Raw genomic sequence first — 57,671 nt, 5'->3', positions numbered from 1 at the left:
CAGGCTATGTGTTAGGTAAAGATATTACCTTAGCCATGGATTGCGCTGCCTCAGAATTCTACAACCAGGAAACCGGTAATTATGAGCTGAAAGGTGAAGGTAAAACTTTTACTTCACAAGAGTTTACTCATTATCTGGAAGAATTAACCAAACAATATCCTATCGTTTCTATTGAAGATGGGCTTAATGAGTCAGATTGGGATGGTTTTGCCTATCAGACTAAAGTGTTGGGTGACAAAATTCAGTTAGTGGGTGATGATTTATTTGTTACTAATACCAAGATCTTGCGAGAAGGTATCGAAAAAGGTATTGCTAATTCCATTTTGATTAAATTCAATCAGATTGGTACCTTAACCGAAACTTTAGCGGCAATTAAGATGGCGAAAGATGCGGGTTACACGGCGGTTATCTCACATCGCTCAGGTGAAACTGAAGACGCGACAATTGCAGATTTGGCAGTAGGAACAGCAGCGGGTCAGATCAAAACAGGTTCTATGAGCCGTTCTGATCGGGTAGCTAAATATAACCAATTAATTCGTATTGAAGAAGCATTAGGTGAAAAAGTTCCTTTTAATGGTCTAAAAGAAGTGAAAGGCCAGGCTTAAGTTTACCGTTGTTGATTCAACAGATACTAAAGGCGAGAGACTTATTGTTATCTCGCCTTTTTATTAATTATCCTTTGGATGTCGTTATGGTTTAATAAGGGCAAAGGTTTATTGATGTTTTCAATTTATTATGGTTGCCGGCCAAAAATTAGCAATCCAGAATTTTCAAATAGACTATCACCACGTAGAGAAAAATTTTGCGCGATGAGCGTACCGTTTAATTGAATATTATTATTTTTGCATGAATAACTATTACTACATTGATAAGGATGGCTTTCCAGAAAAATATTTTGTCCTTTGACAATAGCTTGTTGGTCAAGTTTAAACTGACTATGGTGTAAATAAGTTAAATGAGTATCCGGTTTGATTAGGTGCTTAAGTTTAATATTAGCTTGCTGAAGGCTATAGGAAATCGCGCCAGTTGCGGCAAGGAAATGTTGCTGTCCAGCGTTAAGAGTAATGTTATCATTGATGGTAATTTTATCGGCGACAAGATTGAGTTTAGCAACATTTATTTTAGCCTCAATATTCACCAGATTATTAATGGGCAAAGCATTTTCTCTATCATCAGTTAAATTAATCCTGCTACCTATTGTGGTAATGAATTTTAAACTCTTCAGCTGTTGTAACGTTTTCTCCGCTGGGATTTCCAATTTACCTGCGATAAGCGACAGATTTTTGACATTGTCTGTTTTACCATTTTTCCAACTGATCCCGTTAGGATTGGCAATAATCAGATCAGCAATAGTTCCTTTAATACCGATTGAGCCTTGTAGATTAGAGTGTTTATTACTAGTAATTTCTGCGATAATAATCATAGCCGCTGTGTTATCCAGTTTTGGATTTGACAGAATATCGTTATTAAAGGTAATGCTATTTTGACTAAAAGGCAGTTCAGAAAAAGTATTATATGAAATTCCATTTTCCAGTGGTTTAGCAATTTCAACAGTAGAAGTATCAGCATAAATAAATTTATTAAAACTAATTAAAATAAATAATATAAAATTTAAACTTAATTTGGATAAAATTGAGTAATAGTCCATTATAACTCCTTTTAACATTAATATATTTATGATAAAAAATTTATGTCAGGTTTATTATATATGAAATTCTAGATTTTGATTTTACCAATAATCTTATTTAAAATTGCTTTAGATAATTAATGTCAAATTATTTTTAATTATAAATATGATTTTATGAACTAATATTTTATTTTTTTAAGTTGATTAAATAGCTATTTATTTTTTTATTTATAATAAATATTAAATACAATAAAAAAGAAAATTTGCTTTGATATTGAAATCGTCTATATTTCAGTTGCTTTTTACTTGTGATTTTAGGAGCTAATTATGGAAAATCAAATCCAGAAAAAAATGATGCCAGAAGAAGTTAAAGGGTGGAATTGGGGCGCTTTTATGTTCAGTATTTTTTGGGGGTTTGGTAATCGAACTTATTGGCCACTTCTTTGTATTATTCCACTATTTAATTTTATTTGGATGTTTGTATGTGGTTTTAAAGGGAATGAATGGGCATGGTGTAATGGTAACTATAATGATGTAAGAACGTTTAAAGTGGTACAGGATACTTGGAATAGAGCTGGATTGGCTGCATTTATTATTAGTCTGATTTTTATTATTCTCTATTTTTTATTTTTTTCAGTATTTGCTATTTTTTATTTTACTAGTCCCGATTACGGACATGTTCAGGCGGGATAGATTATTATCTCAATGCCTAATAATAAAAAGAAATAATTGTCAATTTTTATTAATGAGGAAAAATAACCTTTCAATAGAAGGGTTATTTTTCCATAATATTATTAGAGGTGAATAGTTAATGTTATCCCCGGTTTTAAATCTGCTATTTTAACGCCAGAATTCCAATTCATAAGATCCTTAAGATCGATACCATGACGTTTAGCAATACTATAGTAGGAATCCCCTTGACGGACTTTGTAGGTCTTGATATTAACTTTACCTTTCTTGCCTAGGGAAGTGCTATTTTTAGCAATCATAGTTGCTGTACGATAACTATGTTTGCCGCTAATTTTTAAAGTTTGCCCAATCCGCAAGTTGGCTGTTTTCATACCATTTAGTGACTTAAGTTTATCGGTTGTCATGTTAAAACGTTTGGCGATAGTCGATAAGGAATCACCGCGTTTAACTTTATAACTACTGATAGCAAGTTGTTTAGCTAATAGCTGTTTATTATTTTTGGCAACTGCAAGACGAATACTGTTCAATACATCTTGATCAGAAAGCGCATCTTTAAGCAGCTCAGCTTTATCGGTTGGTAGCATAATAGTGTAGGGGCCGGTGGGTGGGGTTATATTATGCTTTAAATTAGGATTATAGGCTTTAAGTGTGGTTAACGACAGCCCAGAAAGTCTAGCTGCTTGCGGTAAAGTAATTTGTTCACCGATATTCACTTGGGTAAGCGCATTATTTTTATTGGTCGTTGGTAATGGCAATGTATATTGATCGCTGTTGCGTAATATATCACTGAGAGCCAAAATTTTTGGCACATAGTTCATGGTTTCTTTAGGTAATGATAACGACCAATAATCTGTAGGTAATCCAAGGGTTTCATTTTTCTTAATGGCATTAAGTACGCAGCCTTCACCACAATTATAAGCAGCCAAGGTTAAAGGCCAATCACCGTCGAATAAATTATTTAAACGTTGAAGTAAATTTAGCGCTGCAGTAGTAGAGGCAGCGACATCTCTGCGTTCATCAACCCATTTATTTTGTTTTAATCCATAGGATTGACCGGTCAATGGAATAATCTGCCATAATCCTGTTGCCTGTGCCTGAGAGGTTGCATGGGGATTAAAAGCGCTTTCCACAATAGGAACTAAGGCCAGCTCCATTGGCAAGTTACGCTGATCAATTTTTTCAACAATCCAGTACATGTAAGGCTCTGCGCGTAATGTCACATTCTGCAGATAGCTTTTTTTGGCTAAATAAGATTTGATTTGATTTGCGATCCTGGCATTAGCAGGAATATCCATTTTCAGCTCATTACTAATATAACCCCACAAATCATTTTCTATTAAATAGGTTGATTCCCAAGCGGTGGTTTCAATATCTTGATTGGCTGAAGACGGATCTGGTGTTTGCTTTTTGGGGTTCATTTGACAGCCAACAAGCAAAACAGAGGCGAATAGTATCGCTTTTGTCTTCATTAATGTAACCTATCCTAGGCTGTTATTTATTCAATTGCTTAATAAAGAGGTCAATGATACTGATCTCGTTAGCTAATGACAACCATCAATTTAAAAGCGATCTTTTAGTTTGCGAATTTTGGCAAACACATCACAATTTGAAGCAGTAGCAGGCGAAAATCCCAATACTTTTTGTAAATTTGGATCGTCATATCTTAAGAAAATATTAATCTTTTTTTCAACTTTAAGTTGTGATGGCAGTGTGGGTTGTTTTTGGGCTCGTTTTTGATTGACGGCTAAAGTAAAGGCTTTTATCGCCTCATCATGGGGTAATAAATAACTGGCAAATGCCATATTGGCAGCGGTGTACTCATGTGCGCAACAGACTAACGTCTTATCAGGTAAAGCTTTAAGGGTTTCAATCGAGTGATACATTTGTTCAACTGTACCTTCAAATATACGTCCACAACCACCAGAAAATAGGGTATCACCACAAAATAGATAAGGTTTTTGATAGTAAGCAACATGTCCTAGTGTATGTCCTGGCACAGCTAAAATTTGCCATGAAAATCCAGCAAAGTTTAGCTGCTCTCCACCTTTTATAACACATGTTGTTCCTTTATTACTGGTTTCCATTGGGCCATAAACGACTAATTCTGGATAATAACTTTGTAATTCTTTGACACCATCGACGTGATCATGGTGGTGGTGAGTGAGTAAAATAACGACTGGCTGTATGGCATTTTGTTGTAAAAATTGCTGTACCGGCTTAGCGGTACCAGGGTCAACAATAATACAATTACCTTGATTGATTAATAGCCATATATAATTATCAACTAGGGAAGGAATTCTGATAAGCTCCATAATATAATAATGCCTCATAGCTAATGGGTTAGAAGGATATTACAATGAAGTCAGCTCGTATTGCTCAACTGTCTAAAATGCCTGACTCCTGGGAAGATATCCCATGGGGAGAGTATTATCGTATTGCATTGAACCAGCAGCTACAACCATGGTGGCCAAAAATATTTGGTTTCCATTTGTTAAAAATTGGTCAATTGAGTTTACAAATTGACACTCAATCATCGCTGATTACTCATCAATTTAGCATGAATCTTGCCGGTAGCAACTTTCAATTATTAGGTGATCCTAATAAAATGCCTTTTGAGGACAAATCGATTGATGCCTGTCTTTTGATTCAGCAACTATCTTACACTAATAACCCACATTGGTTATTGCGTGAAGCCGATAGAATTTTAGTTGATGATGGTTGGCTAATTTTATCTAATTTTAATCCCTTTAGTTTGTTAGGGATAGGGAAATGTATTCCTTTTTTGCGTAAGCGGCAACCCTACCTTAGTCATATGTTCTCAACCTGGCGTCAACTTGATTGGTTGAGCTTATTGAATTACGAAGTACTGCATCACCAAAGTTTTCAAATGATACCTTGGGTAAGTCCTAACCATTTTATCAATAAAAATTTGCAATTTGCCGGTTGTATTAATCTTATCATTGCCCGTAAAAGAACGTTACCGTTGACGCCAACACCAAAAAAACTTATGCGAACCCGCCTGAAAATAGGTAATACAGTTGGGATAGCTAAGTGTTGGCGTAAACGTCATTAATTTTGCTCCGCCTGGTAGCCGCTATCCTCTTCTGTTGGAGAATTTGCTGCATTTCTTGCTAATTCATCGCATCGCTCATTTTCTGGATGACCCGCATGGCCTTTAACCCAGTGCCATTCTACCTGATGTCGCGAAATTGCTGCGTCTAATCGTTGCCATAAATCAACATTCAAAACAGGCGATTTATCTGCACGTCGCCATTGGCGATTTTTCCAGTTGTGTATCCATTGAGTGATCCCTTTACGTACATATTGACTATCTGTGGTTAGAATAACCTGGCAGGAGTGCTTCAGCGTTTCCAAACCAATAATGGCAGCCATTAACTCCATACGATTATTGGTGGTACGAAAATAGCCCTTGCTCAATGTTTTTTCATGTTTATGATAACGGAGTAAAATACCATAGCCGCCTGGGCCTGGATTACCTAAGCAAGAACCATCGGTGAAAATTTCTACCTGTTTCGTCATTTCTGATAAACTCATTTTATTGGTGATTTATAACCCTAAGTCTGACATAAAAAGGCACTATGAGCACAGTGATTACACGACAAATTGTTCTTGATACGGAAACTACTGGTATGAATAAGCTAGGGATCCATTATGAAGGGCATAATATTATTGAAATTGGGGCGGTAGAGGTAATTAATCGCCGCCTGACCGGCCGTCATTTTCATGTTTATATAAAACCAACACGATTAGTTGATCCTGAAGCTTTCGAAGTTCATGGTATTAGTGATGAGTTTTTACAGGATAAACCCACATTTGCCGAAATAGCGGATGAATTTTTAGATTTTATTCGCGGTGCTGAGTTAGTGATCCATAATGCCCCTTTTGATATTGGATTCATGGACTATGAATTTTCTAAGTTAAATAGAGATATTCCACCAACCGCCAACTTTTGTCAGATCACAGATAGCTTGGTGCTGGCCAGAAAGTTGTTTCCGGGAAAACGGAATAATCTTGATGCTTTATGTGATCGCTATCATATTGATAACTCAAAGCGTACCTTACACGGCGCATTGCTCGATGCTGAGATCTTGGCCGAAGTTTATATGGCAATGACAGGAGGCCAAACCTCTTTAGCTTTTTCAGTTGATTCTGAGCCGGGTAGTGAGGTTTATGTAGGGGATATTAAACGAATAAAGAGAGAGGCGTCTGGATTAAGCATAATTTATGCAAATCCAGAAGAAATTGCTGCCCATGAGGAACGACTGGATTTGATTGAAAAGAAAAGTGGCAGGATTTCGCTTTGGCGATCGAATAATAGTGAAAAAGAGCAGGTTAAACATTAACCACTATTGCTTTTTTAGCTGAAAAAATGTGCAAACAGTGATTTTTTTTCTAAAAGATATTGACGTATAGATAGCTGATTCGTAATATCGTGGTCGTTCTTAACTCGATTATATCGTGGTGCGGTAGTTCAGTTGGTTAGAATACCGGCCTGTCACGCCGGGGGTCGCGGGTTCGAGTCCCGTCCGCACCGCCAATATTATGAAACCCTGAGCAATAAGTCTCGGGGTTTTTTGTCTTTTTTAGAAAATTGGCACCTTTTTTCCAGTAAAATCATATCCAATCTCACAGCCTTTTTGCTTAGAAAAAATTAGGATGTTAGTGTTTTGGTTTTCGATGTAGCACAAACTGTGTTGTTATTATTTTTTCATTCACTTATTTTGATTCCTTTGTGATTAATTAAGGTTTTGTTACCGTTGGTTATTTAGGCTAGGTACCTAGATTAAATTTTAACTGTTAAAATGACAAAGTAGCATTGAGAAAATCAGTGTGAAATTTGCTATTTATTCGAGATGGAGTAAACAATGATCACTCGTAAAATCCTTGCTAATGCTATTCGTTTCCTCAGTATGGATGCGGTTCAGAAAGCAAAGTCAGGGCATCCAGGAGCGCCAATGGGAATGGCGGATATTGCTGAAGTACTCTGGCGTGACTATTTGGATCATAATCCGGCTGATCCTAGCTGGGTAGATCGTGACCGTTTTGTATTATCTAATGGCCATGGCTCTATGCTACTTTATAGTTTGCTACATCTTACCGGTTATGATTTACCGATCGAAGAATTAAAAAATTTTCGCCAACTTCACTCCAAAACACCGGGACATCCTGAATATGGTTATACTCCAGGTGTTGAAACCACGACTGGCCCACTGGGACAAGGGATTGCAAACGCTGTAGGGTTTGCTATTGCCGAGCGAACGTTAGCTGCGCAATTTAATCGTCCTGAGCATACTATTGTTGATCATTATACCTATGTATTTATGGGTGATGGTTGCATGATGGAAGGTATTTCACATGAAGCTTGTTCACTGGCCGGAACACTAAAACTAGGTAAACTGATTGCCTTTTATGATGATAATGGCATTTCAATCGATGGTGAGGTAGAAGGTTGGTTTACGGATAATACTGCTGAACGTTTTGCTGCTTATCACTGGCATGTGATCAAGGGTATTGATGGACATGATCCAGAACAAATAAAGTCAGCAATAGAACAAGCCCGTAAGGTTACCGATAAACCTTCTTTATTAATCTGCAAGACAATAATTGGTTATGGCTCGCCACATAAGGCGGGATCTGAAGAAGCGCATGGTTCGCCATTAGGTGAAACGGATATTGCTGAAACCCGGACGGCACTAAATTGGCCTTATCCAGCTTTTGAAATACCAGCAGATATCTATCAAGCCTGGGATGCTCGCGAAATAGGGCAGAAAAAAGAGACCGCCTGGCGTGAAAAATTTGCCGCCTATCAACAGGCTTTTCCGCAACTTGCCAATGAATTTATACGTCGTACCCACGCTGAATTACCGGCAAATTGGCAAGCTCTGGCGAATGATTTCGTAAGCGAATTACAACGTAACCCCGCCAATATTGCCAGCCGTAAAGCTTCACAAAATACATTGGAAGTTTTCGGTAAGGTATTGCCTGAACTTTTAGGCGGCTCTGCAGATTTAGCTCCTAGTAATTTGACTATGTGGTCGGCTTCTAAATCAATAAATGACGATTTAGCCGGTAATTATATTCACTATGGTGTCCGTGAATTTGGTATGTCGGCAATTATGAATGGCATCGCATTGCATGGTGGTTTTATACCCTATGGCGCAACTTTTTTGATGTTTGTTGAGTATGCCCGTAATGCAGTACGCATGGCTGCGTTAATGAAAATTCGTAGTATTTTTGTTTATACTCATGATTCTATTGGCCTGGGTGAAGATGGCCCCACTCATCAGCCTGTTGAGCAATTAGCTAGTTTGCGTATGACGCCTAATATAAGTACTTGGCGTCCCTGCGATCAGGTGGAATCAGCCATTGCTTGGCAATATGCGATTGAGCGTAAAGAGGGGCCAAGTGCGTTGATTTTTTCCCGTCAAAATCTTGAGCAGCAGCCACGTGATGCTAAACAGTTAGCCAACATTATTAAAGGGGCTTATGTGCTGAAAGATTGTGAAGGAACACCAGCCCTTATTTTGATAGCAACCGGCTCTGATGTTGGATTAGCTGTTAAGGCTTACGAAAAGTTGACCGCGGAAGGCTATAAAGTACGGGTGGTTTCTATGCCATCAACGGATACTTTTGATCAACAGGACGCCACATATCGTGAGTCTGTATTACCCTGTTCGGTGACAGCACGACTTGCTGTTGAGGCGGGCATTGCTGATTATTGGTACAAATATGTGGGGACAACCGGTGCGGTTGTTGGTATGCATACTTTTGGCGAGTCAGCGCCGGCTGAGATTTTATTTAAAGAATTTGGTTTTAGCGTGGAAAATGTGATTGCAAAGGCAAAATCTTTATTGTCGTAATTGACAGAAACGGTGTGAGCGTACTGGTCAATTTTATATGATTAGATACGCTTTTTTTATTTAAGCCGATGATCTTGATCTATTGCGAACATCTTTTTAATGTCGTAACCTGTTTACGTTTAGCTGAAACGTTTCAGTTTTGAAGTTGATAGAGATTTATTGATCAAAAGCACACTTTTTATGATTGACAACAAAAATCCTCAGTACAAAAGCTGTAATTATCAGTATTCTTAGCCGTTAATAAATCAGTTGTTAAATTGAAGGAATAGTATGGTAGTTAGAGTGGCAATTAATGGATTTGGGCGAATAGGGCGTAGTGTTTTAAGAGCGCTTTATGAATCAGATCACCGCGCTCAAATAACTGTTGTTGCGATTAATGAAATTGCTACTGCAAAAGGGATAGCGCATTTATTGAAGTATGACTCTAGTCATGGTCGATTTGGCTGGGATGTGCACCTGGATAACGATTCGTTAGTGGTGGGTAATGACAAGATTCATCTCTTTCATCAATCTGAGATTGAAAAACTGCCATGGCGGGCATTGGATATTGATATAGTACTTGATTGTACTGGTATTTATGGTTCAAAGGCCGATGGTTATGCGCATTTAGCCAGTGGTGCAAAAAAGGTTCTATTCTCCCATCCAGGCAGTACTGATCTAGATGCGACTATTGTCTATGGTGTTAATGAAACCAGTTTGAAAAATAGTGATCAATTGGTATCAAACGCATCATGTACCACAAATTGTATTATTCCTGTGATAAAAATATTAGATGATGCTTTGGATATTGAGTCTGGTACAGTGACAACAATTCACGCTGCAATGAATGATCAGCCGGTTATCGATGCTTATCATCCAGACTTACGTCGAACACGTGCGGCTAGCCAATCTATTATTCCTGTTGATACCAAATTAGCTGCTGGGATCACTCGAATATTGCCTAAATTCAAAGATCATTTTGAAGCCATATCGGTTCGCGTGCCGACTATCAATGTAACGGCAATTGATCTCAGTGTGACGGTAAGATCTAAAGTAACGGTAAGGAAAGTCAATCAACTATTGCAACAGGCAGCAAAGGATTCATTTCATGGTATAGTTGATTATACTGAATTGCCGTTAGTATCAACTGATTTTAATCATGATCCACACAGTGCTATTGTCGATGGTACGCAAACACGTGTTAGTGGAGAACACCTGATTAAGCTTTTAGTTTGGTGTGATAATGAGTGGGGTTTTGCCAATCGTATGCTTGATACGACATTAGCAATGGCTGCTACTGGTTTCAACAAATCTATCTGTTGACAGACAGTATGGGCATACTGTTCTCCATACACAGCAGAAGATTAATAATTTAGAGAATCAACGAGAGGATTCACCATGTCTGTAATTAAGATGACTGATTTAGATCTAGCGGGTAAAAAAATATTCATCCGGGCTGACCTAAACGTTCCTGTCAAAGATGGCAAAGTTACCTCTGATGCACGCATCCGTGCTTCTTTACCGACGATTGAAAGCGCTTTAAAACAAGGCGCAAAGGTAATGGTAACGTCTCATTTAGGTCGCCCTATTGAAGGTGAGTATAATGAGGAGTTTTCATTGAAACCCGTTGTAGACTATTTAGCAGATAAGCTTGATTACCCTGTTCGTTTGGTAAAAGATTATTTAAATGGGGTGGAAGTTGCTAATGGCGAGCTGGTGGTTCTTGAGAATGTTCGCTTCAATAGGGGGGAAAAAAAGGATGATGAAACTCTATCTAAGCAATATGCCGCACTTTGTGACATCTATGTAATGGATGCATTTGGTACCGCTCACCGAGCTCAAGCTTCAACTCATGGAGTGGCAAAATTTGCACCTATCGCATGTGCAGGTCCACTATTATCTGCTGAGTTGGAGGCATTAGGTAAAGCATTAAAAGAGCCAGCTCGTCCAATGGTTGCAATCGTTGGTGGTTCAAAAGTTTCTACTAAATTAACTGTTTTGGATTCTTTAGCAAAAATTGCCGATCAGATTATTGTCGGAGGGGGTATTGCCAATACTTTTATTGCTGCTGAAGGTCATAAAGTTGGCCGTTCTTTATATGAAGATGATTTGATCCCAGAAGCAGAAAAATTATTAGCGACTTGCGATATTCCTGTGCCAACCGATGTTCGTGTGGCAACCGAATTTTCTGAAACGGCACAAGCGGTGATGAAATCGGTTAATGATGTTAAAGATGATGAGCAGATTTTGGACTTAGGTGATGAAACTGCTAAACGTTTGGCTGATATCCTTAAAAAGGCAAAAACGATTTTATGGAATGGCCCGGTTGGGGTTTTCGAGTTCCCTAATTTTCGTCATGGCACCGCAGTGATTGCACAAGCCATTGCTGAGAGCGAAGCTTTCTCTATTGGCGGTGGTGGCGATACATTAGCGGCCATTGATCTGTTTGGTATTGCAGATAAAATCTCTTATATTTCTACTGGCGGTGGTGCTTTTCTTGAATTTGTGGAAGGTAAAAAATTACCTGCCGTTGTCGTGTTAGAAGAACGCGCAAAACAGTAATTATATCTGAAGAAAATGACAGGTAGTATTGCTTACCTGTCCAATAATAGGACTTTATCTCATGTCTAAGATTTTTGATTTTGTAAAACCAGGTGTTATTACCGGCGATGATGTGCAAAAAGTTTTTGCCATTGCCAAAGAGCATAAATTTGCGTTGCCGGCCGTCAATTGTGTAGGTACAGATTCGATTAATGCTGTTTTGGAAACTGCCGCTAAGGTTGGTTCTCCTGTCATTGTCCAATTCTCTAACGGTGGTGCCTCGTTTATCGCTGGTAAAGGTTTAAAAGCAGAAGGCCAGCAAGCTGCGATTTTAGGCGCAATTTCAGGAGCTCATCATGTACATCAGATGGCAAAACATTATGCTGTACCTGTGATATTACACACCGATCATTGTGCACGTAAACTACTGCCTTGGATTGATGGCTTACTGGATGCCGGTGAGGAATATTATAAAACCACCGGTAAACCACTGTTTTCATCTCATATGATCGACTTGTCTGAAGAGTCATTGGCGGAAAATATTGAAATTTGCTCCCAATATTTGCACCGGATGAGCAAAATGGGGATGACGTTAGAAATTGAGTTAGGTTGTACCGGCGGTGAGGAAGATGGTGTCGATAACACGGGCTTAGATAGCACATCACTTTATACCCAACCCGAAGATGTCGCCTACGCCTATGAGCAATTGAGTAAAATTAGTCATCGATTTACGATTGCGGCATCTTTCGGTAATGTACATGGTGTTTATAAGCCAGGTAATGTTCAATTAACACCAAAGATCCTTAAGAATTCACAAGAATACGTTGCGCAGAAATTTAATTTGCCAGCGGAAAATAATCTGAATTTTGTTTTCCATGGTGGTTCAGGCTCTACTGCTGAAGAGATTAAAGAAGCAGTCAGTTATGGTGTGGTAAAAATGAATATTGATACTGACACCCAATGGGCGACTTGGGAAGGCATTTTGAATTATTATAAGAAAAATGAAGGTTATCTACAAAGCCAATTGGGTAATCCAGAAGGTCAAGATAAACCTAATAAAAAATATTATGACCCTCGTGTTTGGCTGCGTGCGGGTCAAACTTCTATGATTGCGCGTTTAGAACTTGCATATAAAGAGTTAAATTGTATCAATGTGCTGTAACTAATCGCTATTCTATTTCCTGGTTCTCAACCCTATGGTTCACACCATAGGGTTTTTTATTATATAAAGTAAGCTCGTTTTTTCATTTGTTGCTTATTTGCAATAATTTATGCCATGTATACAAAACCCGCGAACGGCTCACAAAATATTTTTTTCTTGAAAATACCCATCCTCGAATGGATCCACGGGTTAATCCTTTAGTAAAAGCCAGCCTACTATTGTTGAATTTTTGTAAAATAATTATTGAGCAAAATTGGCCAATATGATTGCCGCACACTATATTAAATTTTTCATTAGATAGGTGGATTTTGAAGTAGATAGCGGATCAAAATTAATAATCAAGTTAGGTACAAAAAATGAACACAATGCTCAATAGTCAATATTATCATCTTGAGTCACAGAAAAATTTAACAAAATTTACTCGTAGTAGCGAATGGGGCCGGGTACCAATATTCGATAAAAAAGATAACGATGTAATAACTGGTGGGGCAGACGACGATACCATAAATGGTGGTGAAGGCGACAATACAATAAATGGCATGGAAGGTAACGATTTAATATTTGGTAATGGAGGCAAAGATATAATATATAGCGGGGATGGCAAAGATACAATAGTTGGTGGGGAAGGCAACGATACCATAAATGGTGGTGAAGACGACGATACAATAGATGGTGGGACAGGTAAAGATATAATAGATGGAGGGGAAGGCAACGATACGATAAATGGTGGTCAAGACGACGATATAATAGATGGCGGAACAGGTAAGGATACAATAGATGGCGGGGAAGGAAACGATACGATAAATGGTGGTGAAGACGACGATACAATAGATGGCGGTGCAGGCAAGGATATAATAGATGGCGGGGAAGGCAATGATAGCATATTTGGTGGTGAGGACGACAATATAATAAATGGCGGGGCAGGCAACAATACGATCGATGGTGGCAATGGCGACGATCTAATATTTGGCAATGGAGGCAACGATATAATAGATGGCGGTGCAGGCAAGGATATAATAGATGGCGGGGAAGGCAATGATAGCATATTTGGTAGTGAGGACGACGATATAATAAATGGCGGGGCAGGCAACAATACGATTTATGGTGGCAATGGCGACGATTTAATATTGGGCAATGGAGGCAACGATATAATAGATGGCGGGGAAGGCAACGATAAACTATATGGCAGGGTCGGCAACGATATAATAAATGGTGGTCAAGACGACGATACAATAGATGGCGAGGATGGTAACGATAAACTAAATGGCGGGATGGCAACGATATAATAGATGGCGGATATGGCAACGATACAATCGTTGGCGGGACAGGTAACGATCTAATAGGAGGTGGGGCAGGCGACGATATAATAAACAGTGGGGAAGACGACGATACAATAGATGGTGGGGACGGCAACGATAAAATAGAGGGTGGGGATGGCAACGATAAAATAGAGGGTGGGGATGGCGACGATCTAATATTTGGCAATGAAGGCAACGATATAATAGATGGCGGGACAGGAGACGATAAAATAAATGGCGGAAAAGGCAATGATACAATAGATGGCGGGGATGGCAACGATTTAATAACTGGCGGGAAAAGCAATGATATAATAATGGGCAGCAGAGGCAACGATATTTTAGATGGCGGGGATGGCAACGATATTATAGATGGCGGCGATGGCAACGATTTAATAATTGGCGGCGATGGCAACGATACAATTAATGGAAGGAATGGCAACGATACAATAGAGGGCGGGACAGGTAGCGATAAACTATATGGTGGTTCAGGAATAGATATTTTTAACTACGAAGCAATTAATGATTCATTATTCACATCACCAGATATAATAATGGATTTTGAAGTTGGTATTGATAAAATAGATATTTCTTTATTGAGTAAAATTAGCAATAGTTTTTTTCATATCAACTGTGTAAATAGCTTTTCTGATAAAAAAAATGAAATGCTCATCAATTATGATAAAACACAAAATTTAACAAAATTAATGCTGGATCATGATGGTGATGGGCAGGCAGAATTTCAAATTCAAATAATCGGTTCAATCAATCCTATTGAAGATGTTTTAATATTTTAAATAAATGGGCTTCTGTTGTATTAAAGCAAGCGGATTAGCAAAAGTTTTTTAGTGGCGAACAAATAAAATTTTGGATAACTAATGATAAATCTTGCCTTGCCGAATATTGAAGCTGTTCCTTTTTTAATATCGGTAAAAGGGTACCAATGTTGCAGCAATTAGTACTCTGAACGCAGAAAAATCCGAAGAAGAAACATACTGTTAGACAGCGTAAATAATTCTCCATTCGGTTAAAATAGAACATCGACATATCAAACGACGAATACCCGCGATGTTAGTTTTCAAATCCTTCCGCGGGTGTCAAACCTTGTTTGCAGCTATCGAATTGATACACATATTAAGCGAAGAATAGCCTCACATCCGAAAAAGAACATCTTGTTACTGGCAAGCCAACTTTATTTGTTAGCTCGCTAGCAACAACAGCGTAATTTTTACGGATTTGCTGGCTAGTCAGCTAAAAAACTTTCTCCCTTAAACGTGAGGATGCCATTTTCAAATATATAATTTTTTAACGTCTTCAAATTCACTCTATATTGTTTACTGAGCCCTCTCAGTCCACCGGACTTTGCGATCTCTTTTGCACCTAATGACACTATCTCTGTTAACAACTCAGAGGTTATTTTATTGGGTTTGTCACCTAAAAAACGTTTTCCCCTAAATTTGAGCGTGCCATTTTTATTAGGGTAATTCTTTAACGTATCCAATCTCACATTATATTGTTCACTGATCCCTTTGATTCACCGGCTCTTGCGATCCTGTCTTCACCTGATGACATAATCTCTGTTAGCATCACAGGGCTTACTTTATTGGGTTTGCCACCTAAGATACCTTCCCCTTTAACCGTTAGTGTGCCTTTTTTATTAAGGTAACTCTTTAACATACCCAATCTCACATTATATTGTTCACTGATTCCTTTGAGTCCACCGGCTTTTGCGATCCCGTCTTCACCTAATGACATAATTTCTGTTAGAATTCCAGGGGTTATTTTATTGGGTTTGCCGCCTAAGATAGATTTACCTCTAACCGTTAGTATGCCTTTTTTATTAAGGTAACTCTTTAACGTACCCAATCTCACATTATATTGTTCACTGACTCCTTTGAGTCCACCGGCTTTTGCGATCCCGTCTTCACCTAATGACATAATTTCTGTTAGCATCACAGGGGTTATTTTATTGGGTTTGTCACCTAAAAAACTTTTTCCTCTAACTGTGAGCGAGCCATTTTTATTAAGGTAACTCTTTAACGTTTCCAAACTTACACTATATTGTTCACTGAGCCCTTTGAATCCACCGGATTTTGCGATCCCTTCTTCACCTAATGACACTATTGCTTTTAATAGCTCAGGGGTTAATTTATTGGGTTTGTCACCTAAAAAGCTTTTACCCCCAACTGTGAGCGTGCCATTTTTATTAAGGTAATTGTTTAACGTACCCAATCTCACATTATATTGTTTACTAAGCCCCCTCAATCCACCGGATTTTGCGATCCCTTCGGCACCTAATGACATAATTGCTTTTAACATCACAGGGGTTATTTCATTGGATTTGCCGCGTAGTACAGCTTCCCCTACAACCGTTAGTGTGCCATTCGTATACATGTAATTATATAACGTCCCCAATTTCACATTATATTGTTCACTGATTCCTTTGAGTCCACCGGCATTTGCGATCCCGTCTTCACCTAATGACATAATTTCTGTTAATATTTCAGGGGTTATTTTATTGGGGTTGCCACCTAGAAAGCTTTTCCCGCTGACAGTGAGGGTGCCATTTGCATTAAAGTAACTATTTAACGTACAAAAATTCACATTATATTGTTCACTGAGCCTTTTTAGTCCACCGGCATTTGCGATCCCGTCTTTACCTAATGACACTATCGCTTTTAATATCTCAGGAGTTAATTTATTGGATTTGCTGCCTAATAAAACTTTCCCTCTAATCGTGAGAGTCCCATCCGTATTGAGATGATTATTTAAGGTGGAATAATTTATCTTATATTTTTCACTGACCCCTCTAAGTCCACCGGCATTTGCGATCCCGTCTTTACCTAATGACACTATCGCTTTTAATAGCTCAGGGGTTAATTTATCGGGTTTGTCGACTAAAAAAAGCTTTCCTCTAACCGTGAGGGTACCATTTGCATAGAAGTAATTTTTTAAGGTGGTATAATTTACTTTATATTTTTCACTGATCCCGCTTAGTCCACCGGCCTTTGTAAACTCCTCTGGGCCTAATGACATTATCGCTTTTAATATCTCAGGGGTTAATTTATTGGATTTGCCAGCTAAAAAAAATTTTCCCTTTAGCGAAGGAGTGCTATTTGTTTGGGGATAATCTTTTAGTGTAGTCAAATCGACGCTATATTTTTCACTAAGTCCTTTTAGTCCTATGGCCTTTGTAAACTCTCCTGGGTTTAATAATACCCTCTCTGTTGACATTTTAGGGGTGACTAATTTTACTGTTTCTTTTTCTTCCAAAGTGTCAGTTTGACTAGTACTTTGAGTGAGTAAATGATGAGGAATATTATTGTACTCTATTTTCCTTTCTAAATTGGCATTATTCATTTGCTGTTGGGTAAGTTCATTAGCTATAGGATGAGAGGGTAAAGCTTCATCTTGAGGATAGATGCTGAACCAGATATCAAAGGTACTATGGTTACAAGAGTTGATATATTGATTCACAACTTGCTCGTAAGTTTGTGAAAGTTTTTCAACTACCTCTGGTTGTAGTGTATTAAGATCACTATAGGGGGTATGCAATAGAACCACCCACTCTGGATCAACCGGGCCTAAAATATGTGTTTCATCAAAGTTTGTTGCTCTTTCTAAACTGCCTGTTTTAGAAAATAGCAACGCTATCGCGCTAGTGTCTGGATCTTCAAAATTTTGTTTGAATGAGACGGCAGGTAAGCCAAATGCGGCAATAGCAAAAATTGCATAGGCTTTATTGTGAGAGACAAATCGCACTATTTCATCATAATTTCCGGCAAGAATGGTTGTTTCTCCTAGTTTGCCAATCATAGGGTATAAGGAATCAATGTCATCTGAAGGTAGAAAACCATTTATTTCTGGCTGTTGATTTACCGGATCAAGGACAATCTGAAATAGCAACGGCAAATTATCGCGCGCAGTTAATCCATTAGGTAGTAAGCGACTTTCTCCCTGAATATGAGCAGAAGATGATATTAATCGCTGTAGTAACATCTTGGGTGGATCATTTTCGTTGTGAAAAGCGGCAGGGGCAACTGTTGATAAATGATTTATTGGAAACACGTTTTGAACTCCATAACAACAGAATATAAATAAAGCATCAAGCATAGAAGAAAAATAATTATTGTAATAATTCAAGTCTGATTAGATAGTTACTTACTTTATTAATGCAGGATCCCCAAATGCCATCGCCATTGGCACTAGTGCCTAAGTCGTTATCACTCAGATTGGTTGAGTTGGAGCACATGCAAGTTCCATTAACGGTGCCAGCGATACGTTTATCCAGGGTGTTTTTGCATAATCTATAGTTTTCAACCAAGCAAGATTTTTTTATTTAGGATAAGCTGAATTATTAACTGACTGATTATATGTATCCAGATGAAGTCCTGACAAGAAAACACCCTACGAAGATAGGGAAGATCCTATAGCAACAATTATAAAATAGTCTTGAATCACACCACGAGCATGAGGAAGATCTACTAACTCCAAGAAATAACTAAGTAAAACTCCCTGTCAATACCTGCTACTCAGTATTTTTGCCACTTTCTCTTCTTTGTTTGATCGTAAACAGCATTGCTTGTGTTTCTACCCTTGTATGATGGAGCGGCAATTTCATTGTTTAAGGAATAGTAAAGTGAAAACGAAAATGAAAATGAGCTTTCTGGTACTAGCCTTCGGCGTTTCCTTCTCTTGTGCCGCGCTTGCACTACCCAATATTACTGTCCTGGCAACAGGCGGCACTATCGCAGGTAGCGGTGAGTCACCGGTCAAAGCCAGTTACACACCAGGGACAATCAAAGTCGATCAGCTCGTGGCGCTGGTGCCACAAATAAAGCAGATCGCCAATGTTAAAGGTGAACAGGTGGTTACTGTTCGTTCGCAGGATATGGATACCACGGTATGGCTCAAGCTGGCGCAAAAAATAAATGCGCAGTGTTCAGGTACTGACGGTTTTGTTATTACTCATGGTACCGATACCATTGAGGAAACCGCCTATTTTCTAAACCTGACAGTGAAGTGTGAGAAACCTGTAGTACTGGTGGGTGCAATGCGTCCGGTTACTGCACTTAGCTCTGACGCGCCGGTAAATTTGTACGACGCGATCGTGACGGCAGCGTCACCGGACAGTGCCGGGCGGGGTGTGATGTTGGTGATGAATGGCAAGATCCTTGATGCACGGGATGTGACCAAATTAAACACCGAGAATTTAGGGGCGTTCCAGTCGATTAATTATGGCGCTTTGGGAGCTGTCTCCGACAGCAAAGTCACCTATACCCGGACGCCTGTGCAAAAACACACTGGACAGACGCAGTTCGACGTCAGCAAGCTGACTCAACTACCGGAGGTGGGTATCGTCTATAATTACGCTAATGCGTCTGATATTCCTGCCAAGGCTTTTATTGATAACGGCTATCAGGGTATTGTGAGCGCGGGTGTAGGTAATGGCAATATCTCCCATGCTATATTAAATACGTTATCCAATGCGGTCAAAAAAGGACTGGTGGTGGTGCGTTCCTCACGTGTTTCTTCCGGGCCAACCACACGTAACGGCGAAATTGATGATGACAAACACGGTTTTATTGCGTCTGGGACGCTAAGCCCCTATAAATCCCGAGTGCTACTTATGTTGGCACTGACCCAAACGAAAGATCCAAAGAAAATCCAGCAATATTTTTCACAGTATTAATAATGACAGGGGCGCATAGCCCCATTATAGTCGCTGCCATTGTAGTAGTTGTTTATTGCTAAAAATGTTATTGCAAAAAATCTCTTGTTTTTGTCAAAAACTTATTCTTTTAAACTTTGACTATAATTTATAGGCTAAGTTAAAAAATTACGAATTTACAATCTATAGTAAAATAAATTTTTAATTTAATAAGTTATAAAATGTTGGATTGTCAACGCACTCTGTCAGTCCACACTCCAATATGGTGGATATAAGGTTAGCCAGTATTAAAAACATAAATAGATAAATCGCTATTTCTCTCGCAGGGGATTTTGCGACTTGTATTTCTGCGGCATTGAATAACATTAATACTGAAATAAACAGAATAATCGCTAAAGAGAAAAGTAAGGACCAAGTATAAAGATGCAGACCAAAGACGGTAGAATAATATCCTGGATCACCTGGCAGAATATGAATTAACAATTGTCGGGTTGCCGTCATACATGTGGCGATAGAACTAAAAATAATTATACTGTAATGGCGTTGATTAATGCCAAGGATAAGATTAAATAGAAAACCGATGCCTATCATTATAATGCCTACTCGTTGTAATAAGCATAGTGGACATGGTATTTCATGTAATATAATTTGATAACAGAACGCAACAATTAATATTGCACATATTCCTAATAACCCTAGAATATTTAGATTAGAAATGATCTTTGTTGAAGTTAGTGTTTTCATCATAATTCTCTAACTAAAAAGACAGATTAATATTGTCAGTTGCATGATATTTAAATAATAAAATAGTTATAACAAACAGCATTAATAAAAGTATGTAACTTAGTTTTCTCTGTTTGAAAACAAGTGAAATAGTGATTAGAAAAGCGATGATAAAAGGTAAAAACATTATAAGATCCTATTAATATAAAATTAACTATTAGATTTTATATGCACGATAATATTATCAAGATACATGAAATATCAGATGTTATTTTTAATTATAAATTATAGATGTTAACTAATTGATGTCAAAAATTATTAATAATATTTATTGGTAAGAAATAATCTAACTTAAGATTATTGTTATATTAAATTAAAAATTTTATATAATGAATAATTATAAAGTTATATGATTATTGATATAAGAAAAAAATGAAACATTACCATTAAAGAGGGTAATAAAACCAATTTTATCAGCTTAACATTACCCGTAAGTTTTCATTCTTAATAACAACTATTAATATTTCATAAAGTTAAATTATATAGTTGCTTTAATATTACCAAAACAGAAATACTTTATTTCTAAAAATTCATCGATCCCATAATGGGAACCTTCGCGCCCGAGTCCTGATTGTTTAATCCCACCAAAAGGCGCCATTTCATGAGAGATAAGTCCTTCATTGATACCAATCATACCCGTTTCCAATGCTTCAGCAACGCGATAAATGCGGTTGATATCGCGTGAATAAAAATAGGCTGCTAAGCCAAATTCGGTTTCATTAGCTAACTGAATTGCCTCTGATTCATCAGTAAATTTAAATAAGGGTGCTAATGGGCCAAATGTCTCTTCTTTTGCGACTTTCATTTGGTTATTTACATTAATCAATACCGTTGGCTCAAAAAATAATTTTCCTTGTGAAGCGACATTGCCACCGGTTAATATGTGTGCACCTTGTTCGATAGCATCGCTGATATGCTGTTTCACTTTGTCGATAGCTTGCTGATTAATTAAGGGTCCGAGTTGGGCATCTTTTTGACTTGCAGGCCCGATGCGCAGAGTTTTAACTGCAGCACTTAACCGTTTTGCGATCTCATCATAAATACTAGTTTGAACAAGAATACGATTAGCGCAAACGCAAGTTTGTCCACTATTGCGAAATTTTGCCGCTAATACACCCTGAACAGCGGCTTCTAAATCCGCATCATCAAAAACGATAAAAGGTGCATTACCGCCTAGCTCTAATGAAAGCTTTTTGACGGTATTAGCGCACTGCGCCATTAATAATTTGCCTACTTGCGTTGAGCCAGTAAAGGTTAATTTGCGGACAATAGGGCTTTCTGTCATCACCGAACCAATCGTTTTTGCATCGGTACTGGGTACAATATTCAAAACGCCGGCTGGAATACCTGCTTTTTCAGCAAGTACTGCTAATGCTAAAGCTGACAGCGGTGTTTCAGCGGCAGGTTTTAAAATAACAGTACAGCCAGCCGCCAGAGCAGGCGCAACTTTTCTGGTGATCATGGCATTGGGAAAATTCCACGGCGTAATAGCAGCTACAACTCCAACAGCTTGTTTGATGGTCATTATTCGGCAATCAGCGACAGGAGATGGGATTGTTTCACCATAGGTTCGCTTTCCTTCTTCAGCAAACCATTGGATAAAACTAGCGCCATAAGTTATTTCACCCATTGCTTCGTTATGGCATTTACCTTGTTCCAAACTCAATATTTCTGCTAAGGCTGACTGATTCTCCATAATCAGATAAAACCATTTATTTAAAATTTGACTGCGTTGTTTTGCGCTCATTGTTCGCCAGGCGGGTAATGCCTTATCAGCGGCAGCGATTGCTTTTTGTGTTTCGTTTTTGCCTAAATCACTAACTTTAGCAATTACATTACCATTAGCGGGATTAATAACATTAAATGTTGAATGCTTGTCAGCATCGACCCATTGACCGTTAATATAGGCTTGTTGACGGAAAAGGGGAGAATTAATGAGATTATTTTCCATTGATTTTTCTCCAGAATTTAGGGGTGGAATACCATTTGATATTTTATCTTTAATTTTATTTTCAATTGTGGCTAAGAACTGCAGAATAACACATGCAACAATTGCTAACTGATTTAAAACTGCGTTAATAATAGTTATCATCATTACTAGGTTAGATTTTTATTCTAATTTAGAAAAATACAATAATCAGCTAAGCACAAATAACACCAATTTTATTGCACTAAATGATGATCACGGGTTAATAATTTTGTATCAGGCGATTATTTTGTCGTGTTAGTATCATATTGTTATATGGGATACCTCATTCATCATAGATATCAGCAATTATATTATAGTGAAGGGATCAATAAAATTTTGTTCACTACATTGGAATGTTAAAATAATATGTTGCTATCGCTGCTAGCGATCATAATTGGATATTCAAAAAAGTGGAGTTGTCACTAGTAGCCCAATCTTATCTGTTAGCTGGCTAAAAAACAGCAGCGTAACCTTTGCTGCTCTGCTGCTGTAAATGCAACATAATAAATTTATCATTATCTATTAAAACAATATGATAACCAAACTTTATTAAGAGGAATAAAAATAAACGCTACGAAATCTTAATATTATTTTTGTTGATTAAATAATATTTTCGCAGAAAGAAAATTATCGTTGTTATTACTACCCTATTCAGCACTATTATTGTGGTTATTCATAAAACTTCCCTTAATATTATTCAGGTTTTGTTGTTAATTAAGTAAATAATAATTCAATTAGAATAATTATTATTCTTCTATAGCCATATAATTGAAGGTACAATAAAAGTATAACAAATTATTATTTGATCTATTAAGGCGTTTTTTTGCTATTTTATATGGCTAAAAAATTCTTTTATGCTTTAGTTGCCTAAAAAAACGTTCTATTCTAGCCAAATTAAATTTTTTACGATTAATGTGATAAAGCCAAAAGTTACTAATAAAAATCTACCACTCTGGCAAAAAAAATTGATATGATAAATGATATTGGTTATCAGTATCATTTACATTGTGGGATATTAATATGTTTTCTCCCTCTACTATCTTTTTTGCAAATTCTATTAACTCTACTAATTCTTTAGAAAAGACTTCAGAAGCTAAATATAATATAGATCAATCAACTTTTTCTTCTATGATAAATAATGTTAGTAATTCTAATCAGAATATAGATAACGAATCTACACCTTCTATTCTTATACAGCCAAACGCACTAGATAAACAAAAAAATATATTAAATAGTGCAAAAACTTCTTGTAAAAAAATAACAAGTTCAGCATATCATTATTTGCGTTCAATTGATGGTATTGATGAATTTACTGGGGCGACAGGACAAATTTTACCACAATTTCAACAGGCATTATTATCGTTAAGTATATTACTACCCGCAATTCCTTTTGTTGGAATTGGTGCTAAAGGTGCTATTGATGAAGCAACAGAAAATTTTCAGGTTATTTATCCTTCGTTTATAAAAGAAATGAAGCAAAAAAAACAGGAAATATTAAAAGCATTACAACAAAATAATGCTGCAAATGATGTCGACAAGAAGCTTATTAAAAAAGATATTGAACAATACTTCGATGCTTGGATTGATTGGTTACAAGGTGAAAATAAACAAGAAAATAGCGAACATTTCCAGCAACTGTGTGCTGTCTGGCAAGACTTGCAAGAACAAGGTCATGGTTCAGCAAAGATTCCTTATATGGCTAAGGAATATCAACGTATTAAACAAGAATTCCCTGCTGTAAAAATTGAACGCAATTCTTCTCCATTGCAAGCCGCAGCGATGAGTTTGATGACGGCAGGAATGGTTGGTTTGTCTGCAAAATCAATTGCAGATCTATTGTTATCGCAAGGGATCCAGGCAGCAGAAGTAGCTAGTGATGCGGCAGGGTTGGTAAGCAATATTCTACTTTTGCCAGCCCAAATAATGATGACATCCTATGGAATTGCTCAAACCATTGCTGGATCTAAGCGAGATAAGCTACTACAAGAAAATCGTACTTTATTAAAAAACAACCAACACCAAGATTTTGTTAAAGAAAATATTGCCCAATTAAAAGAAATAGCAGATCGCAAAATACATTATAATTCGAAGCAAAGATTGGAGTATGGGGCTGTAACAGCGATTGGGCAGTCAGCGATGGCATTAAGTTCTTTAAGTGCCATTACTGGAGTTGGTGCGGCGGTAGGTTTTGTACCTGCTGCAATTGGCGCTCCAGCGACTATTTATGGAGCCTTTATTCGCATAAGAAGTAAAGTGCAAGAAGTAAAATTTTTAGGGGTTAAAGAAGCTGAAAATTTATCTAATAAACGATTAAATTTTGATAAGCTAACGAAAAATAAAGCTAAAGAAACCGCTCCAGTCACTAAGCAAGCACCTCTATCAACGACTGATACACATAATACTGTTGTTAAAACAGCCACTAATACTATGCTACAACAACAAAAAATCTTAGCAGAAGCAAAATTACTCTCGATAATTCAAAAGATCCTCAATAAAGCCTATCAGAATAATATTTTACTAACTGCACAAACATTACATAAAGAGGTTAGTTATGAAGTAAATCAATTATTTGATAGAGTAAATAAGAGTCAAAAACGATTTATAGAACAACCAAATAAACATTTTATCCGCCAACCGACTAGTTTATTATTAGATGATTTAAAAATAATAAAAGATATGCTTACCATTGGTGAATACAGGATTGACTGTATTGAAAATAAATTAATAAATCAACAAGGATACTATGATTTAATGTCTAGCTTAGGGCAGATACAAAAACAGCATAAAATATTGCTATCAACAACTAGCCAAGAAAAAATATTAAAATCTTGTGTGCACGATTTTTTAAAGCTAACAACAGAAAACAAAATAATCAAAGCAGCTTTACAACAGCAAGATGGTATTTCTGATAAATTATTTACTTGGCATGACCTGCAACAACTAATCCAGATTGATAAACAAGCAAAAACTATTTATACCCAACATTATAACCATTATTTTATTAAACAAATGAAAAATGAAGCTAAATTTTTAAGGGATGATGCTTATGAGCATATAATAAATGCATTAGCAACGGAAGCAACAGCTGAACAAAATACCAACAACCCCGTATAGTGAGACACTGTTAGTTATATCTACTTTAATAATAACATGTTAAACAATAGAGCTAATGTTAATTTATCACTATGCTACAGATATTAAGTTAATTTAAATAAAAAGTTTTTTTTGCAAATTTTAACTAGCGTCTATTATAAGAACGAGTTTATCGTTAGGGTTATAGATTGCATTTATTTAAAACAAATCCTATTGGATGAAATTGTAATAAAAAATAGAGTAAAATGATGTTAGAAACTTTTTTTATCGCGCTGTGACATGCTAGATTGTGATATTTGGTCACTAAAATAAATGGCAAAAAATAGCAGCACGAAAGATGGACAATTTTTCGTCGAGTAACGGTAAATTATTTACTTTATTAAATACCAGGGATAACTTATTAAATAATCCAAATTAGTTTCAAAGTACTTATTGCTAATAAGTTTTTAAAATAGAGTTTATGATAAATATTTTGTTTTATATGACCATGCAGGTTTAACAAAAGGTGTCATATAATTGTCTAATAAATATTATCAAAATATTTGGCACAGATGACATATAAACTCAATTATTTTTCACAAAAATAACATCTTGTAAATATGCTAGATGTTGGAGGTCAGCTAATATTTTCTATTTATGCTAAAGGGGCGAATGGCTATTATTGATATTGTATATATAAAGGTTTTGGCTCTAAATTAAGAATTTCTTGCTTAGAAAGCAATCTATGAGGAGGAGAGATTAAATCATTTTTATAAAATATTTTTATCCCGGTATAAATAGCATTTGGTTCTGAAGATATCACTTGGCTATACTTGGTTTTTTTTACAATCGGTGCGCCAAAACCATCCATATTTAACACAACTTGCACATTTTTCGATTTTTTCACGTTATCAAAATCAATCACCATTCTCTTTGTGAATCGGTGAATAACTAAAACTTTAGGTGGTAGATTAAACTCTTCAACCAAATTTGATAAATAATCAATAATATAATTAATATCTACAGAAGATATAGAACCTATTGCCTTCCCAGGTATATTGCCATTGTGCATCATAAACTCAGGATCTATACCTAAATGAACATTTGGCATTTTTAAATAAGGTCGAAGTCTTGTCACCTCATATCTTAAATCACTCAATCCGGGTTGGATGTCTAAAAATAAAATGGTGTCTTTTTCCATACCGGCGATTGAAATTGCATTATCTATTTGGTATTTGTTCATCCTGTTAATGTATTGGCCATCATTACCTGGATTATTACTTGCAACGATGGTTATATAGTGCAAAGCCATTATCGCTGGGGTTGTCGGATCTGCTGCATTCCACTGTGCAGCTTCAGTTTTTAATTTATTCCACATCTGTAAGGGGGAATACTCGCCTAATACTCCCATTTTTCTTGAGTCAAAATTACCATAATAAGCAACGATTCTTCTATCTGGAAGCAGGTATTTATCTGAGTCATTATCTTTTTTAATTAATTTATTTTTATGCAAAGGAACTTCATTTGTATTTTCTATACAATAGCTTTTTGTGCTCGCTTCATAATAGAACAGAGCGACAAATAGAATAATATTGTACATACATGTTCTAATTCCCATATTCTTTTTTCTTCTCTTTGATAGAACAAAGTGTTCAGCTCAATATTGCCAAATTGTATACTCTCCCTATCAGTATCTATCACATCCATGGCCAGGTTATTTTCGACTGATAGATGCTTTTCCTAAGTTGCAAAAATTTTTTACTAGTGGCTAAATTAAATGTTGCCTATATTCATCTTTGAGCACTGATCCGTGGATGTCAAGATTTAACACTTTATTAATATTAATGAAAATGATTTTTATATTGTCGTGGTCAATTTATTGTGCTTTTTTGCTTACTGATTAATTTCAGTCTCGATAACCTAAGTAGGTTGTTTTGTAGAGTATTTTGAAACTGGTTAGCCTGAAGAATTTTTGTTTTTTTTATTTTTTACGCAATAATCTATTTGTCATTATTAACATACCGATATATTACATTTTAAAATTGATAAAGAGTTGCTGAACTATACAACCCAGATTTAGGATGAGGGAAGCTGTGGTTATATCTCTCATAGTGAACTAGCTAAAGAATAGAATTTTATAGCACAAGATTTTCAATATATTAGAAAAAACTTGAAATACTAAATTATTAATTGTTGATGAATAGGGACAGCTGTTTAATGTGGCTGATGTAGAAAAATTATGTCAATACTCTAATTTTGTGTAAGAAAAATAAATGAAATTAACTCTAATATAAAAAATAATAAGGATTTATATTCAGCTTTATCTAAAATAAGTAACCAACTTGAATTTTAAAAAAAGGATATTGAGATTTATTGTGGCATATTGCTGTTATCTGAAAATTGTAATAATGTTTATCTTACTGATTCCATTATAGAATCTAATACATTAGAAGAAGTCTTTGATAAAATTAGTTTTTTTAAACAAAAAATTTATAATATAAATAATTCAATAATTGACAAAGAAACATTATTATTTGAAGTTAATGATTTTTTTCATTAATAGATGAAAAATTTAAAAAAGTAGAAGAACATTATTTAATTATTATGGAAAATTATACTGATAATAAATTATCCTATATAAAATTCACCTTTACATTTTAAAAAAGAAGAAATTTATCTATAGCTGATTGATTATTTGTTAAATCAGAATTTAAGCAAAGAAATTGATATTAAAAAAATCAATGAAAAGAATTTTTTAGAATTATATTCAGAATATATCTATCATGATGTAAGAATATATCCTCAAGCACTTATAGAGCTAAAATATTTAGTAAGATCATTTAGTTACCAAGAAATGACTCAACAAAGTTTTATTGAGTTAATAATAGAAGTTCATTCATTAAGTCATTCTTCATTTGATTTATTAAATCAATTACTGGCAAAAGAGGCACATTAGTAAAAACAAAGATAATTTACTGACTGTGTACTTAGTTAAATGTGCTGGCAACAGGGATAATTAAAATGATAACTCAGACTTTATTTATTTCGTTATATCAAATAATAGTTTGAGTTTTTTATATTCTATATTTATAGGCGGATTTTCAATAGTTATTTTTGCTAATTTTATTCTGGCTGTTATTTTATCAATGACTTGATAGTTTAATAATTGAATGCTGAAGTCAATTATATGCTATTAAAAATATTTATAAAAATCTATAAACCCTAACATGAAAATTACTTAATTTTTCTATTATATTGGCAAATTGAGTAATATTTAAAAATAAGCAAGTATGTGGCGGTGAATTTGTAAAAATAAAGGAATGTTATAACCTCTTATAGTTTGTTAAAAAAAATAACATTTAAAGATGGGAGGGGGTATGGGGGGAAGTTATACGCATATTAGGATAAATTACAATAATTCCAATCAATCGGATACTCGGTATACATTACCTACTTCAGTTCAAGTCCCAACCGTTAATTCTTCTGATAGGTCAACTCCATTACCCTCTACCGAGGCCACAACGACGTTGCCAACTTCACATAGCACAATGAGGTGGTCGTCTTCACATAATACAACCACGTCGCCAACTTCGCATAGCACAACGACATTGCCGACTTCGCACGTAACGATTAAGATGCCTGATGCGGGTGTTGATTTGAACTATGGGTTAATCAATAATACTCCGACATCAACGCAGCCAACTGTGACCTCAACGACAGCGCCAACTTCGCATCCTGTAACGACAGCGCCAACTTCGCATCCTGTAACGACAGCGCCAACTTCGCATCCTGTAACGGCAACGCCAACTTCGCATCCTGTAACGACAACGCCAACTTCGCATGTAAAAATTAAGATACCGGGTTCAAATGTAGATTTAGACTATAGTTTGATAATAGATAGAACACCGACTTCATCACAGCCAGCAGTAACGTCAAAGGAAGCATTATTTATACCTCGTTCACAAGCGTCAAAGCAAATTGTCGAGCTAATGAATGATTATGCCAGAGGTGGTTATAGTAATGGAGTTAATAATAAACCTTCTTATGATATTACTAAAGCGGCAGAACAAATATCGCGAGAAAATTCAACCTGGAATGGTAAAAATATTCTTGGTAGGCATGCTGACATAACTTACACTTTTTATGATTGGGGGCAGGCAAATTCGAATTCGCCTGGTTCCACTCAGGTGGTTGGCCTTAGTGAACAACAACAGCAGCAAATATTGCTCGCATTAGATTCTTGGGCTGATGTCGCTAATATCACTTTTAGCCTTAAATCATCGCTCAGTGGCCGAGCAAATCTTGATTTTGGTAATTTTAACAGAGTGCAAGGTCAAGCTTTTGCTTATTTACCCAATTCTGGGGCCCTTTCCGGCGAATGCTGGTTTAATGTACAGAACCATTCAGAAAATTTATATCCAACTAATGGCAATTATGGCCGACATACTTATGTTCATGAGATTGGTCATGCCTTAGGTTTATCTCATCCGGGTGAATATAATGCACAAGAGGGTGTTAGATTAACTTATCTGTTTGATGCGAGTTATAAGGAAGATTCTCGTCAATTTAGTGTAATGAGTTATTGGCGTGAAGATGTTACCGGTGCCTATTTTCAAGGGCTTTATGCAGCGGCGCCCTTGCTAGATGATATTAGTGCTATACAAAGGTTGTATGGGCCAAATATGAATACTCGCACTGGAGATACAATCTATGGTTTTAATTCTAATACGGGCAAAGATTACTATTTAACCAATGATGCCCGTATAGAGCTGATATGCTGTATATGGGATGCCGGAGGTAATTATACTTTAGATCTTTCCGGCTATTTTCAGAGACAACGAATAAATTTGAACGAGAGTACATTTTCTGATGTTGGTGGTTTAAAAGCTAATCTTTCAATCGCTAAGGGAACCGTTATTGAAAATGTTATTGGCGGTTATGGCAATGATACTATTGTCGGTAATGATGCAGCTAATAATATTAAAGGCGGAGCGGGCAATGACACTATTTATGGAGGACTTGGTGCTGATCGACTTTGGGGTGATGGCGTAAATCCGCAATCGATTCGGTTTACTCAGGCCATGCAAAGTATTGGTTCAGAGAAGTTTGATTTTGATACTTTAAGTCCAGAGCAGTGACAAACTATTGAACAGGAGATAACTGCATTTGATTCAGCCAATGCGGCTGGAATAATAGGAGCAGAAGCTGACCAATCTACCACGCAACAACAAATAACAACGCAGCAAATAGCCGATCGGAGAACCGCGGCTATCTCTCATGAAATTATTGAAGAAGATCGCTTTATTTATTTTTCTGCTAAAGAATCAACACCTTCAGCTTGCGACATGATTATAGGATTTCAGGCTGGAATTGATAAAATAGATCTCTCTGCAATGAAAATTAGCAATAAGGCGCAAAATACAAATAGAGACTATGTTGTTGAACAGTTTAGTCATAAGATTGGAAAAATTGAGGTAAAGCATTATTCGGATAATGGACATCGTATTCTTATCAGAGGGGATAGTTATTCTGAAGGGGATTTTATGCTAGACATTTTCGGTACCTTTAATCCAGATACCGATATCATTGTATGGTAGTTATATTAGCTGCCTATAATCTGGCAAATAAGAAAGAAAATAATGTTAGTATTATTAACAAGCTTAAATGATTGGTTTGGATTTTATATTAGTAAATAGATGGTATTGAATGCATCTATTTTGCTCATGATATTAATTTATTTCTATTTAAGACGCATTAAGTTAGTAAAGCTGAATAGATTTTTTATTTGCTATGCTGTTACCGATATGAATAATAATAAAATTAATATTCTAATAACTATTTGTTTTAAAAATGTAAAATGAATTTTTTTATTTCTCTGATAATTCAATATTCATCGGATGGTTTATTATGACAGGGGAAAATATAATGCTATTTATGTTGCCTTTAACTCCCCAACTTTGGCTGTCCTGTAAAGACATGGCCGAAGAGACTATTTTTGTAGATTATTTATGATGTAACAAATCTAGAACCGATTTTAATAATCATGTCACTGTATTAATTTCAGATTATGATAAATTTTATACCATCAATCAAACTAGGTTAAAAAAAGAGGCCAGATGTACTGGCCTTATCAGGTTAGAAGGAAGTGTAATAACAATATTATTTTTATTTTTAATGGTTTTGGCTACAATTAATTTTTAACAATATTTTCTTTTCTTTCATTGAACTAATTGAATTTTATTGTTTTGGTGGTTGAGTATTTTGTTGCATGCTAGCCGCTTTTTCTTTAGCACTTTCGCTTAATGCGTTTGCTTTATTTGTTATATCCTCTTTAGCCGCTGCTGCTTTATTTGTTATATCCTCTTTCGCCGCTGCCGCTTTATCAGATAATGTCTGTACTTCAGAATTAAACCCTTCTTTAACCTGAGTTGCTTTCTCTTTTGCTTGATTTGTGACTTCAGTCGCTTTATCTGAAATATTTTGCTGTAACTCAGATGTTTTTTGTTGGGTTGCTTCTTTTAATTGATCTGCTTTAGTTGATAGTTTATCAGCTTCTTCAGTGGCTTTATTTTTTATATCGGTCGCAGCTTCTTTTGCCTCATCCACCACTTGTTTGGCTTTATCTGCACCCGCCTGTTTTATTTGTTCAGCACTCTCCTTGGTTTGTTGGATGGCATCGTCGACTTTAGGCGATTCATCACAGCCAGTAACAGCAGTTATTATACCCGCCAAGATGAGCATACTTAGAATTTTTTTGTTCATTAATAGGTTCCTTTCTCTATATTCATGGACGATCATAAATAAGTATATAATCAATAAAAAAGACTTTAACATTATAGATACATCTTTTGAATAAAGACATAAGACAGGATATAAGATTTTAACAACATAACAACTTGATATGTATAACTCTGTAGCTTATGTTCATTATTCATTAAGCATAGATGAGAATTAGAGGAATGAAAAAAAATTAGCATAAGTAATTGTGCTAAAATGATAATAGATAATCCTTCATGAGTGGTATGAATGATTACTTCAAATCAATCAGTCGTATTGTATCTTAAATCAATAAGCCGCGCTGATCGGCGCGTCTTATTGTTCTATTTTGCTGGAGAATATTACCTGCTATTAAGATTTCAAACTGATTTTATCAGTAAAAAAATCATCAGACTTTTCTTTCGGTGTGCCTCGGCATCCGTCACCATAGTGTTCACCTTCCCAACGACCAACAAGTGCTGCACCCATGGCATTACTCATGACATTGGTTGCTGAACGTCCCATATCTAAGAAAGGATCAATGCCCATTAATAAAATTAAGCCAGCTTCTGGAATATTAAATTGGGTTAGTGTCGCTGCAATAACGACCAAAGATGCCCGCGGTATGCCGGCCATACCTTTAGATGTCAGCATTAAAATCAACAGCATCGTGATTTGTTCACCCATACTTAAATGGATATTACATGCTTGACCGATAAAGATAACTGCAAATGAGCAATAAGCCATTGAACCTACAAGGTTAAATGAATAACCAATGGGTAAAACAAAGCTAGCAATCTTATTAGAAATACCAAACTCTTCCAGTTTTTCTAAAGTACCAGGGAAAGCGGCTTCAGAGCTTGAAGTAGTAAAAGCGAGTAAGGCGGGTTCCATAATGTGTTTAACTAAGCGTAAAATGCATGGGCCAACGATTAACACCGATACTCCAATTAAGATCACCCACAGTAATGCTAGAGTAAAGTAAAATTCTCCCATAAAAATGCTAGTACTGATCAGTACACCTAATCCGCGTTCAGCAATCATGGCGGAGATAGCGGCAAAAACGGTAATAGGGGCAAAAAGCATAACGTAGCTTGTCAGCTTTAACATTACGTAAACCAGTGAATCCAGAATTTTAATAATCGGTTCACCTTTTTTACCTATAGCAGATAAGCTACATCCCATAAAAATTGAGAAAATTACAATCTGTAAAATCTCATTACGCGACATCGCATCAATAATGCTGGTAGGTATGGCGTGAGCAATAAAATTGTGCAAAGAAAAGGTCGTAGGTGCGATATTTGTCACCGCTGAACTGCTATTTGCCACGAAATTAATACCTGCTCCTGGTGTAAGAATATTAACAATAACCAGACCAACGGTAATTGAAATGAAAGAGGCGACCATGAACAGTAACAACGTTTTTGAGAAAACCCGCCCCAATGTTTTGGCATCACCCATTTTGGCGATCCCGACGATCAGTGTTGAAATAATCAATGGTGCAATGATCATTTTTATCAAACGCAAAAAAATATCGGTAATGATTGAAATATTTTTAGCGTAGCTCGTTGTTACTTCTGTACTGGTAAGTGAATTTAATGCAAATCCAACGATTATCCCGGTGATCAGGCCTATAATAATCCAAGTAGTTAAACTTTTCGATTTCATAATGATTCCGTTTTTGTCAGGCTGGTATTAGATCTCATATTATTTAACAAAGCCTGAATTAGTATTTCAGTGTTATTATTTAAGTCATCCTTTAATTTTGTTAAATAAATGCATTTAAAATGAGAAATAATATCGATTTGTTTTTATCGAAATTGATACAATATTCTGGTTTAGATACATGATTAGTATCAAGTTAAGTGAATGTTTATATTGATTATTTGTTATTTAATTAAGTGTTAAATTACATGTTCAAAATAATTCATACCATTAAGCATTAAACACATTAGCATTTTGATATGCTATGCAATCCTACAATGTAGAATGATAACCATAACAGCATTAAAGTGAACAAACCATATAATTTAATGAATAATTTTAAATTTTGTGAATTAACGAGCTGATATTATTAGTTTATTTAATTAATAAAATGCTCTAGTAATAGCGGGGATACGACTATTTTTGCCATTATTAACTAATAATTTAGCTTTTTAGTTATTAATTAATTGATATCTTAAACAAAAGTACGCCACTATAATCTTGTCTAAAAATTAGTCAGTTTAAATTTGGTTATGAATATGTTTTTTATCTTTAAATCTTATGATTAGCGGTGTTATCCCCTGATAATTAACCAGGGGAATGAATGAAAGGACTATTTTTTTAGTTGATCATAAGTTGTTAGTGGTTGTTGTTTATTATAAGGATCACCAATGTAACGTGGGGCAGGCAGAAAATTTTTGTTAATGACGCTTTTGCTGGCATCAAATCCATCATATTCAAGTCCGGCTAAATCTGACCAAGTGTGGATCAAATGCATAATACTATAGGGTCTATTTACCATGTTATCTAAATGGTGGTGATGAGCATTAAGCCATTGCGGTGATTGCCAGATAATAAAAGGGATCTCATACATAGGGCGCGTTGGTGCTGCTTCATTACGACCTAATATATGATATGGCGGTGTGTCAAAAACTTCTTCTCCATGATCAGAAAAATAGACTAAAAAACCGTTTTCGTTAGATGCAGCAAAATCTTTAATTAGCGTTGCCACGACCTTATCGTTGAAGTGTTGTGCACTATCATAGTCGTTATAATCGGCTTGTTCACTTTTGCTAAGATTAGCCAGCATAGTATCTGTTTTATTATCAAATATCCCCTCATTTTTAGGATAGCGATAGGCATATTTCATATGAGTGCCAAGTAAATGGACAACAATAAATTTTTTCTCAGCGGGATCTTTTAATACCTCCTGGAATGGAGTTAGCACCGATGTGTCATATTGCCGTGAACTTTGCGCCATATCGTTGTTCAGGTAATATTGTTTATCCGTCTGACGTGAAAACGCAGTTAACATCGTATTACGCTGAGTTATAGTTTGTTGATTGGTGATCCAGAAAGTTTTATAACCCGCTTGCTTCATCATATTCATTAACGAGGGATGCGTTTTATAAAGTTCGGGTTGTAATTGATCGGCGAAAGTTAATGCTTGTTGTAACACTTCGATAGTGTAAGGGCGTGAAGTAACCACATCGGTGAATACTTTTAAATTATTAGGGTATTGTGCTGCTAACGCGTCTAGTTGTGGTGTTGTTTTACGGCCATAGCCCTATAAACTCATGCGGCCTCGGCTGGTCGACTCACCAATGATCAACACTAATGTTCTTGGCGTAGAACCATTGTTATCAATCAAATTTTTTAATGGAGGAATTTTAGCATTGTTGGTTAAGATAGCCTCCATATTCATCAGCTGATTCTGATAGAGAAAATAACCACTAATAAATTGCCAAGGGGCAGCATAAGCCATTCTCGCATTTAAATATGGCATGAGATCATCAAGATCACCGTTTGATTTGATAACTTTTTTGTAAAAAGGGGCGCCAAAAAGAATACCAATAATAATCGTTGACAATAAAAGTTTAGCAGAAACGGATATATGAACAGGTTTTATGCGTGTCCATAAAAAAATAGCGATTAGCGTATAAAGCAATAGGGTTGCGATAACTTTAATACTTAAATATTGCGTTAAGAATTCACTAGCTTCATGTGTGTTTGTTTCAAACATGATAAACATGACACTTTGTGAAAATTGTTGGCCATAAACAATATAATAGGCCAAGGCGATCGCAGAGGATAGCCAAAGAATAAAGCCTATAATAGCGGTAACCAATTTAATATGGCGAGAAAAAAACAGGGCTGGAATAAGCCAAACAGTGCTGTATAAAAGAGAATCTCTTAGCCCAATGGTATTACTTTGACCGGTTGTTACTACAATGATCTGAATAACCGTAGAAAAATAGAGAAAAAAGACAAGTAACCAGATAAAGGCTACCAAGTTATTTTTTTTACTTGGTGAAGAATTAAACATATAATTTATGCTCATCAATTTGGTTTTTCAAACGTAAGGTGTTGGGTATTATTTTCATTATCAGGTTTTGGGCGACTGATAATTTTTTGAACATTAAACGAAATACAGATAATTGCAACAAAAATATTATTGCTCTTAAGTGATTGTTGAAAATGCGTTACCAGATTTACACTAGTTAAGAAGTATTATTAAATGATATTTTATTTTGACTAACAAGATAGCCAATTATTTTGGGTTTTAATAATAAAGATAAAGATTATAGTAATAATAACAGCAGCTAGTGCTTTGATTTGAGAAAAATATATAAAATGATCAGTAATAGCAGTGGAGTTATAGTGAAAACTCCACTGAAAATTATTTTATAAAATGTTATTTTTTTATTAAATAGTTTTTATCATTATTTTATTTATTAATGAGTCGGCCAAATGTTGCTATTATTGCTATTACTATTGTTGTTGTTATTATTATTTGGATTATTATCTTTTTGTCCACCATTATTCGAACCGCTATTGTTCCTATTACCGCTTTGTCCTCCATTGTTCGAACCGCTATTGTTGCTATTACCGCCTTGTCCGCCATTGTTCGGGCCACTATTGTTGTTATTACCGCCTTGTCCACCATTATTCCAGCCGCCATTGTTCGAACCGCCATTATTGTTACCACCGCCTTGTCCGCCATTATTCCAGCCACCGTTGTTCGAACCACTATTGTTGCCATTACCGCCTTGTCCGCCATTATTCCAGCCGCCATTGTTCGAACCGCCATTATTGTTACCACCGCCTTGTCCGCCATTATTCCAGCTGCCATTGTTCGAACCATTGTTATTGTCTTGCTCAACTTTTATTGTTAATCGGCCAACAAATTTTAAGGTAGCCATAAGACGACTTGGCCCGCTATTAAGACAACGTAAGTAAAATTTTGCCAAATTAATATTTGTAATGGTGGCATCCGGTTGAATATCACCAGTTTTATAAAAACTAACTCCTGCATAGGCACCCATTTCGCCAGCTACAAATTCAGTGTTATTTCTTACCATTCCCCACATAGACCACCAATCGTGATCAGCTGTACTTAGTTGATGATCGTTTATTGCATAACCAATTCCTGGCGTTCCAGTAGCATAAACTTTGTTATCATTATAAATATCGACATAGCTATTATAATCACTTGTTCTTGCTAATATACGAAGATTGTTTTTAGGGCAGCTGCCATGAACTTTAGTGCTCATCTGTCCTTCAAGAGGGCCAATAATTCTGGTACCAATCGGCATATTTGATTTTATCGTCGCTGCGCCAGCAAAATGGACATAATTTTCTCCTAGGTGGTCGGGTATTATATCATTAGCCCATGCTATGTTTACCATAAAGAGAGGGATTAGTTTATATATTAATTTCATCTGTTCTTATCCTCATAAATAGTTTTAGTGTATTAATTTTATATTTATAACTTGTGGTAACTTATTAATAGTTTGCTGATATTCTGTTGTAAAAAAGCTTGAATAGATTATTAAGAGAGAAAAATTAATGAATAGAGTTTTTTATCTAATTTGATTATTTATTTTAAAGTATTGCTATTTTTGCATTGCTTTAATTAAATGATATTTATTATACCCATTTCCACCTTATCATCATTTATCTACTTTGACGAAGGCATTAAATACACGCTTTATTGAATTAATTTAGTGAATTAAATGTATTGATAGCTTAAATTTAATATTTATAATAAGTTTTTTTAGAAAAAATTTTCTTTAAATAGCAATTGGTAATAAAAACAATTTACTAAATTTTAATAATAATGAAAGTGAGAACAATGAAGTTATCGTCATTGGTAAGGAAATAGCGATAACTTAGCCGGCATTATTGTAAATAGAAGCTTGAATTGCCTTTTGTCTGTCTCAAAGAATACAAAGTTGAAAATGTTATTTATCAGCTACATTTTAGCCTGAGAAGGTTTAATTAAGGTATCGAGGGAAGGCAAGTATTAGACAAAGGAGAGGTTGTCCCGATGGTATTTTTTATCTTTTAGAGCAACTGCATTGGGCAATTAGCTCTCTGGGCTTCAAAACTGAATAGCTTAACATGATCGATTAATTATCCTATTTGCCTTGGTATTTTCAATCGTTGCATTCGATAATCATTTATGCGATAAATTGTATCGATTGAAAAAGTAGCGATAGCCCATACAACTACTGAAATTTTTTGGTTTTATCATTTTTTTCTTAAGTGAAATTTATTAAATTTAACTAAATTTTTTCTAAGCTGGCTTAAGATGACGATATGCATAGTGAACTTAACAAAATATAAAATAAAACAACAACATTGGTTCATAAATTAAAATAACTATTATAAAAAGTATACCTGAATATGATGAAGGAATACTGCTAATTGAGTTATTGATATAAAAAATATGTCTGGGTTTATATTTTAAAGTCTGAATCTTTATGTAATAGATTTATTATTGCTTAATAGCAATAAATGGCGCGCGCTCTGTTATTCGCAATAGGTAAGATTTCGATTTTGTAAAATTGAAAGCCATTGGTCAACGAAAAATATATAAATAAAAAAACAGTAATAGCAGTGGAGTTATAGTGAAAACTCCACTGAAAATAATTTTATAAAATGTTATTTTTTTTATTAAATAGTTTTTATCATTATTCTATTTATTAATGAGTTGGCCAAATGTTGCTATTATTGCTGTTACTATTGTTGTTATTATTGTTATTTGGAGTATTATCTTTTTGTCCACCATTGTTCGAATCGCCATTATTGTTATTACCGCTTTGTCCACCATTGTTCGAATCGCTATTGTTGCTATTACCGCCTTGTCCGCCATTGTTCGGGCCACTATTGTTGTTATTACCGCCTTGTCCGCCATTGTTTGGGCCACTATTGTTGTTATTACCGCCTTGTCCGCCATTATTCCAGCCACCGTTGTTCGAACCACTATTGTTGCCATTACCGCCTTGTCCGCCATTATTCCAGCCACCGTTGTTCGAACCACTATTGTTGCCATTACCTCCTTGTCCGCCTTTATTCCAGCCACCATTGTTCGAACCGCCATTGTTGGAACCACCGTTATTATCTTGCTCGACTTTCATTGTTAATCGGCCAACAAATTTTAAGGTAGCCATAAGACGGCTTGGTCCGCTATTAAGACAGCGTAAGTAAAATTTTGCCATATTAAAATTTGTAATGGTGGCATCAGGTTGAATATCACCAGTTTTATAAAAACTAACTCCTGCATAGGCACCCATTTGGCCAGCTACAAATTTAGTGTTTTTTCTTACCATTCCCCACATAAACCAACGATCGCGATCAGCTGTATTTAGTTGATAATCGTTTATTGCATAACCAATTCCTGGCGTTCCAGTAGCATAAACTTTGTTACCATTATAAGTATCGACATAGCTATTATAATCACTTGTTCTTACTAATATACGAATATTGTTTCTAGGGCAGCTGCCATGAACTTTAGTGCTCATCTGTCCTTCAAGAGGGCCAATAATTCTGGTACCAATCGGCATATTTGATTTTATCGTCGCGGCGCCAGCAAAATGGACATAATTGTCTCCAATATGGTCGGGTATTATATCATTAGCCCATGCTATGTTTACCATAAGAAGAGGTATTAGTTTATAGATTAATTTCATCTGTTTTTATCCTCAAAAATAGTTTTAGTATATTAATTTTATATTTATACTGTATGGTAACTTATTGATAGTTTGCTGATATTCTGTTGTAAAAAGCTTGAATTGTTTATTAGTCAATTGATAAAAATTAATGGATAGAGTTTTTACCTAATTTGATTATTTATTTTAAAGTATTGCTATTTTTGTATTACTTTAATTAAATGATATTTATTATACCCGTTTCCACCTTATCATTATTTATCTGCTTTGACGAAGGTATTAAATACACGCTTTATTGAATTAATTTAGTGAACTAAATATATTAATAGCTTAAATGCAATATTTGTAATTTTAATTATTTTTTTATAAAAAATTTTTAAATATAGATGGATAATAAAAATTAAATAGGGCAACAGGATATTATGAATAATAGGTATATGAATAAAATAATTGATTAATAAAAAGATCACGGTTGCAAATATGAATATGGCAGCACTTCTGGGCAATCACAGCGGATTACATTATAAAACGCTGTTCACCAGCCTTACTTTATTCAAGGTATGGTTATATAGATTCGTTCTGCCATAGCTTTGTGTAGCGCCTGCATCTTCGGTAATTCGTGATAGATGATGCTATATTGACAGTTGCGGCGTACCGCTCAAAGAACGATGTTGCCAGTAAAGTATCGATCTCTAAAACAAATATGCTCAGTACCATTGATTAAATTGTAAGGAAGATTATCAGCGACCAAAGCTTGCAACAGTGCCGATAAAAGTAACAACAGCTCCCAACCACATATGATATTTCTTGAGTTATGGGATGGGAGTGCATTTATCAACAACATGCTAATATTGCTATTATTTATTTTTAAGTACATAGCAATTGCTGCATATCCAGTTTTACGTTAGTGATTTTTCTTAAACCAAATTTTTTCTTTAGGATAGCGAGCAAATCTGACGTCAAGAAAGCCGGTGTAGTTGGGCCAATGACAATATTAGTTATTCCAAATGACAGCAAGGTAAGTAGAATAGCAATTGCTTTTTGTTCAAACCAGGAAAAAACCAGGGATAGCGGTAGATCATTCACACTACAGGCTAATTTTTTCGCCAATTTGATGGCCAGAATAATTGCCGAATAGGCATCATTACATTGCCCCACATCTATTAAGCGTGGTAAGCCTGCTATTTTACCAAAATCCAATTTATTAAAACGATATTTACCACAAGCTAAAGTTAGAATCAGACAATCATTTGGTATCTGAGTGGCAAAATTGGTGAAATAGTTACGTTCATTCCGCGCTCCATCGCAACCACCTATTAGGAAGATATGGCGCAGTTTTTTACTGTTGATAAGATCAATAAGTCTATCTGTTGCATCCAGCAGCGTGCGGCGACCAAAAACAACGGTGATCAGATGTTCAATTTCACTATATATAAACCCTGCCATCTGCTGCGCTTTAGCAATCACCTGGCTAAAATCCTTGCCTTCCAAATGGTTTACCCCTGGCCAGCCAACCATACTACGGGTCCAAATACGATCGGCATAGTTGCCAACAAATGGATCAATAATACAATTTGACGTCATGATAATTGGGCCGGGGAACTGGGTAAACTCAATTTGTTGATTCTGCCAGCCGCTACCATAGTTACCGGCTAGATGTTTGAACTTACGTATTTCTGGGTAGCCGTGTGCCGGTAACATTTCACCATGGGTGAAAATATTAATACCCGTGCTGGCAGTTTGTTGCAATAAGTTGTGTAGATCTTGCAGATCATGGCCGGAAACCAGAATACATTTACCCGCGACGGGTTTTACGTTAACTTGAGTGGGTATTGGGTGACCATAAGCGTCAGTTTCACAGGCGTCTAAAATGCCCATTACGTTAAAATTCATCTGACCAATTTCCATTGCGCATTGCAATAAGGCATCCATATCCGCCGGGTGGCTACCTAACCATGCCATAATTTTATGGTACTGATGGTAGATATCGTTACTGTATTGACCAAGAACTCTTGCATGCCCCATATAAGCCGCTGCACCTTTTAAACCGTACAGACAAAGCAAGCGTAAGCCAAGAATATTTTCACCAATCACCGCTTTATCTTTATTAAGTGCGAACTCTGCTGCCTGATGCTGTAACTTGCTGAGATTGTTACTGGACAATTGTAGATCTGCCATTGGATGATTTAAAATAATCGTTGGATCTTTTGCTAAACATTGGTTTTTCAGAGCCTCGCGTTTATCAATTGCCTCACGTGCGTATTCGATGATCCGCGAAGAGTCAAAATTTACATTAGTTAAAGTAGAGAAAAGGATACGTGGTGAGAAGAGGTTAATTTGATGATCAATAATACCGTATTGATAAGCTTTAACTATCCATGCCGATAGTCCCTGTAGCGCAGCGATCAGTAGATCTTGTAAATCCGATGTTTCAGCTGTTTTACCACATACACCGCGGGTATAAGTACAACCGTTGCCGGCTGAGCTACATATCGTCTGCTCACATTGCACACAAAACATGATAACTCCACTAAATTTGCATTTAACATACATGTTTATACTATACTTTAGCCTTATGGGTTGAAAATATATTTTTAATACAACTTAATAGGAAATTGATTTAGTACAATTTTGGCATTAAAAGGAAAGTTTCTAACAGTAATAATGGAAAAAACAACCAACGCTCTTTTTCCTTTATTATCATTGAGCATTCCGGATCTGCCATTAGTTAAGTTAGCTATTAATATTTCGTGTAGTGACAGCTGGCTATAGCATCTATTATTACCCCTCCACTATTAAGTAAAATACTTATCTATTTATCAACAACTTTCATTCTCTATCGATGCGCATAATACAGCAGGTTAGTTAAGGTTTTAGTTAATGACTCTATTATTAATCATTAGGTTTGATGCTTAAGCGTTAATTGACTACTGTTGCCAAGGGAAAAGACAAAAGTTATGTGGCAAATGAAAACGATATTAAGGTAAACGCTTTAAGTCATTTAATGAATGATGACTAATGCGACTAAAGAGAAGAATTTTGGCAGTGAGATAGGCATAATTTCCAGCTTGAGGATGATGACAAATTATTATTGAATTGTTTAATATTAATTATCTGTTATATCAATGTGGTTGCTACTGTAGCAAGAAAAGCACAAAATATTGATGATGAAATGTTCTATTGGATGAAAATAATTTATGATTAAAATCTTTTTGGCGATCTCAATAGGCTCTGCGCTTGGCGGTATCTCACGCTGGTTTTTGTCGACCAAATTAAATCCATTAATTGCGCTATTACCATTAGGGACTTATCTGTCAAATGTCATTGCTAGTTTTATATTAGGTATTGCTTTTGCTTATTTTGCTAACCATTATACGCTATCACCTGAGTGGCGATTGATGGTAATGACCGGTTTTTGTGGTGGCTTATCAACTTTTTCTACCTTTTCATTGGAAGTTATGCTCTCGTTTCAGCAACAACGCTACTATCATGGATTTTTGGAAATCTTAATTCATGTGGTTAGTACATTACTCGTAACTTATTTTGGTATGTTGGTTTACCAATTGCTCCAAAATCGCTAGCAACTAACCATTTTTGCTAACATGAATTGCTTAAAGGCACTTTTTTTCTGCTAAATCTAATGCAAAATAGCTCAAAATCAGATTAGCGCCGGCACGCTTGATGGCACCTAATGTTTCTAGCGCAACATCGATTTCATTAATTGCGCCCGCCTGGGCAGCAAATTTGATTTGGGCAAATTCCCCACTGACCTGGTAAGCGGCTAATGGTAGTTCAGTTCGCTCACGAATATCACGAATAATATCCAGATAAGTGCCGGCCGGTTTTATCATTAAAACGTCAGCGCCTTCTTGCTCGTCTATCAATGATTCTCTAATCGCTTCATGACGGTTCATTGGATCCATTTGGTAACTTTTACGATCCCCAATTAAGCAAGAGCCTGCCGCTTCACGAAAAGGGCCATAAAGGTTGGAAGCAAATTTGGTTGAATAGGACATAATACCGGTAGCAGTAAAACCTGCTTTATCCAGTGCATCGCGAATGGCAATGACTTGCCCGTCCATTGCGGCTGAAGGCGCAATAAAATCAGCACCAGCATTGGCAGCAGTAACTGCTTGTCGGCCGAGGTTTAGTAATGTTGCATCATTATCCACGCCATTACTGCCTAGCACACCGCAATGGCCGTGCGAGGTATATTCACAGAAGCAGGTATCTGACATGACTAACATCTCAGGTATAGTATCCTTACAGGCTTTTGACATACGAGCAACTAAACCTTTTTCATGCCAGGTATCGCTACCTGTTTCGTCAAGATGATGGGAAATACCAAATAACATTACTGATTTGAGCCCGGCTTTAGCAATCCGTTCGATTTCATAAGGCAACCTGTGTTCTGGAATACGAAAAATCCCAGGCATACTTGTAATTGGCTGATAATCTTTAATTTCTTCTTCAACAAAAATGGGCAAGATAAGATCATTTAACGTTAAAGTGGTTTCTTTAAATAAAGCGCGAACTGTTTTTGTTTGACGTAATCGCCTTAAACGACGAATAGTTTGCTGATGTTGCACACCTTCTCCTTGCTACTGCTACAGTAATTATAATTAAACGTATTATTTTTTTGCATAATAATATTTGCTGCGTATTATAAATATTATTAATTCATCTTACATATTTATTTAAAGCGCTGTTTTTCTCTATATGCCATTTTGTTTTATTGACTAAATCCTAAATAAAGATAAATAATTAATACAATTATTGCGGTGACAATAGCATAAGGCATTTGTGTTCTGATATGTTCAATATGATCACAATCGGTTGCCATTGAAGCAACGATGGCGTCGCTAGAAATTGGTGAAGTCATATCACCAAAAATCGAACCGGTAATCGCTGCGCCAATCATTAATTCAACAGGCATATTGACGGAAAGGGCTAATTGTACGCCGATAGGGATCATGATAGCAAAAGTTCCCCATGAAGTGCCGGTTGCTAATGACATGATGGCGCTGATTAAAAAAATAAAAGCTACCGATAATCCTGCCGGCAATACACCAGTGGAAATTTGCGCAATATAAGCACCCGTGTTTAGATCGGCAGAAACATTGCCCATTAAAAAAGCTAAAATCATGATTGAGCTAATTTTGATCATACTAGCGTAACCGATATAAACTTCCTTAAAGAAACTTTCGATCGTTAAAATGCGGCGGGCTAAAAACCAGATAAAGGAGACTAAAGTACCAAACATCACCGCCCAGTAAACAGAGGTCGAACCACTGCCTTTAGTAAATTCGCCATGACCCGTAATATAAAGAGCAATAGGTACCATTAAAACTGTTGCCAGAATAGGAATAAAAAAGTTCAATACAGTGTGAGTTGCTGGATGATCAATGACCTCTTCATCAGCAATGGAAGATGGTTGATGGGAGCTATATTGATTGGCAATCGCTTTTTGTTCAGCTATTTTCATGGGGCCCCATGAATAATCGGTAAGGATATAAAATAGTACTGAGGCTAATGATAACCAAGCCATAATATTATATGGCATAGCAGTAGCGAGAATTTCGAATGGTTCGCCTGAAATAAAACCTTTAGAAATTTGTACGCCAATCACTCCCATCATGGCAGCTCCCCAGCCATTGATCATAACAGAAGAACATACCGAGACACCCGACGTTTGAATAATATAGGCCATTTTCTCTGCTGAAACGCCATAAGAGCGGGCAATATTTTTAGTAGAAGCACCAGCGACTAATTGATTAATGGAACTTTCAATAAAAATGATTATTGAAATAAACATGGCAAGCAGTTGGATTGCTTTTTTATTTTTTATTAAACGCGTTTTATTGGTTAGCAAGTGCACTAAACTTCCCACCCCACCGGTCACACTAATTAACCGCATAATTCCGCCAATCAATAAAATAAAAATAATCGTTTGTGTATTACCGGGGGAGGCAAAAGTAGCAATAATTCCTGTCAAGGTCGCTTGAATGCCTAACAAAATATTGTGATCGTTAATCACGGTATAACCAACTAAAATACCTATCAATAACGATAAGATCACTTGGCGTGTCATTATCGCGAGTATAATAGTGATAAGCGGTGTAATTACTGTCCAGATCCCGTAGTCATTCATTGCGATACCCTGTCTCTAGGTGTGTATTAAAAATTAAGTGCTTGCTCTGAATCGTTAAGTAGATCATCAATATCTTCTATCCCGACAGATAAGCGTAAGGTGGTATCGTAAATGCCCATTTTGACTCTTTCTTCTTCCGTCATAGCGGCATGGGACATAGTTGCTGAATGATTTACCATGCTTTCAACCCCACCTAATGATTCGGCCAGAACAAAATATTGCAATTTGCCGATAATATTTTTTATGTTATCTCGATTGCCATTAATGTTAATTGTAACAACTGCGCCACCGGTTTTCATTTGTGTCTGACAAATAGAGTATTGTGGATTATCAGGCAGTCCTGGATAGTATGTTTTTGTAATATTACGATGTTTATTTAAAATTTAGCAATTGCCAGTGCATTTGCGCATTGTCTTGTCATGCGAATATCTAAAGTTTTTAAACCTCTTAATGCTAGATAGGCATCGAAAGGAGAAGCAATAGCACCAATGGTTGTTTTAATAATGTCAATTTTATCGGCAATTGTAGATTGATTAGTGATGACGGCACCACCAATTAAATCTGAGTGTCCGCCTATGTATTTACTAGTAGACAACATGACGATATCAGCGCCTAATTCAAGAGGTTTTTGATTCCAGGCAGTGGCAAAGGTATTATCTACACAGGTTATGATATTATTTTCTTTTGCCAACTGACAAATTTTACTAATATCAACAAGTTCTAATAACGGATTAGTTGGGCTTTCTATCCAAATAAGACGGGTATTTTTGCGTAAATGTTCTTTAACTAGTTGGAGATTATTGAGATCAATATAATCGACTTTATGACCACTTGTTTCTTTTATTAGCTTTTCAAATATACGATAAGTGCCGCCATAGACACCCTGCATGGCAATAATATGCGAGTTTTGTGGTAGCAAATTTAATACCAGTAATGTTGCAGCGACACCAGAAGCAGTTGCGGTAGCATAAAAACCTTTTTCAATATCAGCAAGTAATGTTTCATAAGCATAACGTGTTGGATTTTTAATTCGTGAATAGCTAAATTCACCATTAACATCAATATTTTGTTGAATAAAACTACTTGCTGTGGTGATAGTGGGGAAAATAGCATTATTAGCTTTATCGTGCTGTTTTCCTCCATGAATTAAAATAGTTGAAAATTTTGCCATTATAACCCTTATATATTTTTATAATCAGTATTAAATCATTATATGACAATAAGTATAGTTGTATAAATGGATAGAATTACAATAGATTTGTGTTAAATGAAAGGATCTAGGTGATATATTAATATGGCAGTATTTATCCTCTATTAATAAGAAAAGTAGTGGCAGTATTTTATAAAAAAACAAATATTATATATTATTATTTTATTTGTTATTTTGTGTCACTAATTTACTGGAGGGAAAGTTTTTACAATGAGATAAATTAAAACAAGAAATATTATAAATAAAAGAGAAAGATAATTCTAATAATATTTAGGTTAAACATTTTTGTTTTTGAAAATAATCTTTTCTATTTTATTGGTTTTTGCTATTAATTTTTATATATAAAAATGACCAATTAAATAATTTTAACAAAAACAAAATATTGTTAGATTAATGTTTATATGAAACAGGATGATAATGCAAGTTAGGTTTTATAGTATAAAATTTTTTATTAATAATATTAAATTATTTACTATTTATTATATTAGATAAAAGATTCAAGTTTTAGCATTATTTCAGTATTAACATCTATCAATCATTATTGGTAAAGATAAGTATCATAATTAATAAGTGCTTAAAGAAAATTATAAAAAAGCTTAAAAAATAAAATTATAGGCCTAACTAGTAGAAAAGTAGTTACTTAATTGATAGTCGAAAATGGAAAAGAGTTTCTATCCTATATATAGTACAAAATATTAGTTATTAAAATTTTGTATAGTTTTATACAGAAAAAAATAATTGATAACGAGAATTAGCATATTAAAAAGATGCTGAGTTAATTAATGGTAAATAAAAAAACTGCACCATATAACAGATATATACTTATTGATATAATTTAGCATATGCAAAGCATATAGACATCATGTATCCTTTTTGTTTAAAAATTAAACATAAATAGAAGGGAATTTCATTAAAAATATTTAATAAACTACTGTATGAAACAATAAATTAAAGTTGGTTGTAAATAATAATAAATTTATAACTGTAGATTTTATTTGCTAAAAATATTTCTAACAAATAAATTTATTATCAAATAAAATACCAAAAAAGAATATTTTATTGTAAATGTTCAAAAAAAATTATTATTAGATAACAAAATGTTTTATTTTTGTTAAATAAAAGAATAAAATATCGGTCAAAAATTAAATAAATATTATTCATGTTTATTTTTTGGTAAATAAATGGGAAACATGATAATGTTCCTTGTTATCAATTAGTTATTAATGTGTTTATTTTTTGATAGTTTTAGGCTATCAATAATGTGTAAACGGATCGATAAAAACAAATTGCATAATTGAGGTAATATGACTTTAATCTTTTCTTGTAATAGAGAACTATTATAATATATTATTATACTTCTTATATATTTTATTATTTAAAAATCATACTGATGCTTGTTTCATTAGCGGAGTTAAGTAATGGAATTAAAAAATTTAAATTTATTTATATTAGTGGTAAGAGTTGTTTAACCTTCAATCATTTTATTTAATGTAAATAATAAAAAATCTGTAGAATAACAGATAGTGTGATGCAATTTTATTATGGATACCATTTTCAAGGATGGCTATTAATTAGACTATTAAATAGAGTCGTAGAGAGGATGCTTATTATGATACATCGAGATTTAGTTTTTCAATTTTTAGATTATCGATTACATTGCAATGAAATGCTGATGAAAAATGGAGAAATTATTGCAATACCACCCAAAGAATTAAGGGCATTAAGTTGTTTAGTGGCTAATAGTAAAAAGATTATAAAGAAAGATGATATCGTCGCTTATGTTTGGCAAGGTGGAGAAGTAAAAGATGAATCGGTTGTTCGTTGTATCTATTCCCTACGAAAATTATTTAAACAGGAAAATTTGATTATAACCATTTATGGTAGAGGATATTGCTTTAATGGTGATGTAAAACTTATCGATTTGGACGCTAGGAACGATTATCTATACCAAATTCCTAGCCACGATAAGCGGCAAAGTGGGCATTATATGCAAAGTATTGGCAGAATATTACCTGTATTTAAAGAGGGTATTTGTTCTTCAAATTCAATAAAGGATAGTTTTCAGCGCTTAACATTGAACATTAAATGTAAATAGTCATGATTTCGTCATAATTTGGTTGTGATCTTTGTCTAATTTTAAGGTTTAATGGGATCGTGTTTTTTGCTAGAAGCTGGTTTCATGTTAAGGAGCAAGTTTTGCGGCAGAGTGAATCTATGTGGTTAAAATATGACGAAATTTTATTAGAAAATCCAGTTCTTTATTATGTTACCGCAGTCAGTAAAACAGAACTTCGCATTAGTTCAAAAAAAAATCAAGAAATTTGTTGTTTGGATATTGGAGAGAGTGGGATCATGACGATTTTACCTTCTAAAATAGATGTTCTATCGGGTGAAATCAGGTTAAAAAAAGAAAATATCTTACATTTAGCTAAAATGCAGGCTTTTATTGATAAAGCAAATAATCAAATTCATAATTTTAAAAATAATTATCTTTCTGCTTTTATTAATTTTAATTTTGATACTTATAAAAAACAAAAAAATCTAGAATATTGGTTTTTGAGTCAACAAATTAATAAAGAGAAAAAGGCAGAAAGGTTTTCTTCTTTATTACGCCAAAATGAAGAATATCGTATTGTCCGTTTTCTGCTTGAAGAATCGATGTTGGAAGGAAACCAAAAATTACAGAAAATGAGTATAAAATATGGATTATCAGTTTCTTACTTTAGGAAACTAGCAGGAAATGCATTAGGTAATTCTCCTAAAACTGAGTTAAAAAAATGGCGGTTAGTTAATGCGTTATTAGATTTGAATGATAAAAATCAGAATATTACACAAATAGCTTTTAAATATGGTTATTCCAACCTGTCTCATTTTTCTGATGAAGTGAAGAGTTTTTTGGGGATAAGTCCGAGCCGGTTAAAAAGATACTATCAAAAGAAAGGGCCTAGTGTCACCGATGAAGAGATTACAGATAAGAAAAGATAGTAGTATATTAATTTTTTTTGTGTTTTTAAATTTCATATTATTGTCAAGTTCTAAAGCCGCATCAGAGCAAAGTATTGAATCAGGTTATATTGCTAAAAATGAAACCATACGTGGTGTTTTTGATGCTCTATCTTCGGTAATTAATAAACCAATTGTAGTTAGTCAACTTGCTGTAAAAAAGAAAATAACTGGCGACTTTGATCTTAAATATCCACTTGATACTTTAAGAGATATTACTCAGCAACTTAATTTGATGTGGTACGATAATGGCCAAGTAATATACATTTGTGATGCGCTCGAAATGCGTAATACTGTTATTACCTTACATAATACAACAATTCAAGAGATAAAAAATTTTTTAAAAGATTCAGGTTTGTATGATGAACGTTATCCGCTACGCTTTGGTAGTAACAATCGTTTATTTTATATATCTGGACCACCAGTCTATGTCGAGACAATAGTTAATACCACCCAGTTTTTAGATGAAGCTACTATAGGCTTTGATGGCCGAGAAAAAATAGCAATTGTGTCATTATATAATACATTTGTAGAAGATCGTCATTATCAATATAGATTTAATGATATTATTATTCCAGGAATGGCATCAATAATAAATAAATTGATGGATGCTTCAAGTAATAATATTTCAAAATTAAAAAATTATACGCTAAAAAAAAATCAAGACGACTTAGTTAATCAGAACAACAATTCGTCTTTAATAGAAGATTTATCTTTAAACAAGGGTACAGTTTCTATTATATCTAATCCTGGTAATAATAGCTTATTAATAAAAGGTAATAGAGAACAGGTAAATTATTTACGAAAAATTGTAGAACAGTTAGATATAACCAAGAGGCATATAGAACTATCAGTATGGATTATTGATATTGAAAAAAAAGCACTTGATCAACTCGGTATAAAATGGAGAGGCGGTGCTAATATTGGGCAAAAATTAGGTATATCAATAAATGCAACAACAAGCACTATTGATGGAGCCAGTTTTATGGCCGATATATTTGCATTAACAAGAAATGAAAAAGCTAATATTGTTTCTAGACCAATGGTGCTAACGCAAGAAAATATTCCAGCAATATTTGATAATAATCGAACTTTTTATACCAAATTAATTGGTGAAAGAGCAACAGATTTAAAAAATGTTACTTATGGTACCGCGATTAGTGTGTTACCTAGGTTTACTATAAATAATCAAATTGAAATGATGATTACTGTTGAAGATGGTAGCCGCGGAGGGCAAATAACTGATCAGTTACCAGAAATAGGACGAACAAATATTAGTACTATTGCTAGAGTTCCTCAAAATAAAAGTCTGTTAATTGGTGGTTATACGCGTGACGAACATAGAAATATAGAAGAAAAAATACCATTACTTGGAGATATTCCTTATTTAGGTAGTCTATTTCGTTATAATATTGAAAAAAAAGATAGTTTAGTCAGAGTGTTTCTTATACAGCCTAAAGAGATTATTAATCCTTTAAGCACGAGTGCGGAAAATATTGCTAAAAAAGTAATAGAAGATAAATTTGATAATAAATTAGAAGATTGGATGTCAAATTTTCTGAGTAATCGTTGATGAATAATAACATAAATAATTCTTATAATATGGTGCAGCACATGCAGCGCCATAGACAAAAATTAATTATGGAAAAAGTGAATAATCAGGAAAAAGTGGATCGGCAGGAGGCCTTCGACGCTGAAAACGAGACTGACATCGAAGAAAGATATCAATATAGTCAAAAAAGAAAAAAATTAGGTAATGAACAAGGGAAAGTACTATTACTGTCGCAAATTAGACAGAGAAGAGAATTAGTTAGAAAAAGTGAACCAGAAAATTATAATGAATTTGACAATGTTTTAGATGAAGAGATCGATCAAAAAATCGATAAAGTAGTAAATATTTTATCTACAGCCGATCGTATAACTAAACATTTAGTAGGAGAACTTAGAAAGTTAATAACTGATGATAGTGATTTAGTGATTGTATTACGGGCTTTAATTAGGCGTAATAGGCTACATGAAAAAAATAGAAAAAAAATGATAGATGTATTAAGTTATGTAGAACAAACCACAAATGAAAAACGTTTAAAATCAGGGATTAATGTTGCACTTAAAGCACGTATATTTAGTTCTAAAATAGATGTTAAACCTTATTTACTGCGTGAAAGTTATAGACAATTTATTGAAACAGATTTGTGTGAGATACAAATTTATAGTAGCTGGATTTCAACCTATGGAACACAACATCGAAAAATAATTTTACAATTTATCGAAAATGCAACTATTACTGATATTAATTCCAATGATCCCAGTTGTAGTCGAATAGAATTTGGTAATTTATTGGCAAGATTAAATCAGATAAAGACAATAAAATCATGTGATGAATTTTTTGTTGTTTCTTTAATTAACTATTATAAAAGTAAAGCAATTCCCTTTCTGGAGTTGAATATAGCATTATTTTTTATTGGCGCACTTGAGGAACCTAATGCAACAGGGGATTTTCTAGATTTATTATTAAAAGCAGATAGTAGCAATGAGGATAAAGGAAAAATAACTCAATTAATATATAATTTAGTGAAAAAATTACCGCTATATATTTTCATTAATGAAAATGATAAAGAAATAATAAAAGATCAGTTGATAGAAAAATTAAATACTTTTTTTCATATAAGATAGTATAAATCACTATAATAATTGAGTAAATATGAATAATTTTCTAAATGAAATAAAAAGACATTCAGAACTGTTTGTATTAATTTTAGTTTTTGTCATCATTTCAATGTTGGTAATTCCTTTACCGACCTATTTAGTTGATTTTTTAATCGCGTTAAATATTATTTTATCTGCATTAGTATTTTTATCTTCATTTTATGTAAATAGAATACTAAATTTTTCATCATTTCCTGCTATTTTATTGATAACAACATTATTTAGATTATCGTTAACCGTCAGTACAAGTCGATTAATATTAAGTGAAGCTGATGCAGGGGAGATTGTCGCTTTATTTGGCCAATTTGTTATTGCTGATAATTTAGTAGTAGGGTTTGTTATTTTTGCTATAGTAACTATTGTACAGTTTATGGTTATTACCAAAGGTTCAGAACGTGTGGCCGAAGTTGCGGCCCGATTTTCTCTTGATGGTATGCCTGGCAAACAAATGAGTATCGATGCTGATCTACGCTCTAGTATTATTGATGCGGAGGAAGCTAAACGTCGTCGTAGTGTTGTTGAACGGGAAAGTCAGCTTTACGGATCCTTTGATGGTGCAATGAAATTCATCAAAGGTGATGCGATTGCTAGTATTATTATTATCTTCATAAATTTTATTGGTGGCATTAGTGTTGGTGTTAGTCAGCATCAGATGGATTTTTCGCATGCCTTAGCAACCTATACGATTTTGACGGTTGGTGATGGATTGGTTGCACAAATACCTGCTTTATTAATCGCGATTGCAGCAGGTTTTGTTGTTACCAGGGTGAATGGTGACAATGAAAACTTAGGTAGAACAATTATTAACCAATTATTAACTAATCCATTAATTTTGATTATTTCAGCAATAATTGCACTGAGTATTGGAAGTTTACCTGGTTTTCCTTTTATTGTTTTTTTATTGATTTCAGCAATATTGACTAGTATTTATTATCTTCAATTTAAAAGAAATATACCAAAGAAAGAAAATACAACATTAATTGAAGAGAACGAAATAACCGATTTAGAAATAGATGATCAAGGGGTAATTAATAAAAAAACAAATGAAACGCTCCCTTTAATTTTGATTGTTAATAAAAGCGCAATTGAAAAATTAAAAAAAGAAAATATTTCTATCAAATTAAAAAATAAATTTTATTTAGATTATGGAATTAATTTGCCTGATATTATTATAAGTGATTCTGATGATTTAGAAGAAAATACCATAGTACTATTAATTAATGAAATAAAAGCAGATCAATTCTATGTTAGATATGATGGATATCGACTAATTAATAAGACCGATGAAATTGAACATCTTGGCATCGAAAAGATTACTATTAATAATGATATTTGGATAAATGAAACGGATTATGAAAAAATAAAAGAAATAGGCTATTTATGTCGCCATTATATTGATGAAATTTATTTTAACATAGCCAACATACTCACTCGTTATGTACACGAATATTTTGGTATACAAGAAGCCAAGCAAGAAATTGATAATTTAGAAGAACGATATCCAGATCTTATTAAAGAAGTCGTCAGACATGCAACTATTCAAAGAATAGCTGAAATATTACAACGGCTGATTAATGAAAAAATATCAATAAAAAATATGAAGTTAATTATGGAAACTATTTCACAATGGGCTCCAAAGGAGAAAGATGTTATTTTACTAGTTGAGCATATCCGTAGTGCATTGGGAAGATATATTTGTCACAAATTTTCAAGAGGAAATAATTTAAACGTTATTTTATTATCAAATGAAAATGAAGAAATTATTCGAGGTAATATTAGGAATACCTCGGCCGGTGCATTTTTGAATTTAGAACCAAAAGAGTCTGAATATTTACTAGATAAAATATCCATAGCTTTAGATAGCCTACCTTTATCTTATAATGATTTCGTAATTTTATGTTCAGTTGATATTAGAAGATTTTTAAAAAAATTTGTTGAAAACAAATTTAATAATGTAGATGTTATTTCTTTTGGTGAATTAACAGAAACGGTTTCCGTAAATGTATTAAGAACGATTTAAAGCTAAATGGAGAGAGTATGCATATTGATATTGCCTTATTAGTTCGTGATGCACTGGTACATAGTGGGTGCGATAAAAATTTAATTTCTGATTTTGATGGACATTCCACGATTACATTAGAGTTTAGTAATTCATTAGATATCAATATAAGCATTGATGATAATTATGTATGGTTGTGGAGTCCTCTTTGCGAAGAGGAAAGTAATGTGATTTACCAATTAAGCGAAAAAATATTAAAAAAATTAATGGAAGAATGTCAGTTTACTGTGACAAAACAGTTACAATTAATTTCTCGTAATAGATATATTAATTTGGCTGGCGTTGTTTCACCAGCATATTTAGCCGATGGAGCAGGCTTTTCTGCGGCATTGGAAGAATTCTTCCATTTAATAAATAATTATTCAGAGATGCTGCATTAATGAATCAAATCACTTTAAGCCATAGAATATATAAGATTCAGTCTCTATTAGGAACAATGATTGAGGCCAATATTGCTGATTGTGAAATTGGTGAAATTTGCCATATTCATAAAAATTGGCGAGATACAAAAATTATTGCTAAGGCACAAGTTCTTGGTTTTCGAAAAGAGACTGTAATACTAGGGCTAATAGGTGAATCGATAGGGATCTCAAAAGAGAGTGTTATTATTCCGTTAAAACAACATTTTACCATAAAACTTTCATCAGATTTATTAGGTTGTGTCATTGATTCAATGGGACATATAGCTGAACGTTTTAAAGAAAACAGTGGGTTATTAACTAATGAAAAGCGTGGTATTAACCAAAGTCCACCAAATTATTTGCAGAGAAAACCAATACAGCATCCATTTGTAACTGGTATTAAAGCGATCGATGGGCTAATCACCTGTGGTATTGGTCAACGATTGGGTATTTTTGCTTCTGCTGGATGTGGAAAAACTTCACTAATACATATGATGATACAACATGCCAGTGCAGATATCTTTGTTATCGCATTAATAGGTGAGAGGGGGCGTGAGCTAACAGAATTTGTTGATACATTGAAACAAACGGGTCATATTGATAAATGTATTATTGTTTACGCCACTTCTGATTACTCTTCAATAGATCGGGTAAATGCTGCGCTGGTTGCCACAACAATTGCTGAATATTTTCGTGATGCTGGAAGTAACGTAGTGCTATTTTTAGATTCAATAACACGTTATTCGAGAGCATTACGTGACGTGGCATTAGCTGCGGGAGAACCTCCCGCAAGAAGAGGTTATCCTGCCTCTGTATTTGAAGCATTGCCAAAATTATTAGAGCGGCCAGGGCTTACACAAAAAGGGGGAATAACGGCGTTTTATACTATATTATTAGAAAGTGATGATGAGCCAGATCCGATTGCAGAAGAGATCCGTTCTATTCTTGATGGACATATTTATTTAAATCGTAAATTGGCAGAAAAAAGTCATTACCCTGCTATTAGTATTTTACAAAGTATAAGTCGGGTAGCTTCTCATATATGTGATCAGAAACATTTGAGTCATGCTGCACAAGTAAGAAAAATCTTAAGTAAAATTGAAGAATTGAAAATATTTATTGATTTAGGCGAATATAAAGAAGGTGAAAACCGTGAAAATGATGAGATGTTATATAAATATAACAAAATAAATAATTGGCTTATACAATCTCCTGATGAAAAAAAATCTTTTGCATTAATAAAACAGGAGATGTATGAAATTTTATCGTAATGTAAAAAAAAGGCATACTTTAAAATGCCAAAAAATAAATCAGAACGATATTTTACTGCAGAAATTAGAAAATAAGATAATGATAATAGAACAAGAGATCAATGAGATTAATAAAGAAATTTTGTTTATTAATACCTTATTGGCAGATATTAATAATATAGGGTTTTTATCAAGAGATGAGTTATTAGCAATAAAAAGAAAACAAGCGGTATTTAATCATCAATTAATAGATTTGAAATTGGAGAAAGCTAAAAAGGAAGCTGCTCATCAGGCTGTTATTTTAGAAAAAAAAGAAAAATTAAATATTAAACAAAAATTACATATGAAAAGTGAAAAGTATATTTTTTTATTGAAAAAAGAAATGGTTAAAATTATTCAAAGGAAATATCTTATTGAAGAAAACGAAATAGAGGAAGTTCTTTATGCCAAAAGTAAGTTTAATAAAAATTTATAATATACAATCAAAGCAAAACAGAACATGCTCATTAGATGATATTATTAAAGAAAATATAAAAAATAATAGATTATTATCTGAAATCGATTTATCAAAAACTAATGATATTGATTTATCAAATGATAATACTATATTTTATGATTGCAAAAATAAAGATGAAATTGATGAAGTTGATTATCTTACCAATATTGATGAAATTAGTTTTTTAATAAAAAATGAAGTAAAAGATAGTATAATAATAGATAATCAACTTTATAATATGTCTTTAAAGCTATCAGAAAGCAACATAAAAAATATTATAATAAATAATCACTCAGTCTTCAAAGATTTTG

Annotated in this window: 41 protein-coding genes, 1 tRNA gene and 2 pseudogenes (2 of these 44 running past the window's edge); 26 read left to right on the top strand and 18 right to left on the bottom strand. The window is 34.5% G+C overall.

All coding sequences use genetic code 11. The annotated features are described in order from the left end of the window. Positions 1-605, top strand: the 3' end of a protein-coding gene (gene eno / locus H1X92_RS13370; protein ID WP_180560606.1) for a phosphopyruvate hydratase. 697 nt of this gene lie to the left of the window's left edge; 605 of the gene's 1,302 nt are visible here — the last part of the coding sequence; the start codon falls outside the window, past its left edge; its stop codon occupies positions 603-605. 128 nt (positions 606-733) lie between these two features. Here the strand turns inward: eno and H1X92_RS13365 are convergent, their stop codons facing one another. Beyond that, positions 734-1,648 (bottom strand): two-partner secretion domain-containing protein, encoded by a 915-nt coding sequence (locus H1X92_RS13365; protein ID WP_180560605.1) that lies wholly within the window; start codon positions 1,646-1,648, stop codon positions 734-736. Positions 1,649-1,954: 306 nt separating this feature from the next. Here H1X92_RS13365 and H1X92_RS13360 point away from each other — a divergent pair, with 306 nt between their 5' ends. Beyond that, positions 1,955-2,320 carry a ribonuclease G gene (locus H1X92_RS13360; RefSeq protein WP_180560604.1) on the top strand — a complete coding sequence of 122 codons (366 nt, stop codon included), beginning with the start codon at positions 1,955-1,957 and terminating at the stop codon, positions 2,318-2,320. A gap of 101 nt (positions 2,321-2,421) precedes the next feature. Here H1X92_RS13360 and mltD read toward each other — a convergent pair whose 3' ends face one another. Continuing rightward, positions 2,422-3,786, bottom strand: a complete 1,365-nt coding sequence (mltD, locus tag H1X92_RS13355; RefSeq protein WP_180560603.1) for a murein transglycosylase D — start codon at positions 3,784-3,786, stop codon at positions 2,422-2,424. Between the two features lie 90 nt (positions 3,787-3,876). Then, on the bottom strand, positions 3,877-4,629 hold the full coding sequence (gloB, locus tag H1X92_RS13350) for a hydroxyacylglutathione hydrolase (RefSeq protein WP_180560602.1): 753 nt from the start codon (positions 4,627-4,629) through the stop codon (positions 3,877-3,879). Positions 4,630-4,673: 44 nt separating this feature from the next. On the opposite strand from gloB, the gene H1X92_RS13345 reads away from it, so the two are divergent. Then, complete coding sequence (locus tag H1X92_RS13345; protein WP_180560601.1) at positions 4,674-5,390, top strand: methyltransferase domain-containing protein; 717 nt, start codon at positions 4,674-4,676, stop codon at positions 5,388-5,390. Here H1X92_RS13345 and rnhA read toward each other — a convergent pair. Beyond that, on the bottom strand, positions 5,387-5,857 hold the full coding sequence (gene rnhA, locus H1X92_RS13340) for a ribonuclease HI (RefSeq protein WP_180560600.1): 471 nt from the start codon (positions 5,855-5,857) through the stop codon (positions 5,387-5,389). The two genes, H1X92_RS13345 and rnhA, sit on opposite strands and share 4 nt — an antisense overlap. 59 nt (positions 5,858-5,916) lie before the next feature. Here rnhA and dnaQ point away from each other — a divergent pair, with 59 nt between their 5' ends. The 8 genes from dnaQ to H1X92_RS16285 all read left to right on the top strand — a co-directional run bounded on the left by dnaQ (position 5,917) and on the right by H1X92_RS16285 (position 14,972). Next, the gene (dnaQ, locus tag H1X92_RS13335) at positions 5,917-6,681 is read left to right on the top strand and encodes a DNA polymerase III subunit epsilon (protein ID WP_180560599.1); all 765 of its coding nucleotides are present in this window, start codon (positions 5,917-5,919) and stop codon (positions 6,679-6,681) included. A gap of 117 nt (positions 6,682-6,798) precedes the next feature. Continuing rightward, positions 6,799-6,875: transfer RNA gene (locus H1X92_RS13330), tRNA-Asp, on the top strand. A 328-nt stretch (positions 6,876-7,203) separates the two neighbouring features. Then, a complete protein-coding gene (gene tkt / locus H1X92_RS13325) occupies positions 7,204-9,198 on the top strand; it encodes a transketolase (protein ID WP_180560598.1) in 1,995 nt (664 codons plus the stop codon). 270 nt (positions 9,199-9,468) lie between these two features. After that, positions 9,469-10,500, top strand: a complete 1,032-nt coding sequence (epd, locus tag H1X92_RS13320; RefSeq protein ID WP_180560597.1) for an erythrose-4-phosphate dehydrogenase — start codon at positions 9,469-9,471, stop codon at positions 10,498-10,500. A 75-nt stretch (positions 10,501-10,575) separates the two neighbouring features. After that, a complete protein-coding gene (gene pgk / locus H1X92_RS13315) occupies positions 10,576-11,739 on the top strand; it encodes a phosphoglycerate kinase (protein ID WP_180560596.1) in 1,164 nt (387 codons plus the stop codon). Between the two features lie 61 nt (positions 11,740-11,800). Next, the gene (gene fbaA / locus H1X92_RS13310; RefSeq protein WP_180560595.1) at positions 11,801-12,880 is read left to right on the top strand and encodes a class II fructose-bisphosphate aldolase; all 1,080 of its coding nucleotides are present in this window, start codon (positions 11,801-11,803) and stop codon (positions 12,878-12,880) included. Between the two features lie 356 nt (positions 12,881-13,236). Next, positions 13,237-14,166 (top strand): calcium-binding protein, encoded by a 930-nt coding sequence (locus H1X92_RS13305; RefSeq protein ID WP_180560594.1) that lies wholly within the window; start codon positions 13,237-13,239, stop codon positions 14,164-14,166. Next, the gene (locus H1X92_RS16285) at positions 14,163-14,972 is read left to right on the top strand and encodes a calcium-binding protein (RefSeq protein WP_370520701.1); all 810 of its coding nucleotides are present in this window, start codon (positions 14,163-14,165) and stop codon (positions 14,970-14,972) included. The genes H1X92_RS13305 and H1X92_RS16285 overlap by 4 nt, the downstream gene beginning before the upstream one ends. Before the next feature lie 706 nt (positions 14,973-15,678). Here the strand turns inward: H1X92_RS16285 and H1X92_RS13290 are convergent. Continuing rightward, positions 15,679-18,243, bottom strand: coding sequence for a hypothetical protein (locus H1X92_RS13290; protein ID WP_180560591.1), 2,565 nt, complete (start codon positions 18,241-18,243; stop codon positions 15,679-15,681). Positions 18,244-18,826: 583 nt separating this feature from the next. On the opposite strand from H1X92_RS13290, the gene ansB reads away from it, so the two are divergent. Continuing rightward, complete coding sequence (gene ansB, locus H1X92_RS13285) at positions 18,827-19,867, top strand: L-asparaginase 2 (RefSeq protein WP_180560674.1); 1,041 nt, start codon at positions 18,827-18,829, stop codon at positions 19,865-19,867. Positions 19,868-20,047: 180 nt separating this feature from the next. Here ansB and H1X92_RS13280 read toward each other — a convergent pair whose 3' ends face one another. The 3 genes from H1X92_RS13280 to H1X92_RS13275 form a co-directional block, all read right to left on the bottom strand. Further along, on the bottom strand, positions 20,048-20,593 hold the full coding sequence (locus tag H1X92_RS13280; protein WP_180560590.1) for a disulfide bond formation protein B: 546 nt from the start codon (positions 20,591-20,593) through the stop codon (positions 20,048-20,050). 10 nt (positions 20,594-20,603) lie between these two features. Next, on the bottom strand, positions 20,604-20,756 hold the full coding sequence (locus H1X92_RS15945; protein WP_225507038.1) for a DUF5993 family protein: 153 nt from the start codon (positions 20,754-20,756) through the stop codon (positions 20,604-20,606). A 351-nt stretch (positions 20,757-21,107) separates the two neighbouring features. Further along, complete coding sequence (locus tag H1X92_RS13275; protein ID WP_180560589.1) at positions 21,108-22,580, bottom strand: NAD-dependent succinate-semialdehyde dehydrogenase; 1,473 nt, start codon at positions 22,578-22,580, stop codon at positions 21,108-21,110. 1,038 nt (positions 22,581-23,618) lie between these two features. Between H1X92_RS13275 and H1X92_RS13270 the strand changes: the two genes are divergently transcribed. Next, positions 23,619-25,712, top strand: a complete 2,094-nt coding sequence (locus H1X92_RS13270) for a hypothetical protein (protein ID WP_180560588.1) — start codon at positions 23,619-23,621, stop codon at positions 25,710-25,712. A 637-nt stretch (positions 25,713-26,349) separates the two neighbouring features. On the opposite strand, the gene H1X92_RS13265 is transcribed toward H1X92_RS13270, so the two are convergent. Continuing rightward, positions 26,350-27,288, bottom strand: coding sequence for a hypothetical protein (locus tag H1X92_RS13265; protein WP_180560587.1), 939 nt, complete (start codon positions 27,286-27,288; stop codon positions 26,350-26,352). 1,077 nt (positions 27,289-28,365) lie between these two features. Between H1X92_RS13265 and H1X92_RS13260 the strand changes: the two genes are divergently transcribed. From H1X92_RS13260 to H1X92_RS16345, 3 genes are all read left to right on the top strand, one after another. After that, complete coding sequence (locus H1X92_RS13260; RefSeq protein ID WP_180560586.1) at positions 28,366-28,626, top strand: hypothetical protein; 261 nt, start codon at positions 28,366-28,368, stop codon at positions 28,624-28,626. 421 nt (positions 28,627-29,047) lie between these two features. Next, positions 29,048-30,808 (top strand): M10 family metallopeptidase C-terminal domain-containing protein, encoded by a 1,761-nt coding sequence (locus tag H1X92_RS13255; protein WP_180560585.1) that lies wholly within the window; start codon positions 29,048-29,050, stop codon positions 30,806-30,808. Positions 30,809-30,814: 6 nt separating this feature from the next. Beyond that, positions 30,815-31,267 (top strand): M10 family metallopeptidase C-terminal domain-containing protein, encoded by a 453-nt coding sequence (locus H1X92_RS16345; protein ID WP_180560673.1) that lies wholly within the window; start codon positions 30,815-30,817, stop codon positions 31,265-31,267. 640 nt (positions 31,268-31,907) lie between these two features. On the opposite strand, the gene H1X92_RS13245 is transcribed toward H1X92_RS16345, so the two are convergent. From H1X92_RS13245 to hcp, 6 genes and pseudogenes are all read right to left on the bottom strand, one after another. Beyond that, a complete protein-coding gene (locus H1X92_RS13245) occupies positions 31,908-32,432 on the bottom strand; it encodes a hypothetical protein (protein WP_180560584.1) in 525 nt (174 codons plus the stop codon). Positions 32,433-32,798: 366 nt separating this feature from the next. After that, complete coding sequence (locus H1X92_RS13240; RefSeq protein WP_180560583.1) at positions 32,799-34,094, bottom strand: dicarboxylate/amino acid:cation symporter; 1,296 nt, start codon at positions 34,092-34,094, stop codon at positions 32,799-32,801. A 649-nt stretch (positions 34,095-34,743) separates the two neighbouring features. Further along, positions 34,744-36,456, bottom strand: a pseudogene (gene cptA, locus H1X92_RS13235) (phosphoethanolamine transferase CptA). A 409-nt stretch (positions 36,457-36,865) separates the two neighbouring features. Continuing rightward, the gene (locus H1X92_RS13230) at positions 36,866-37,852 is read right to left on the bottom strand and encodes a hypothetical protein (RefSeq protein WP_180560582.1); all 987 of its coding nucleotides are present in this window, start codon (positions 37,850-37,852) and stop codon (positions 36,866-36,868) included. Between the two features lie 1,266 nt (positions 37,853-39,118). After that, complete coding sequence (locus tag H1X92_RS13225) at positions 39,119-40,105, bottom strand: hypothetical protein (RefSeq protein WP_180560581.1); 987 nt, start codon at positions 40,103-40,105, stop codon at positions 39,119-39,121. An 846-nt stretch (positions 40,106-40,951) separates the two neighbouring features. Next, positions 40,952-42,604, bottom strand: a complete 1,653-nt coding sequence (gene hcp, locus H1X92_RS13220) for a hydroxylamine reductase (protein ID WP_202881812.1) — start codon at positions 42,602-42,604, stop codon at positions 40,952-40,954. A 677-nt stretch (positions 42,605-43,281) separates the two neighbouring features. Between hcp and crcB the strand changes: the two genes are divergently transcribed. Beyond that, on the top strand, positions 43,282-43,665 hold the full coding sequence (gene crcB, locus H1X92_RS13215) for a fluoride efflux transporter CrcB (RefSeq protein ID WP_180560579.1): 384 nt from the start codon (positions 43,282-43,284) through the stop codon (positions 43,663-43,665). A gap of 30 nt (positions 43,666-43,695) precedes the next feature. On the opposite strand, the gene hemB is transcribed toward crcB, so the two are convergent. The 3 genes and pseudogenes from hemB to H1X92_RS13200 form a co-directional block, all read right to left on the bottom strand. Next, entirely contained in the window at positions 43,696-44,673 is a 978-nt protein-coding gene (gene hemB / locus H1X92_RS13210) for a porphobilinogen synthase (RefSeq protein ID WP_180560578.1), read from the bottom strand. Positions 44,674-44,816: 143 nt separating this feature from the next. Beyond that, complete coding sequence (locus tag H1X92_RS13205) at positions 44,817-46,235, bottom strand: Na+/H+ antiporter NhaC family protein (protein WP_180560577.1); 1,419 nt, start codon at positions 46,233-46,235, stop codon at positions 44,817-44,819. Between the two features lie 26 nt (positions 46,236-46,261). Continuing rightward, positions 46,262-47,406: pseudogene (locus tag H1X92_RS13200) on the bottom strand (trans-sulfuration enzyme family protein). 1,648 nt (positions 47,407-49,054) lie between these two features. Here H1X92_RS13200 and H1X92_RS13195 point away from each other — a divergent pair. The 9 genes in view from H1X92_RS13195 to H1X92_RS13155 are tightly spaced (at most 59 nt apart) and all read left to right on the top strand, a layout consistent with a single transcriptional unit that may run on beyond the window. Next, positions 49,055-49,540, top strand: a complete 486-nt coding sequence (locus H1X92_RS13195; RefSeq protein WP_180560576.1) for a winged helix-turn-helix domain-containing protein — start codon at positions 49,055-49,057, stop codon at positions 49,538-49,540. A gap of 59 nt (positions 49,541-49,599) precedes the next feature. Beyond that, complete coding sequence (locus tag H1X92_RS13190) at positions 49,600-50,430, top strand: helix-turn-helix domain-containing protein (protein WP_180560575.1); 831 nt, start codon at positions 49,600-49,602, stop codon at positions 50,428-50,430. Beyond that, positions 50,402-52,021 (top strand): type III secretion system outer membrane ring subunit SctC, encoded by a 1,620-nt coding sequence (sctC, locus tag H1X92_RS13185; RefSeq protein WP_180560574.1) that lies wholly within the window; start codon positions 50,402-50,404, stop codon positions 52,019-52,021. The genes H1X92_RS13190 and sctC overlap by 29 nt, the downstream gene beginning before the upstream one ends. A 41-nt stretch (positions 52,022-52,062) precedes the next feature. Continuing rightward, a complete protein-coding gene (sctW, locus tag H1X92_RS13180; protein ID WP_180560573.1) occupies positions 52,063-53,121 on the top strand; it encodes a type III secretion system gatekeeper subunit SctW in 1,059 nt (352 codons plus the stop codon). A 28-nt stretch (positions 53,122-53,149) separates the two neighbouring features. Continuing rightward, positions 53,150-55,174, top strand: coding sequence for an EscV/YscV/HrcV family type III secretion system export apparatus protein (locus H1X92_RS13175; RefSeq protein WP_180560572.1), 2,025 nt, complete (start codon positions 53,150-53,152; stop codon positions 55,172-55,174). Between the two features lie 17 nt (positions 55,175-55,191). Beyond that, the gene (gene spaK / locus H1X92_RS13170) at positions 55,192-55,593 is read left to right on the top strand and encodes an SPI-1 type III secretion system chaperone SpaK (protein ID WP_180560571.1); all 402 of its coding nucleotides are present in this window, start codon (positions 55,192-55,194) and stop codon (positions 55,591-55,593) included. Then, the gene (sctN, locus tag H1X92_RS13165) at positions 55,593-56,885 is read left to right on the top strand and encodes a type III secretion system ATPase SctN (RefSeq protein WP_180560570.1); all 1,293 of its coding nucleotides are present in this window, start codon (positions 55,593-55,595) and stop codon (positions 56,883-56,885) included. Before spaK ends, sctN begins: the two co-directional genes overlap by 1 nt. Then, entirely contained in the window at positions 56,869-57,339 is a 471-nt protein-coding gene (locus H1X92_RS13160) for a hypothetical protein (RefSeq protein WP_180560569.1), read from the top strand. The genes sctN and H1X92_RS13160 overlap by 17 nt, the downstream gene beginning before the upstream one ends. Next, a protein-coding gene (locus H1X92_RS13155; protein ID WP_180560568.1) for a SpaN/EivJ family type III secretion system needle length determinant crosses the window boundary here: on the top strand, positions 57,308-57,671 show its 5' portion. The gene runs 686 nt beyond the window's last position; the window shows 364 of its 1,050 coding nt (coding positions 1-364); the start codon lies at positions 57,308-57,310; its stop codon lies off the right edge, out of view. Before H1X92_RS13160 ends, H1X92_RS13155 begins: the two co-directional genes overlap by 32 nt.

This window comes from Arsenophonus endosymbiont of Apis mellifera (assembly GCF_903968575.1).
Taxonomy (GTDB): Bacteria; Pseudomonadota; Gammaproteobacteria; order Enterobacterales; family Enterobacteriaceae; genus Arsenophonus; species Arsenophonus apicola.
The sequence above is the reverse complement of the archived record's forward strand: the minus strand, read 5'-3'. Positions and strand labels throughout refer to the sequence as shown.

Coding starts and splice junctions, on each gene's coding strand:
- H1X92_RS13365 (WP_180560605.1), bottom strand. CDS start 1,648: ATGGACTATTACTCAATTTTATCCAAATTAAGTTTAAATTTTATATTA.
- H1X92_RS13360 (WP_180560604.1), top strand. CDS start 1,955: ATGGAAAATCAAATCCAGAAAAAAATGATGCCAGAAGAAGTTAAAGGG.
- mltD (WP_180560603.1), bottom strand. CDS start 3,786: ATGAAGACAAAAGCGATACTATTCGCCTCTGTTTTGCTTGTTGGCTGT.
- gloB (WP_180560602.1), bottom strand. CDS start 4,629: ATGGAGCTTATCAGAATTCCTTCCCTAGTTGATAATTATATATGGCTA.
- H1X92_RS13345 (WP_180560601.1), top strand. CDS start 4,674: ATGAAGTCAGCTCGTATTGCTCAACTGTCTAAAATGCCTGACTCCTGG.
- rnhA (WP_180560600.1), bottom strand. CDS start 5,857: ATGACGAAACAGGTAGAAATTTTCACCGATGGTTCTTGCTTAGGTAAT.
- dnaQ (WP_180560599.1), top strand. CDS start 5,917: ATGAGCACAGTGATTACACGACAAATTGTTCTTGATACGGAAACTACT.
- tkt (WP_180560598.1), top strand. CDS start 7,204: ATGATCACTCGTAAAATCCTTGCTAATGCTATTCGTTTCCTCAGTATG.
- epd (WP_180560597.1), top strand. CDS start 9,469: ATGGTAGTTAGAGTGGCAATTAATGGATTTGGGCGAATAGGGCGTAGT.
- pgk (WP_180560596.1), top strand. CDS start 10,576: ATGTCTGTAATTAAGATGACTGATTTAGATCTAGCGGGTAAAAAAATA.
- fbaA (WP_180560595.1), top strand. CDS start 11,801: ATGTCTAAGATTTTTGATTTTGTAAAACCAGGTGTTATTACCGGCGAT.
- H1X92_RS13305 (WP_180560594.1), top strand. CDS start 13,237: ATGAACACAATGCTCAATAGTCAATATTATCATCTTGAGTCACAGAAA.
- ansB (WP_180560674.1), top strand. CDS start 18,827: ATGAAAATGAGCTTTCTGGTACTAGCCTTCGGCGTTTCCTTCTCTTGT.
- H1X92_RS13280 (WP_180560590.1), bottom strand. CDS start 20,593: ATGATGAAAACACTAACTTCAACAAAGATCATTTCTAATCTAAATATT.
- H1X92_RS15945 (WP_225507038.1), bottom strand. CDS start 20,756: ATGTTTTTACCTTTTATCATCGCTTTTCTAATCACTATTTCACTTGTT.
- H1X92_RS13275 (WP_180560589.1), bottom strand. CDS start 22,580: ATGGAAAATAATCTCATTAATTCTCCCCTTTTCCGTCAACAAGCCTAT.
- H1X92_RS13270 (WP_180560588.1), top strand. CDS start 23,619: ATGTTTTCTCCCTCTACTATCTTTTTTGCAAATTCTATTAACTCTACT.
- H1X92_RS13265 (WP_180560587.1), bottom strand. CDS start 27,288: ATGGGAATTAGAACATGTATGTACAATATTATTCTATTTGTCGCTCTG.
- H1X92_RS13255 (WP_180560585.1), top strand. CDS start 29,048: ATGGGGGGAAGTTATACGCATATTAGGATAAATTACAATAATTCCAAT.
- H1X92_RS13245 (WP_180560584.1), bottom strand. CDS start 32,432: ATGAACAAAAAAATTCTAAGTATGCTCATCTTGGCGGGTATAATAACT.
- H1X92_RS13240 (WP_180560583.1), bottom strand. CDS start 34,094: ATGAAATCGAAAAGTTTAACTACTTGGATTATTATAGGCCTGATCACC.
- H1X92_RS13230 (WP_180560582.1), bottom strand. CDS start 37,852: ATGAAATTAATATATAAACTAATCCCTCTCTTTATGGTAAACATAGCA.
- H1X92_RS13225 (WP_180560581.1), bottom strand. CDS start 40,105: ATGAAATTAATCTATAAACTAATACCTCTTCTTATGGTAAACATAGCA.
- hcp (WP_202881812.1), bottom strand. CDS start 42,604: ATGTTTTGTGTGCAATGTGAGCAGACGATATGTAGCTCAGCCGGCAAC.
- crcB (WP_180560579.1), top strand. CDS start 43,282: ATGATTAAAATCTTTTTGGCGATCTCAATAGGCTCTGCGCTTGGCGGT.
- H1X92_RS13205 (WP_180560577.1), bottom strand. CDS start 46,235: ATGAATGACTACGGGATCTGGACAGTAATTACACCGCTTATCACTATT.
- H1X92_RS13195 (WP_180560576.1), top strand. CDS start 49,055: ATGATACATCGAGATTTAGTTTTTCAATTTTTAGATTATCGATTACAT.
- sctC (WP_180560574.1), top strand. CDS start 50,402: ATGAAGAGATTACAGATAAGAAAAGATAGTAGTATATTAATTTTTTTT.
- sctW (WP_180560573.1), top strand. CDS start 52,063: ATGCAGCGCCATAGACAAAAATTAATTATGGAAAAAGTGAATAATCAG.
- H1X92_RS13175 (WP_180560572.1), top strand. CDS start 53,150: ATGAATAATTTTCTAAATGAAATAAAAAGACATTCAGAACTGTTTGTA.
- spaK (WP_180560571.1), top strand. CDS start 55,192: ATGCATATTGATATTGCCTTATTAGTTCGTGATGCACTGGTACATAGT.
- sctN (WP_180560570.1), top strand. CDS start 55,593: ATGAATCAAATCACTTTAAGCCATAGAATATATAAGATTCAGTCTCTA.
- H1X92_RS13160 (WP_180560569.1), top strand. CDS start 56,869: ATGAAATTTTATCGTAATGTAAAAAAAAGGCATACTTTAAAATGCCAA.